Below are 56,198 nucleotides of genomic sequence, written 5' to 3'. Positions count from 1 at the left end.
CCCCACGCAAACTTGCCTCCGCCACCGGATCGTGCGCGAACACCTTCAGCATCGCGGCATTCTTGTTGCCCAGCAGGAACTCGATCTGGCGGTACTGCAGCGACTGGAAGCCCGACGACGGTCCCAGGATGTCGCGGAACCGCATGTAATCCGATGGCGTCAGCGTTTCCAGTACCGACCACATCTCGGTCAACTGATGGAGCACCTTCTTGCACCGCGCCAACGCCTTCTGGCAAGCGCCCACGTTATCGTCGCGCAGGTGCGCGGCGGCGGCCTTGAGCTCGTGGATCATCAGCTTCATCCACAACTCGGAGACCTGGTGCTGGACGATGAACAACAGCTCGTCGTGCTCGGCCGGACTGGACAACGGATGCTGCGCATCCAGCAGCCGATCCAGGTGCAGGTACCCCGCATAACTCATCCGTCCCGACAAATCGGTGTGGATGCCGGTTTCCAGCTGGCGCTCGTTCTTGTCCGCGCTCATCGCATGCTCCTGAGGTGGACGGCAAGGGTAGCGCATGGGCCTGCCCCAACCGCCACGCCCTGACCCCGCTTGCCGCACCACACAACGGCTTTTTTCACCGGGCCGGGTATGATTGGCGCCCTTCGTATGGTCCCGGGAAGCATGTAATGACGGTCGCTGCGACATTTGAAATCGAGTACCTGCAATACCTTGGCGAGGACGGCAAGCTCGTCGGCGAGCTGCCCGAGGCGTTTCGCGATCCCAAGGAGCTGCTGCCATTGTTCAAGCAGATGCTGTTCGTGCGCACCTTCGACAGCAAGTCGATCAAGCTGCAGCGCACCGGCAAGCTGGGCACCTATGCCGCCAGCCTTGGGCATGAAGCGACCCATGTCGGCATCGGCGCTTCGATGCGCCCCGAAGACGTGTTCGCTCCCAGCTACCGCGAGTACGGCGCGCAGTTCATGCGCGGCGTACAGCCGCGCGAAGTGTTGCTGTACTGGGGTGGCGATGAGCGCGGCAATGATTTTGCCCACGCCCCGCACGACTATCCGTGGTGCGTACCGATCTCGACCCAGTGCCTGATGGCGGCCGGGGCGGCGCTGTCGTTCAAGCTGCGCAAGCTCGACCGCGTCGCGGTGGCCTGCTGCGGCGATGGCGGCTCGTCGAAGACCGATTTCTACGCCGCGTTGAACTCGGCCGGCGCATTCAAGTCGCCGCTGGTGTTGTGCGTGATCAACAACGGCTGGGCGATCTCGGTGCCTCGCAGCTCCCAGACCGGCGCGGAAACGCTGGCCCAGAAGGGCATTGCCGGCGGCCTGCATTGCCTGCAGGTGGACGGCAACGACCTGATCGCGGTGCTGGAAGCCATGCGCCGGGCCACCGAGCGCGCCCGCAGCGGTGGCGGCGGCAGCGTGATCGAGTTCATGACCTACCGCCTGCACGACCACACCACCGCCGACGATGCGACCCGCTACCGCGACGACGCCGAGGTCAAGGCCGGTTGGACCCGTGAGCCGATGCTGCGCCTGCGGACCTACCTCACCGACCAGGGCCTGTGGTCGGAGGCCGAGGAAACCGCCTGGATCGAGGAGTGCGGACGGTTGGTCGACATCGAGATCAACGCCTATCTGGAGACACCGGTGCAGCCGGTGGAAGCCATGTTCGACTATCTCTACGCCGATCCACCGGCCGACCTGCTGGAACAACGCCAACAAGCCATCGACCGGGAGGGCCGCGCATGAGCACCACCACCAAACCGGCCGCCAACGCCGCCCAAGCGCCCAAGACCGCTGCCGCCATCACCCTGATCGAGGCGATCACCCAGGCGCTGGCCTACGAGATCCGTGCCGACGACGCCGTCGTGGTGCTGGGCGAGGACGTCGGTGTCAACGGCGGCGTGTTCCGCGCCACTGCCGGCCTGCACGCGCAATTCGGCTCCGAGCGGATCATCGACACCCCGCTGGACGAGACCACCATTGCCGGCCTCACCGTCGGCATGGCCAGCCAGGGCATGAAGCCGGTGGCCGAGGCCCAGTTCGACGGCTTCATGTACCCGATGGTCGACTTCATCGTCTGCCACGCCGCGCGCATGCGTTACCGCACCCGCGGCCGGCTGACCTGCCCGATGGTGCTGCGGGTGCCGTGGGGCGGTGGCATCCGCGCGCCGGAGCACCACAGCGAGGCCAACGAGTCGATCTTCACCAACGTGCCCGGCCTGCGCGTGGTCATGCCGTCCTCGCCGCAGCGCGCCTACGGCATGTTGCTGGCGGCGATCCGCGAACCCGATCCGGTGATCTTCTTCGAACCCAAGCGCATCTACCGGCAATACAAGGAGCTGGTGCCCGACGACGGCGAGGCGCTGCCGCTGGACGTGTGCTACGTGCTGCGCGACGGCACCGACGTGACCCTGGTGACCTGGGGCGCGCAGGTGAAGGAGGCACTGGAGGCCGCCGACAAGCTGGCCGAAGAAGGCATCAGCGCCGAGGTCATCGATGTGGCGACGCTGCGTCCGCTGGACTTCGCCACGATTGCCGAGTCGGTCAGCAAGACCGGCCGTTGCGTGATCGTGCACGAGGCCCCGAAGACCGCCGGATTTGGCGCCGAGATCGCCGCCCGCCTGGCCGAGGAGTCGATGTACGACCTTGTCGCGCCGGTCGAGCGCGTTACCGGCTATGACACCCATATCCCGCTGTTCCGGCTGGAAATGAAGTACCTGCCCAGCGTTGCTCGCGTGGTCGAGGCGGCGAAGCGCGCAATGGCCGCCAGCTGAGGCAAACGAGACACTGGATTCCCGCGTCCGCGGGAATAGACGATCATTCTTGACGAAGACAATGCTCATGACCGCACAGAACACGTTCTACCTGCCAGACCTCGGTGAAGGCCTACCTGACGCCACCATCGTGGAGTGGTCGGTCAAGGTCGGCGACACGATCCGCCTGGATGACGCCCTGGTGTCGATGGAGACCGCCAAGGCGATCGTCGAGGTGCCCTCGCCGGTCTCCGGCAAGGTACTGAAGCTTGCCGGCGCGGCGGGCGACGTGATCATCACCGGCGCGATGCTGGCGCAGTTCGAAGTCGACCCCTCGATGCCACAGCGCGCGGCGGGCCAGGACACCGGCCATGGCCACGGTGGCGCGCAACCCGACACCAGTGTCGGCAGCCCGGACCCGGCGCCGGACAACAAGGTCGTGGCCTCAGACGAAGGCGGCGCGATCGAGGAAAACGGCGAGGCCCCTAAGGGCGAGCCGCGCAAGGACAGCGGTACCGTGGTCGGCGCGATGCAATCCTCCGACACGGTCCGTAGCGAGCAGGCCAGCAACGCCGGCGGGGTCAAGGCAGTGCCCGCGGTTCGCGCGCTGGCACGCAAGCTCAAGGTCGATCTGTCACGGGTCACCGCCACCGGCGCCGATGACGTGATCACCATGGGCGACGTCAAGCAGGCGGCCGCCGATGGCTCGGCCAAGCTCGGCGCCGCCCCGGTGGCGCGTGCCCCCGATCGCGCGCCGGCGCCGTCCGCTGCGCCGGCCCAACGCAGCACCTTGTCGCAGGCCGGCAAGCCGATGCGTACCCAGCCACCGGGCGTACCCGCCAGTGGCCAGCCCGAGCAGCTCAAAGGCGTGCGCCGCAACATGGCCCGGGTCATGGCCGACGCCCACGCCAAGGTGGTGCCAACCACGCTGGTCGACGACGCCGACCTGCACGCCTGGATCGGCAAACAGGACATCACCGCCCGGCTGATCCGCTCGATCGTGGCCGCGTGCAAGGCGGTGCCGGCGCTCAATGCCTGGTTCGACGGCGACAAGCTGGTGCGCACGATGCACCCGCATGTCGATATCGGCATCGCCGTGGACACCGACGACGGCTTGTTCGTGCCGGCGTTGCGCAATGCCGACATGCTCGATGCGACCGGCGTACGTGGCGCCATCAAGCGCCTGCGCGCGCAGGTCGAGGATCGCTCGATCCCGGCCAGCGAACTGTCCGGCTACACCATCTCGCTGTCCAACTTCGGCATGTTCGCCGGCCGTTACGCGACGCCAGTGGTGGTGCCGCCGACCGTCGCCATCGTTGGCGCCGGCAAGCTCTCCCATGACGTGGTCGCGGTGATGGGTGGCATCGAGGTTCATCGCCGGATGCCGATCTCGCTGACCTTCGATCACCGCGCGGCCACCGGCGGCGAAGCGGCGCGGTTCCTGAAGGCACTGCTGGACGACCTGTCGGCGCCGAACTGAGGCACGCCCACCGCGGAACCCGGCCACGCCGGGTCCCGCAGGCCACGGAGATGAGCCATGGCACACCGCAGCCGCCTCGCCGGATTCATCATCGACAGCCGCGGCGATGACCTCGGCGCAACCGCGGGTTTCTGGAGCGCCGCACTCGGCATGGCGATCGTCGATCCCGACTCCGGCGGCACCGGCCAATACGCCGAATTCGGCGGCGCGCCGGGCGACCTGCATGTCGAAGTGCAGAAAGTCGAACATCCCTCGCGCGTGCATCTGGACATCGAAACCGACGACATCGACGCCGAGGTCGCGCGGCTGGAAGTGCTTGGCGCGACCCGGGTCGCGTTCGTGAAGCGCTGGTGGGTGATGCAGGCGCCCGACGGCCAGCGTTTCTGCGTGGTGCGCATGCGCGAGGACAACACCCGCGCCGCGCCCAACAGCTGGGAGTAAGCGGCCTGCGCACAATATCCGCCGCGCAATATCCGCTCGGTGCCGCTTCCGGCGCGCGTTCGTTCAAACGCCCTTGACAGCGGCCTTCGCGGCATCGGCCGCGGCGAGCGCCTCGAGCGCGGCGCGGATGTCGTCGGCGGTCGCGTCATCGCCCAGCGTCATCACCGGGTCTGCCACGTCGAAGCCTTCCCGCTTGAGCATGCCGATGCGTTGTCCGGCGTCCCTCGGCGAATCGAAGCCCGCGCTTTGCAGCAGCACGCGGTCGCCGTCGACCAGCTTGAAATAGTACAGGCCGTCACCCTCCCGGTACTGCTTGAACAGCGGCATGCTGGCCTTCGCGGCGGGCGCGCACGTTTCGTTGCTGCCGGCCTGCGACAGGTCCCGCAGCCCGACCGCTTCGCGCAATGTCGCCATCAGTGGCGTCGCATGCCGGATGCGCAGGCGCGCGGCACCGTCGCGCAGGATCGCCTCGATCTCGGCCGGCTTCGCCATCAGCGTTTCGTACTTCTCACGCAGTGGCGCGACCTCGGCATCGATGCGTTCGAACAACGCCTGCTTCGCATCGCCCCAGCCAATGCCATCGACGAACGCCTGGCGCATCGCCGCGGTCTCCGCCGGGGAACCGAACGCCTGGTACAGCTGGAACACATTGGAATCGTCGGCATTCTTGGGCTCACCGGGTGCGCGCGAATCGGTGACGATCGAATAGATCAGTTTCTTCAATTGCGCGCGCGGGGTGAACAACGGAATCGTGTTGTCGTAGCTCTTGCTCATCTTGCGGCCATCGAGGCCGGGCAGGGTCGCTACCTGCTCCTCGATCTGCGCCTCGGGCAGGGTAAAATACTCGCGACCCACCGGCGCGCCATATAGATGGTTGAATCGCTGGCCGATGTCGCGCGCCATCTCGATGTGCTGGATCTGGTCGCGGCCGACCGGCACCTTGTGCGCGTTGAACAGCAGGATATCGGCCGCCATCAGCACCGGGTACATGAACAAGCCGGCGGTGATCCCGGCATCGTCGTCCTCACCGGTCTCCCGGTTCTTGTCGACCGAGGCCTTGTAAGCGTGGGCACGGTTGAGCAGCCCCTTGCCGGCAACGCAGGTCAGCAGCCAGGTCAACTCGGTGGTTTCGGGCACGTCGGATTGGCGGTAAAACCAGACCTTGTCCGGCTCCAAGCCACACGCCAGCCAGGTCGCGGCGATCTCCAGGGTCGAGCGCTGCACCCGCGCCGGATCCTGCACCTTGATCAGGGCGTGGTAGTCGGCAAGGAAGTAGAAGCTTTCCACCCCGGCGATACGGCTGGCAGCAACAGCGGGGCGGATCGCGCCAACGTAGTTGCCCAGGTGCGGCGTGCCAGAAGTGGTGATGCCGGTGAGGACGCGGGAGTGCTGCATGGTGAGTCGACTGGGAGTACGGCCGATCAGTTTACCCGCAGCGGGTTTTTACCGGCGGCCACTCGCGCCCACGTAGAGCGACGCAACGAAAACGGGCCGGTTTCCCGGCCCGTTTGTAGCTACCACGGCCCTCGTCGATCCGTGGCCCTCGTCTGATCAGCCCAAGGTCTGGCTGAAGTCCTTCACTTCCTGGTCCGCACGTTCGCGGTCGTAACCGTACTTCTCCTGCAACTTGCCCGACAGGTATTCGGCGTTACCTTCGGCGACATCGAAAACGTCGTCGGTCAGGTCGCCCCATTTGGCTTGCGCCTTGCCTTTGAGCTGGGTCCACTTGCCGGAGATGATATCCTTGTTCATGAATGTTGTCCTCGCTTTTTGGGGGAAGGGAAGAGCTGACAGTGCCGTAGCACTGCGACGCCAGTATCGTCATCGGCCTGTTCAAGTCGCGTCACGGTTGCGTTAGCTGCTGATGACGAGCGCCCGCATCGGTGAAAAGTCCCCTGAGCCTTCAAATGCAAAAAGCCGGATTGCTCCGGCTTTTTGCAGCGAACCTGTTAATCGAATCGACCGATCAGCACTCTGTCGAGGTATCGCAATCGATGTGGCCTTCCGCCTCATCTTCAATCGCATCACCGGCCTTCTGCACGTCTTCACCCACACCGGCCATCGTGTGGCAGGCGGTCAGGGTGCCCATCGAAAACAGGGACAGCAACATCAATGCAATCAATCGCTTCATGGGTTTCTCCTCGGGACAGTGATCCAGTTACACATTTGGCCGCGCTCGTTGTTTGCAGCCGTGAAACCATCATCGCGAAGGCATGTGAAGCCTGCGTGCACCGCAAGGGGTCGGCGACCAATCCAACAGCGGCCGCTGCGGTAACCGTTCAGAAAACCCGGCCGCGCTCGCTCAGCCGCGCATCAGGGTGGACTTGCCAAACAGGCTTTCCACCAGATCGACGGCGACCAGCGCGGTCATGTTGTTGCGGTCCAGGATCGGGTTGAGTTCCACGATGTCCAGCGATGCCATGCGTCCACTGTCGGCAATCATCTCCATCACCAGTTGCGCCTCGCGGTAGGTCGGGCCACCCGGCACGGTGGTGCCCACGCCAGGCGCGACGCTGGGGTCGAGGAAGTCGACATCGAAGCTGACGTGCAGGTGGGTGTTGTCGTCCATCCCGTCCAGCGCCTCCTCCATGACCTGCTTCATCCCGACCTCATCGATGTAACGCATGTCGTAGACGTCCAGGCCATGCTTCTTGACCAGTTGCTTCTCGCCTTCGTCAACGGAGCGGATGCCAATCTGGCGAACCATCGACGGCTGGATCGCCGGCGCATCGCCCCCCAGGTGGGTCAACTCGCGCGGGCCCAACCCACACAGGCAGGACACCGGCATGCCATGGGTGTTGCCGGTGGGAGTGACATCACTGGTATTGAAGTCGGCATGGGCGTCCAGCCAGAGCAGGCGCAAGGTCTTGCCGGTCTCGCGACAATGACGGGCGACCGCCGTTACCGAACCCAGGCCCAGGACGTGATCGCCGCCGAGCATGATCGGCATCCGGCCCGCGGCCAACTCCGCATGCACCGCATCCATTACCAGCCGGTTCCATTCGGTGACTTCGGGCAGGTGGCGATAACCATTGACCGGCCCCTGCCACGGGTTGCGCGGGCCTTCCAGGTTGCCGCGGTCGAGCACGTCGATTCCGCGTGCCGTCAGCGCCTCGCCGATCCCGGCAATCCTCAGCGCCTCCGGCCCCAACCGGGCCCCCCGGTCCCCGGCGCCGACATCCGTGGGCGCGCCGATGATCGAGACGGGTCGATAGGTACGGTTCATGGTGCCTCCAGAGCTTGGTGCCGGCTGTCAGAGTCGAACTGACGACCTACCGCTTACAAGGCGGTTGCTCTACCAACTGAGCTAAGCCGGCGAATCGGTCATTCTAACGCGGCGGCGGGGTCGGTTGATCCGTGGCCGACGATACGGCCGGCAGGTCGGCATCAAACACCTCGCAGTCGATCGGCTTGGCGCGGGATCCGTTGATCGATGCCTGTGCGTCGGCGGGATCAAACCCTTCTCCGGCGCCTGCGTCCAGCCAGTACTCAGCCGGTCCCGCGCCGATGGGGATGACACGCGCGGGAAACCCGGCGGCGACCAAGCTGGCGGCGTGCTGGCGCGCCGAAGACTCGCCGCCGAACAATCCCAGCGAGATGGCATTGGCCTGGCCACCGTCACCGATCACGTAGTAGTCCTTGAATCCGGCGGCCAGCACGCGCGTGGCGGTGTCCTGCGCTTCATCCCGGCTCGGCAATGGTGGCAGCAGCACCTGCCAGCTGCGTGGAGTGCCCGCGGACAAGCTGCGGGTCCTGGCACGCAACAGCTGCGGTTGCAGGCGAAGCTGCGCCTGCCTGGCCGCCGCGGCATCGGCGAACGGGCCAAAGCGAAAGCATTGGCTGGGATCGGCCTGGACGTGCTCCGCTGGCGTGGACGAGGGCGCCGGGACAATCGCTGGATCGGCCCGTGTCTCCGTCACCAGTTGCAAACGGGCGACACCGGCCGCAATCGCAGGCGCGTCGGCGGGCGCGGGCACACGCAGCGCCCACCACAGGGCGACGCCGAGGTTGAGGACCACCAGAAGGACGACAAGGGCGCGAATCAGCATCCGCCGATTGTATCGATCCCTTGCCGCAGCGCGAGGTCAGGCGGGATCCTCGACCCGCGCCCAGTGGGCAAGCCCGTCCAGTACCAGCCGTGGCACCCAACGCGCCTGCGGCAGTCGCGGCAACAATGCCGGTGCACCGCCGCCGTGCAGGTACAAAGTGGGAGCGACGTCCAGTTGCTCACGGGCCATGGCGAGGCTGCGCTCGATCAGCCCCAACGCCGCGCCCTCGCAACCGGAAACCAGGGCGTCGAGGGTGTCGTCGGCGAACTCGAGATAATTCCCGCCCGTCTCCGGCAACTGCCGCGCCCGCCCGTGCAGGGCCTCGCGCATCAAGCTCGGCGAGGCGGCAATGCGGCCCCCGCGATGCAGCCCCTCGGCATCCATCAGGTCGATGGTCAAGGCGGTACCAACCGCGCACACCAACGCCGCACCATCGCCGCGTGCATGCGTGGCGAGCATGGCCAGGAACCGGTCCACGCCCAACCGCGAGGGATCCGCGTAGGCCACTCGAAGCCCATGCCGACCGCGCGAGGTGCGGGCGATCGATATCCGTCCACACCGCGACGACAGCGCCTGCAACAGGGTCACCCGCAATTCGTCGGAGGCGACGCTGGCCAGGTAGGCGATCGATATGTGCGAGGGCAGGCGCCGCTCCAGCTCGGCAACCAGGTTGTCGTTGCGATGATCGATCGCGACGACCTCGCCGGCACTGCCGTCGTCTTCGATCGGCGCGCACTTGAGCCGGCTGTTGCCCAGGTCGAACAGCCAACGTCGCGGCGAGTGAGGGGTTAACACCATCAGTCGGCGCCGATCCGGCGCACGCTGACGTCACCGGAATGGAACGACTTCTCGCTGCCATCATCCAGCCGTACGCGCAACGCACCGTCCACCGCCAAACCGATCGCCGTGCCGGCCTGCTCGCAGCCTTCGCCGCGCAAGATAATGGCCTCGCCTGCCAGTGCATCCATCGCGGCGTAGCGCGGCAACAACGGCCCCAGTCCACTACGGTCGAAGGCGTCCATCGTTGCCACCAGTTCCGCCAGCAGCGCGGAAGCCACGGCGTTTCGCGAGGGCGTTGGCAACAGCAACCGGGACAGATCGCACCAGGGCTGTTCGATCCGGCTTGCGTAGCCATCGGGCATGCGCACGTTCAGCCCCAGCCCGATCACCGCCCGCACCGGCCCGGCATGTTCACCGCTGCCCTCGACCAGCAGGCCCCCCAATTTGCGCAGGCTTCCGTCGGGTCCCGCCACGACCAGGTCATTGGGCCATTTCACGCGAACCTGATGGAAGCCCAGTCCATGCAGCGCCTCGACACTGGCAATCCCTGCCGCCAGGCTGAGGCCGCCAAGCCGTGCCAGGCCACCGGTAAAGCTGCGCGACAACGACAGATACAGGTGGGCGGCAAGCGGCGAATGCCATTCCCGCCCGCGGCGGCCTCGGCCCCCGGTCTGGCGCTCGGCCAGCAACACGGTGGCGCTGCCCTCTTCCGCGCACGGTCGGCGCAGCAATTCGCTGTTGGTCGAATCCAGCGTCCAGGCCAGCTCCAACGACGCCATTCGCGCGCGCACCGGCGCCGACAGCTCCGCGATGATGGCGTCGTTATCGAGCAGGTCCAGCGGCCCGGCCAACTGGTAACCACGGCCCGGCTTGGCATCGATCGCCACCCCGGCCCGGCGCAAAGCCTCAATGCGCTTCCAGACTGCAGCGCGGGTCTGGCCACCGTCGCGTGCCAGCGCATCGCCCGATACCGGCCCCTGGATCAAACGGTTCAACAACGCCCGCTCGTCCATCAGCGCGCCATCGCTGCCGGGCGATTTGGCCGCAGAGCGAATGACCGGCGACAGGAACGGAGGGAAGGACACATGGCCCGATTATGCGCGAACGCGCACCACTGTCGCCGCGCCGGCACCCCACCGCCACCGTGCTGCAACGCAGCATGAGCCGCGCTACGCCCCGCTGGTTTTCGCGTTATAGTCGGAGATCGACGGGATCAAAATCCCGCTGCGCCGAGGTTTCCAAGATGTTGCGGATCGCCCTGTGCTTACTGTTGCTTCTGATTAGTTCGACCGTGGCTGCGCGCGAGGTCAAGATGAGCTCGCCCGACGGTGGTGGCTGCCCGGATGACGGCATCAGCCGGCATTCCGATGAGCTCGCCCCGGCCATGCATCGCAGCACTCCAGCCCGCAGCGAGACCATCAAGATCAAGCCCGGCATCCAGACCGAGACCCCCTCCAACCGGTCGCCGTCGATCCGGCTGCACAGCTTCGTGCCGGGCATGTTTCGTTGATCCTTGAGCAATTTGCTGCGTCGCTTATGGCGCCCTGCCGACCCGATTGACCCCGTCTTGTGGCGCGAAACCCGCGCCGCATTGCCATGGCTGGCCGGGCTGGATGCCCCACGCGAGGCACGGTTGCGGCAGCTGGCGTCGCGCTTCCTGCGCACCAAGACCATCACCCCCATTGACACGCTGCAACTGGGCCCGGCGGATCGCTGCCTGCTGGCGACACTGTGCTGCCTGCCATTGATCGAGTTCGGCGAACAAGGCCTGCAGGGTTGGTCGCAACTGATCATGTATCCGGACGCGTTCCGGGTCGAGCGCAGCCACATCGACGCGGCCGGGGTTTTGCACCAATGGCAGGACGAGTTGATCGGCGAAGCCTGGGATGCCGGTCCGGTAATTCTCTCGTGGGCGGACGTGATGGCTGACTGCGCCGATCCGCGCGCCGGCTACTGCGTGGCGGCGCATGAGATCGCCCACAAGATCGATGTCCTCGACGGCGTGCTTGATGGCACCCCGCCGCTGCCGCGTCGCTGGCAACGCGAGTGGGCGCGCGATTTCCAGGCCGCTTTCGACGCATTGGTCGCCCAGGTCGACGCTGGCCGGGAGACCGCGATCGATGCCTATGCGGCGCAGGCTCCGGAAGAATTCTTCGCGGTGGCCACCGAGTACCACTTCAGTGATCCGGCCAGCCTGGCGCGTGCGATGCCGGCGGTGGCCGCACACCTGGTGCGGTTCTATGGCCCGTCGCCGTTTGCGCGATAGCGCCGGGGCACGACGCACCCGTTCACGGCATGTCGGCTTAGCGCATGCCTGCTTACCGCATGCTTGCCTACAAGCGGGGAGGCAGCTGGATCTCGAAACAGGCGCCGCCGAGCTCTGCGGATTCCGCCACGTCCAGGGTCCCGCGATAGGCACGCACGATGTCCTGCACGATGGCCAGGCCAATGCCGTGGCCTTGCACCCGCTCGTCGCCGCGCACGCCGCGCTGCAAAACCAGCGCAACCTGCTCCGGCGCAATCCCCGGCCCGTCGTCTTCCACCGCAATCACCAACCCGGGGCGGCGATTGGGCGCATCCCCACCGGCCTTGACGGTCAGCAACACACGTGAATCGGCCCATTTGAATGCGTTCTCCAACAGATTGCCCAGCAACTCCATCAGGTCGCCGGGCTCGCCGTTGAACTGGACTCCCTCGGCGATGTCGAACTCGCACAACACGTTTTTGTGCGCGTAGACCTTTTCCAGGCTGCGCACCAGTTGCTCGGCGTGCGGCTCGATGTCCAACGGCGCCGAGAACAGCGCATGGCCACCGGAGGCGGCGCGAGCAAGCTGATAGGAGACCAGGTCGTTCATCCGTTGCAGTTGAGTGAGTACGTCCTCGCGCAACTCGGTCTCCGGCGCGTCGTCTTCCAGCCGCGCACGCAGCACCGCCAGCGGTGTCTTGAGGCTGTGGGCGAGATCGGCCAGGGTATTTCGCTGCTGATCGAGGTTCTCGCGCTCACTTTCGATAAAGGCGTTGATGCTCTCGGCCAGCGGCTCCAGCTCGCGCGGGTGGCGCTCACTCATGCGCGACATGGCGCCGCGCTGGACCCGCTTGAGTTCCTCGATCACCCGTCGCAGCGGATGCAGGCTCCAACGCAGGACCAGCCCTTGCAGCAATAGCAAGACCAGGCCGGCCCCACCGAGATACCGCCACAAGGCTTCGCGGAACACCTCCACCTGGCGGCTCAACGCGGTGGTGTCTTCCAGGATATAGATCGTGTACGGGAACTCGGCGCGAGGATCGTCGCCACCGGCGTAGATCAGGCCACGACCATAGCGATACGCCTGTCCCGGTTGTCCATTGATCTCGGTGATCTGCAGCGGCCCTTCGAAGGTTTCCCGGCGCGCATCCAGCAGTTCCCCGTCGGGCAGTATCGGACCGACCGAGGATGAAGAGTCCCATCGCCCATTGGGCAATACCACTTCCGCGTACAGGCCACTGCCCGGACGCTCGAAACGCGGGTCCGGTGGCATGTAAGGCGGGATGAAGGTGCCATCGCGGGCAAAGTCGCTGTCGGCATAAGCCAGCGCATAACTGCGCATGCGCTGATACAGGTTGCTTTCCGCTGTCTCCAGGAACGCGCGATCAAGCGCGACACCGGCCAGGGCAAGGAATGCCACCAGGCCCAGGCTGGCGGCCAACAATTGGCGTGCCTGCAGCGAACGCGGCTGGGTCCGGCTCATCTTGCGCGGGCGACCGCCGGTGCGCGGGTTATTCGCCGCTGCGCGGGATGGCGAAGCGGTAGCCGCGACCGCGCACGGTCTCGATCGGTTTCAGGCTGCCTTCGGGATCAAGCTTCTTGCGCAGCCGCCCGATGAAGACTTCCAGCACATTGGAGTCGCGGTCGAAGTCCTGCTGGTAGATGTGCTCGGTCAGGTCAGCCTTGGAGACCAGCTCGCCGGCATGCATCATCAGGTATTCCAGCACTTTGTACTCATAGCTGGTGAGGTCGACATTGACCTCATCCACGCTCACCGTCTGCGCGGCAAGGTCCAGGCTTACCGGTCCACACTCAAGGGTCGGCTTGCTCCAGCCCGCGGCACGACGCACCAGCGCGTTGATGCGCGCCAGCAACTCTTCCACATGGAACGGCTTGACCAGGTAATCGTCAGCGCCCTGCTTCAGCCCCTCGACCTTGTCCTGCCAGCTCGATCGAGCGGTGAGGATCAATACCGGGAACTTCTTGCCCTCATCGCGCAGCGCCTTGATCAGCTCCATGCCCGACATCCTGGGCAGGCCAAGGTCGATGATGCCCAGGTCGAACGGCACCTCACGGCCCATGTACAGGCCCTCCTCTCCGTCCTGCGCGGCATCCACCGCATAGCCTTCGCGCTTGAGGCGCGCGGCCAAGGTCTCGCGCAACGGCGCTTCATCTTCTACCAGCAGGATTCGCATGGTTACTCCTTGGATGCTGTCGGCTGCCCTGAACAGGGGAGCGTTACGAGGCAGGATGGCTGTTCAGTTGTTGTCGTGGCGTGTACGGCGTCAATCGTCCTGCGCGGCGTGTTTGCGCGGATCATCAACATACACGCGGACGCGCCCGCTGGAGTCGACGATCTTGATGCGATTGATGTCACGCCCATCGTACGGCACCCGCTCGGCGCTGATCACCTCGCCGTCGGTCCGTCGCTCAACCCGACGCACGGCCTCGGACAATGCGCGCTGGTCTGCGACGCGCTCGCTGTCGTGACCACGACGTTGCGTCGGTCCGGCCTGGCCGCGCTCGATACCCGCCCGGTCCGACTCCCGCGCCTTGTCACGGGTACGCTGCGCCAACGCATCACCGCCCGCCATCGCCGTGGCAATGAAGGCAATCAACGAGGCGAAGATGACGACGCGGCGGGACATGACGCTCCGGGGCCGCGCAACAGGCGCAGCCAACTGGATGAGGGCCTTGCATTCTCGTGACGAGGCGGTGAATCCGGTCTGAACTTTTTCTTCACATCCCGGTCCCGTTCAGTATCGCCGGGCATTGACGCCCATCGTCAATAGATCTCGCCCACGCAGCAGCGCAGCGACCCGCCGCCGGCCTCGATCGCATCCAGCTCGACCGTCCTCACCTGGAACCCGGCGGAGGTCAAGGTGTCGCGGCTGCCCGCCGTCAGCGAACGACCGGCTTCGGCGCTCATCCAGACCGCATCGGGCGACAGTGAAATCGCATTTCCGGCAAACGCGGCGTGCTCGGCGGGCGACAGTTCGATCGCGTGGGGTGCATACAACGCGGCGATCGCCTCGACCACAGCCGGATCGGAAAACCCGTTGGGACAGATCAACGCGGCGCGGCCGGCCAGCACCGCGAGCACCACGTTGGTGTGGTACTCGCCCTCGGCCAGGTCGAACAGCAGCGTCGCGCGCAAGCCCAACGCCTCGTGCATCAACCGCGCGCCCTGCTCGTCGCAACGCTCCGACAAGCCGGCAAAACCAAGGCCGCGCGCGCGGTCGATCACCAGCGCGCCGGTCAGCTCGCACGGGTGCGGCTGGGACGACAGGTCGATCTCGGCATAGCCCAGCACGTCGCCAAAGAACCCGCGGATGTCGTCGCGGCTGGCTTCACGCTGGCGCACCGGGTGCCGCATGCGACCGACCACGTAACGCGGCGTGCCCGCTTCGGGCCGCGAGGTCGCGAACACGTTGTTGGGAAACAGCGCGTCCGGCGTGTCCGGATCACCGGCGAAGCAGATGGTCGGGATGACGTCGGCGAACGCGCGCTGCAGGTCCCGGTGCTGCGCCGACGCGCGTGCGGCGTCGAATCCATCGGCCTGGGCCATGTAGCGGTTGTCGGCGGCGGACTGCTCGGCCAGCCGGAACCCATCGGGCGCAACCATGAAGGCGGCGCGCGCGGTGGCGGGGCCGAAGTCGGCGTCGACGCGGCGGGTTATATCGAGAAAGGCAGCAGTATCACGGGTCAGCATGCGCGGTCCTTGCAGGTCCAGGCGGTAGAGGGATGATCAGGGTCAGGCCGTGGCGGCATCGGACTGGAACGACTCGGTGACCGTCAGCGCGCGCTCGACCAGCCCCCAGTCGGCGCCGGGCTTGTGTGCGCCCTCGCTGAGCACCTGGCGGAACGCCCGACCACCACGCTGACCGGCAAACAGGCCAAGCAGATGGCGGGTAATGTGCTTGAGATAGACGCCGCGCTCAAGCTGGCTCTCGACGTAGGGCCTGAACTGGCGCAACAGCTCGGCACGCGGGCGCACCTCACCGTCGAACCAGGCGGCGTCGAGCCGGTGCAGCAGGTAGGGATCGTGATACGCAGCGCGGCCGAGCATCGCGCCGTCGACGTGGTCCAGGTGCGCGCCCGCCTCGGCCGCCTCGTTGATGCCGCCGTTGACGATCACCTGCAGGTCGGGCCGCTCGCGCTTGATCCGGTACGCCCAGTCGTAACGCAGCGGCGGCACCTCGCGGTTCTCCTTCGGGCTCAGACCTTGCAGCCAGGCATTGCGCGCATGCACCACGAACATCCGGCAGCCGGCTTCGGCAACCTCGTCGATGAAGGCGCGGAAGCGGTCGTAGTCGTGATCATCGTCGACCCCGAGCCGACACTTGACGGTGACGGGCACGTCGCAGGCGTCGACCATTGCCTTCACCGAAGCGGCGACCAGCGCCGGCTCGCGCATCAGGCAGGCACCAAAGCGCCCGGCCTGGACGCGGTCGGAGGGACAGCCGCAATTGAGGTTGACCTCATCGAAGCCGATATCGGCCCCGATCCGCGCCGCCTGAGCCAGCAGTGCCGGCTCGCTGCCACCCAGTTGCAGCGCGACCGGATGCTCGACCGGATCCAGCGCCAGCAACCGTGCACGGCCCTCCTCGGTCTTGCTGCCGTGGATCACCGCATTGGCGTGGACCATCTCGGTGTACAGCCTCGCATGCGGCGCGAGCAGGCGATGGAACACCCGGCAATGGGTATCGGTCCAGTCCATCATCGGCGCGACCGACAGACGCAGCGACGCCTCATAGCGGGCTCTTCCCCGACCTATCAAGCTTTCAGCCTCATTGTCAGGGGTCACGTTCTCGACCACTTACGGGAGTTTCCGGAGGTTTTTTGTTAACCGAGTGCTACATTCTAGGCTGTGTAGCACCATCGTCAGCCGCCGTCGCAAGGACGGCTCGTTAGGGCACACGGCTCAAATCCGCCTCAAGCGATGGCGCGGTGGACGCTTCCAGCGGCAGTTCAATCCGGACCGTGGTGCCCTCTCCGGGCATGCTGTCCACGTCAATGCAGCCGCCGGCATCGACAATGAGGTCGTGGGCGACGGCCAGGCCCAGCCCGGTGCCCTGCCCCGCCGGCCGAGTGGTGAAGAAGGCTTCGAACACGCGCGCACGGGTAGCTTCGTCCATGCCATGGCCGGTGTCGCGCAGGCCGAGCGCCAGCCGATCCTTCGCCGCTGGCGGATGCAGCTCGACGTGGAAAGTGCCGCCGTCGGCCATCGCCTGGTTGGCGTTGGCCGCAATGTTGAGGATCATCAGGTCGAACTGCGCGTGGTCGAAGCGGATCGGCAGCGACTGATCCGGCACGTCCATCCGGATCGCCACCGTCGGGTCGAACAGTTGCCGCAGCATCGGCTGCATGTCACGCAGCGCCTGGCTGGCATCGAAGGTTTCCGGCACCGCGACATCGCGTCTGCTGAAGTTCAGCAGCTTCTGGCTGATCGCGGTCGCACGGCGTGCAGCCGACTCCACTCCTGCCAATGCCTTCCTCTGCGACTCGGGGTCGCTATCGTCGCGCCGGCCCCGCTCCGCATGCCCGATGATCAGTCCGAGCAGGTGGTTGAAGTCGTGCGCCAACCCGCTGGCCAGCCGACCTACCGCCTCGACCTTCTGGGCGTGAATCAATTGTCCGTGGATGCGCTCGCGCTCGAGGATCTCGGCTTGCAGTCGCTCGTTGCTGCGAGTGAGTTCATCCCCGCGCAGCGTTGCCGCCTGCAGGCTCTCGCGCAGTGCGGCCACCGTACGGTCGACCACGATCGCGATGAACAGGAAGATCAACGCGGCGATGATGCAGTCAACGGCCGCGACCATCGCGGCGTCGCTGTTGTCCATGGCACGGAAATCCACCACGCTGCCAACGGCGAACGCCAGCACCATCCAGCCGTACATCAACCACAGTGCGCGACGGCCAATCACGAGCCCGGCGATGATCAGCCACACGGCCTGGATCGGCTGTTCGTAGCGACTGGCGCCGAATCCGCTGCCGAGGTAACCCAGCAGTGTCCCGACCGCGAGCACCACCATCAGCAATCGCACCGCACCCTGGAAGCGGCCGCGCCGTACCAGCCACAGATCGAACAGGGCGAAGACGCTGATGACGATGCTGGTGACCAGGCTGGCGGTCTCACCTGGCCGCCATGGGGTGTCGACGCCAAAGATGCGATACAGCCACATCAGCGGGGGCGTGAACGCCAGCAACAGCAACAAGACCTGCAGCATGGGCGCATTGCGCCGGTCGACCGGATTGTCGATCGGCGCGCGCGACAGCCACCCCGACAACGCCCGCCACGGATTGCCTATCCAGCGAATTGGTGCAGGCAGAACAATACTCATGAACGCACCTCGTCATGCTCGGATGCAGCCGAGGGAGCGACTCTACAGCAGGCCGACCGTTGCCCGGCCCTCCCGCATTCCTGCACACACGACATACAAGTGACGGGTATCACAGAGCGGGCATTCGAGCCGAGGGCACGCGCAATCCCGCGTAGGATGAGTAAAGCGGAAACTGGTGCAAGCGGCGCATCAGGATGCGGGACGGCAACTCAATGCGGTGACAGCGGCACTGCATGCCGGCGACAAGGGGACAACGAAGTGGTTGACGACAGGCAGGTGATCCTCGTGGTGGAGGACGACGCCGAATTGCGTGACGAAATCCTGAGGCCCGGCCTGCATGACGCCGGCTTCGTCACGGTCGGGGCCGGTAGTGCCATCGAGGCCTACCGCAGCATGCTGTCGCGGGACTACTCGATGTATATCCTCGACGTCGGTCTGCCTGACGAGGACGGCTTCACTCTGGCGCGCAACCTCCGGACGCTGACAAACGCCGGCATCATCATGCTGACGGGACGTCTGCGCTCGAACCTGGACCAGGCACGCGGGTTGGACCTGGGCGCTGATGCCTACATCACCAAGCCGGTCGACATCGGCGTGCTGGCCGCCACTGTACGGAGCGTCTTGCGACGGATCGCGGAGACCACTGCCCCGCCGACCCGACCCGCTGCCACCGGGTGGCAGTTGGACCTTGAGGGTTGGTGCGTGGTCGCTCCAAGCGGGCGCAAGGTGCCATTGACCCAAGCCGAACGCATGCTGCTGGACCTGCTCTTCGCATCGGCGAGCGAAGCCGTCACCCGCGCGACCATCACGGCGCAGCTCATGCTTGACCTGCACGACTTCGACCCGCATCGCCTTGAAATGCTGGTCCACCGGCTGCGCCGGAAGGTGATTTCCGAAACTGGCGAAACGCTCCCACTACGCGCTGTGCGGGGCATCGGTTACGTGCTGACGCCAGTCTGACGCCATCAGGTCGAGCACCACCATCCCCGGGTAAACCAGCATCGCGACCTTCGGTGCGACGCGCGGGATGCGGCCATCCCCATCATGCGCATGTGTTCCTGCGCGCCGTTATCGTTGGCCCGTGCCGGCAGCACGCTGCCTGCCGCAAGTACCGTTCCCACCGCCAGCAACGCGCGTCGATCCATGGTGTCGTTCACTATCGTGCCTCGTCAGGATGCGGACGGGGCAAAGGCTTGTTCACCTTAACCGTTCCCCGCATAAGCCAGGCACCAGGCCTGGGGGCTGATGTCGCCGGCGACGATGATGCAGGTTCCATCGGCGCTGGGGTCCTTGCCCGGTACGAAGTTGGCGCAATTCACGCACGCGGATGTTCCCTTTGGCTGATCCTGGTATTGCAGTGCCGATTTGCTCGCCTTGCCGGCGTCGGCGGCCGTTTCGGCGCGTGCCGACGCGGGCCAGGCCAACAGCGGCAGGCTGGCGGCCGCGCCGGCGGCCACGGCCAGTTTCCGGAGCAGGACGCGGCGGGAGATGCCGGGAATGAACGTGTCTGTCATGGGGTGATCCTCTGGAGAAAATCGGGCGGACTCAGTCGTTGCCGACCACGGTGATCCAGAACGGCAACTCGCCATGGGTGGGCACCTGCTTGACGATCTCCAGGGTCCTGGTGTCGATCACCGCGACTTTGTCGGTGCCGGTGACGCCCACGTAAACCCAACGCCCGTCATGGCTGGCACGAACACCATGCGGTCCCTGGCCGACATCGATACGCTTGACCACCTTGAGCGTGGCCGGATCGATCACGTCCACCAGATGGTCGGCAATCGCGCCAGTGAACACGTAACGACCGCCGGGAATAACGTCGATACCGCCGTGACTCAGGCCAACCGGGATCACCGCCAGTACCTTCTGGGACTTGATGTCGACTGCGGCGACCTTGCCGACAAGATCGCGGACCCACAGGGTTTTTCCATCGGCGGAAAGATCAAGGTTGTGCGGTCCCCTGATGCCCGGCACCGGGATCTCGTCGATCTTTGTCAGCGTCTGCATATCCACCACGGCCACGCCGGTACCACCTTGCAAGGTGACGTAGGCGAGCTTGCCGTCCGCGGTAAAGCGCGCGTTGTGCGGTACCTCGCCGACGTCAATCGACTTGACCAGGCTCTGCGCTTCCATGTCGATGACCGCGACGGTGCCATTGCCGGCGCTGACGGCAAGCCCCCAACGGCCATCGGGGCTGATTGCCACGCCCTGGGGCGTCGGGCCGATTTCAAAGGTCGTCAGCTTTTTTCCGCTGTGCGCGTCCACCAGATAGGCCTCCGGCAGATCCTTGCTGCTGACCAGCATGCGGGTGCCATCAGCACTGATGGTGTTGTAGTGGGCGCCGGTCAGCGCACCCCAGGTGTCTCCCGCCGGCATGCTTTCCACCGCGTTGCTGGTTTGCAATGTCACGTAGACCGATGCGGGAAACACGTCCTGCGGTTCGGCGGCATCGACGCTGGCAACGCCAAAGGCGAGGGCAAAGGCCGCGGTGAAGCGCGCCAGCATCAGATGCGGGCGCCGTGCGGTCGGAAAGCTGCTGTTGGAGGTCATGTGGATTCCTGTGGGCTGGTGGAGGCAATCGGGCGGTTTGTTCGTCAAGGGAGACGCACACCGCGGAGGTTTATTCCCTGACGTGCGCCCACCGACAGGGCTGCCCCTGTGGAAAACAGGACGCAGGGAATAATCGATGGCCAGCGGCGTCTACCCTGTACAGGTCACACCGCAGGAGGTCGATCCGGCCATGCTCGATCACGACATTGATGACCAGCTACGCGAGCTGTTGCCGCGGTTGCAACGGTTTGCGCGCTGGCTGACGCGCGATGCCAGCAGCGCCGACGACCTGGTCCAGTCCACGCTGGAGCGGGCAATATCGCGCTGGAGCAGCCGGCGTGATGACGCCGCGCTGCGTCCGTGGCTATTTGCTATCGCGTATCGCCAATTCCTGGACGGCAAGCGGCGTGCGAGCCGCTACGCCAGCATGCTGGAACTTTTTCGTGGCGGCGCGGCGGTCGAGCAGCCGTCAGTGGAACGTGAAGTGATTGCACAATCGGTGGTGCATGCACTGGAGCGCTTGTCCGATGAGCAGCGGCAGTTGTTGCTTTGGGTTTCAGTAGAAGGACTCAGCTATCACGAAGTGGCCGGTCTGCTCGATATCCCCATCGGCACCGTGATGTCCCGGTTGTCGCGTGCACGCGCCGCATTGCGTCGGCTTGGCGATGGTGAGGTATCGAAGACTCCTTCGTTGCGGTTACTCAAATGAACGACATGACCAAAACCAGCTCATTCCTCGACGAAGCCGAGATCCACGCCTATATCGATGGCCATCTGGACGAAGCCGGTTGCGCACGTGTGGAAGCGTGGCTGGATCGCCACCCGACCCGCGCCGAGGAAATACGCGCATGGCAGCGTGACGCGCAGCAACTGCGCGCCCGGCTGGGCGGCTTGCCGCCGTCGTCGGGTCAGCCGAATCTCGATCCGTCTGCGATCCGCGCACGGCGTCGGCATCGCACGCGCGCGCGTCTGGCGTTGGCGGCCTCGCTGGTGCTGACGCTTGGCATGGGTGGCATCGGCGGTTGGCAAGCGCGCAGCCGGACAGCGCCCAGCGCGGAAGCACCGCTGGCCGCCACAGCAACGGCCGCAGCGCCGATGGCCGACGCACTGCAGGCCTACCGCATGTTTGCGGTAGATCGGCGGGTGCAACTCGATATCACGCAACGTCATGCGGGCGAGCTGCAAACGTGGCTGGACCAGCGCTTCCAGAACGCCGCCCGGCTGCCAAACCTGGCTGGCGCCGGCTTTCATCCCGTCGGTGGCCGCCTGACTGCCACCGACAGCGGTCCGGCGGCGATGGTGCTGTATGAAGACCAGCGGGGCAACGCCATCAGCTTCTATATCCGTCCGCCATCACCGCACGCCGGCGCACTGCTGCGCGGACAACGGCGCGAAGGACAACTGGCCACGGCGTACTGGTCGGACGATGGCTACAACTACGCGCTGGTCAGTCGTGCCGATACCTCCGATGTAAGAGCAATGCGCGATGCGCTGCTGCCCACACCCATTTGACGGCCCGTCCGGCAGATGGCCGTCAAAACAACGCGCCGCCGCAGCTGGAACCCTGGCCAGCGGTGCAGCCGTAACAATGCTCCGCGGTGGCGATCCTGCGCGTCAGCGGGCCATCGAGCAGATCACGCAGGTGTGGCCGCGCCGCGCCTGCGGCGGCCGGACCGGTAGCGCCCAGCGGCAGGTGCAGCATCTGGTTGAAATCGCAGTCGTACAGGTAACCCTGGTAGTCGACGCTGAGCAGTGAGCGGCACATCACGCCGTCCAGGTTGTCGTCGCGGTGCGCGCTCTTGAGGGTCGCCATGTAGGTCGCGAAGTGGCCTTTCGACAGCAGCCACGAGCCGTAGCGCTGGATCGGCATGTTGGCCAACGCGAACAGCTGGTTGAAGACGATGCCGAAGTTGTCGCCGAGCAGGCGCTTGTAGTCGGCCTGCAGTTGCTGCTGGTCCGGCGGCAGGAACGCGCCGTTGGGGTTGTAGACCAGGTTGAGCACCAGGCCGCTGCCGTCATGACCGTAGCCAAGCGCGTTGAGTGTTTGCAGCGCGCGGATCGAGGCCTCGAACACACCCTGCCCCCGTTGTTCGTCCACGTTGGCCTGACTGTGACAGGGCAGCGAGGCGATGGCTTCGACGCCGTGCTGCGCGAGGAATCCGCCGACCCATTCGTAGCCAGGTTCTTCCATGATTGTCGGGTTGAGCCGGTCCATCACGTGCAGGCCAGCATCACGCGCCTGTGTCACCAGCCAGCGGAAATCCGGGTTCATCTCCGGTGAGCCGCCGGTGACGTCCAAGGTGCCGACGCGATGCTGCTTCGCGACCTCCAGAGCCAGCGCCATGGTGTCGCGATCCATCAGCTCGGTCCGGCGCGGGCCGGCGGCGACGTGGCAATGGATGCAGCTGAGGTTGCACAGATAGCCCAGGTTGAGCTGCAGCGTGTCCAGGCGCTCGCGCTGGATTCGCGGGAAGTCGCTGTCCTGCAGTAGCGGCCAGGTGTCATGCATGTGGGGAGTCCTTGGGTGACGTGGGACGGGACGAAACCACGGGGGCGGCCGCATCCGGCGGGCGTGGCGCACGCCGGAACGGCTGCAGCAACAGCGCACCCAGCCCCAGTTCGGCTGGATCGCGCCACTGCGACAGGCCGATCGGCATGCTGCGTTCGGGTTCCGCGGCACGCACGCAATAGCTGCCGAACAGACGATCCCACAGCGACAGGTTGAAGCCGTAGTTGCTGTCGGTTTCCTCACGACGCACGGAATGGTGGATGCGGTGCATCGACGGAGTCACGATCACCACACGCAAGCTGCGGTCCAGCCGTGGCGGGAAGGCAAAGTCGGCATGGGTGAACAGGCTGGCCGCCGACAGCAACACCTCGAAGATCACCACGGCGGCTGGGTGCATCCCAAGCGCGACGACCAGCCCGAGCTTGATCGCCATCGACAGGCCGATCTCCAGCGGATGGAAGCGCACTCCGGTGGTGACATCGAACGCGATATCACTGTGATGCACGCGATGCAGCGGCCACAGCAGCGGGATGACGTGCAGCAGCCGGTGCTGCCAGTAGATCGCGGCATCCAGCAGCAACACCGCCAACGATATCTCCAGCCACGGCGCCCAATCCAGCAGGCCGAACAAGCCGCCGCCGCGAGCATGTACCCGGGTTGCCAGGACCACCGCGAGCAACGGAAACGCCAGGCGCACCAACGCCGTGTCGAGCACCACCAATCCCAGGTTGGACCACTGACGCGGCGCCGGCGCGGCATCACCGCGCGCCGGCCACACCCGCTCGGCCACCGCCAGCGTCAACAGCACCAGCACGAATCCGCCCAGTCGCAGTGCCGCTTCGTGGCCGACGATGGCATCCAGATAACTCACGGGAATATCGAAAGACCTCGTTTTGATCCGTCATTTCCGAAAAGGCGCGGACGCCAATGCAAGACGCGATGGCTCCATGAGCCTGTCATGAGGTTGGACCCACGATGGAGCCCGGTGGTTCGCGCATCCAGTGCGCGAGGTCGCGTTGCTCCGGCGTTGAAGCGGGCAAGGCCTCCAAGGCGCGCTGCACGGCCACCAGGTCACTGGCGTGGTCGGCGTCGGTCAACGTTGCCAGTGTGCGCCAGTCGCCGCAGTCGCGCATCGAGTGCTGCAACGCCTGTGCGGTGTCAGAGGTGCTGTAGCGGACTGCGGTCCACGTTGGCAACGGCGGCACAGTATTGGCGCCGAACAACCAGAAACCACCGTCATCGGCCGGACCGAGCAGCAGCCGCGGCGACGGTGTCCTCAGCCAATCGGCCGCCCCGGCGATCGCCTCCACCGTAAGCTGCGGTGTATCGGCGCCAAGCAGCAGGCCGAAGCCGTGGCGTTCGACCAGTTGCGCGTGCACGTGGCCCATGCGTTCGCCCAAGCCACCCTCGCCCTGGGCGATGGTGGGCAGTCCGGGCCAGGCCTCCAGCGCGTCGCTTTCGGCGACGGCCCAATACGCCGTCACCCCAAAGCGCGCCTGCGCGGCACGCGCTACCGATGCAACCGCAGCGGCTGCACGGCGATACCAGTCAATGGCGTAGGCCTCGCCGCACTCGGCCGCAAGCCGGGTCTTGATGCCGGAACGCCCGGGCGTCTTGACGAAGATCGCCAGCGCGCCGCTCATCGACCCGACTCGCTTTGCGAGAAGCGCCGGGCCTGTCGCCAGGTCTCGCGCAGGTGCCACCACGTGGTCGACCACCAACCCTGCTCGGCATACTTGCGTGCACTGGTGAACAACCAGGCGCCAATCGGCCGCAGTCGCACTTTGGCCCGGCGCAAACGCCAGACCAGGTCATGGTCTTCGCCGCGGTCCAGCCCCGGGTCAAAACCACCGAGGCGTTCAAACACGGCGCGCGGCAGGATCAGGCCCTGGTCCCCGAATGGCAAACCCAGCCAGCGGCTGCGAAGCCAGGTACCGAGCGTATTCAGGCGCATCCATACCGGCCCGTCATCGAGGAAGCGCAGATCGAAATATCCCGCCTCGGCGGTATCGGATGCACCGGCCTGATCGATAAAGCGCGCCAGCGCCGGCAACGTGCCGGCGGCCAACACACAATCGGCGTGCAGGAACCACAACCAGACACCTTCCGCATCGCGCGCACCCGCGTTTTGCTGCGTGGCGCGGCCGGCTGGCGCAGCGATGACCTGCCAGCGCGGCGACGGGCGAATGGCCTCGTCGATAGCCAGGTGAGCAACTTCCCCGGCTCCCTGGCCCGCCACGGTTGCCGCGACCGCAGGAGTCACCGGGACCGCGTCCGGGACCGCTCCGGTCTGCGCGTGAACCACCCGGACCTGTGACGGCAACACTGCCAGTTGCGCGTGCAATCGCGCCGACATCGCGTCGCCCGGCCCCACCGGCACCACCACCGTCAGCTTCGCCAGCACCGCCGCAGCATCCATCGCTCAGCCCCGACGCCAGGCGAAGAATCGCTCGGTCCAGCGCAACACTGCCTGCGGCGCATGCGCGCGTTTCCAGTTGCCCGCGACGAACTTGTTCGCCTCGGCCATGGTCGGGTAGATATGGATGGTGCCGAGCAGCTTGTTGAGGCCGATGCCGTGCTTCATCGCCAGCACGAACTCCGCCAGCAGCTCGCCCGCATGGGCGCCGACAATCGTCGCGCCCAGGATCTTGTCCTTGCCCGGCGCGGTCAGCACCTTGACGAAACCGCGGTCGACGCCGTCGGCGATCGCGCGGTCGAGGTCATCAATGCCGTAACGGGTGACTTCGACCTCGATCTGCTGCCGGCTTGCCTCGTCTTCCGACAGCCCAACGCGCGCGACCTCCGGCTCGGTGAACGTCGCCCAGGGGATCACCCGGTAATCGACGTCGAACGACCACAACGGCGCGATCAATGCATTGACGGCCGCGTACCAGGCCTGGTGCGATGCGACGTGGGTAAACTGGAACGGACCGGTAACGTCACCGCAGACATGGATATTGGGAAAGTTGGTCCGCAACAACGCGTCGGCCTCGATCGTGCGGCGCGCGGTCAGCTGCACTCCGAGCTCCTCCAGCCCGAAACCTTCGACATTGGCGGTGCGGCCCAGCGCCAGCAGCAGGGTGTCGAATTCGAGCCTGACCTCGGCGCCTTCGTGCTCACATACCAGGCAGCCGCCGCTGCCATTTGCTTCCACCCGCAAGGCCTTGTGCGCGGTGGCGACGTGCACACCGTCGGCGCGCAACTGGTCGGTCACCAATACCGCTGCATCGGCGTCCTCGCGCGGCAACAGTCGCGGCGCCATCTCCACCTGGGTCAGCTGGCTGCCGAAGCGTGCGAACACCTGGGTCAGCTCACACCCCACCGGGCCGCCGCCGAGCACCAGCAATTTCCCTGGCAACTCGCGCAGGCCCCACACGGTATCGCTGGTCAGGTAGTTGACCGTGTCCAAGCCCGGCAGCGTCGGCACCAGCGGCCGCGCACCGGTGGCGAGGATCAGGCTGCGGGCACTGAGCCGGCGACCCTCCACCTCGACTTCCCAGGGCGAGACGATCTTCGCTTCGCCGCGAATCACCTCGACGCCCAGGCCGGTGTAGCGCTCGACCGAATCATGCGGCTCGATCTTCGCGATCACCGCCTGCACGCGCTCCATCGCCTCGGCGAAATCAAAGTCCACCTGCATTGCGCGCACGCCGTAACGCTGGCTGTCACGCGCTTGCGCCAACAGTCGCGCGGTGCACAGCAAGGTCTTCGAGGGCACGCAACCGGTGTTGAGGCAGTCGCCGCCCATCTTGTGTTTCTCGATCAACGCGACTTTTGCCTTGACCGTCGAACCGATATACGCCGACACCAGCCCGGCCGAGCCGGCGCCGATCACCAGCAGGTTGTAGTCGAAGCGCGCCGGCCGCTTGAAACCGCGATACACCCGTCGTGCGGCCAACCACCGGGTCAGCCATCGCGCCAGCAACGGCAGCAGGCCCAGCAGCACGAAGGCACCGATCAAGCCCGGTGACAGCACGTCGCCCAACGAGCGTATTTCCGCCAACTGGGTGCCCGCGTAGACATACACGATGGTGCCGGCCAGCATGCCGAGCTGGCTGACCCAGTAGAAGGTGCGCAGCTTGAGCGCGGTCAGCCCGGCCAGCAGGTTGACCACAAAGAACGGAAACACCGGAACCAGCCGCAGCGTGAACAGGTAGAACCCGCCATCGCGCTCAACCCCGGCGTCGATCTTCTTCAGGCGCTCGCCGTACCGACGGCGCAGGCTGTCGCGCAACGCGAAGCGTGCCACCAGGAACGCCAGCGACGCGCCGATGGTGCTGGCAAACGACACCAGCAGCGTGCCTTCCAGCAATCCGAACAGCGCACCGGCGGCCACCGTCAGCACCGCCGCGCCCGGGATCGATGCCGCGGCGACCGCGACATAGACCAGGAAGAACAGTCCCGCCGCAAGCCACGGATTGGTCGCCACCCACGCCAGCAGGTCGGCCTGCCGCGCTTTCAGGTTTTCCAGCGACAACGCCTCGCCTGCACCCGCCTGCCAGGCCCACGCCACCGCGACAACCAGTGCCAGCAGCAAGATCCAGCGCCAAGAGGCAATGGCGGGTTTTGGGTTCATGGACGGCTCCGGGGGCAGGGAAAACACGGGAACGGCGAGCGCTCACGCCGATGATGGACAAATGGCGACGGCAAGGTTCACGCTGGCAAACCGATGGGTCTGACAACCGGTTCCAACAACGGGTTCCAGCAACTGGTTCCAGCCATTGGTCATGACAACGGCTACCGACAACGTAGCCCAATTCCCACGGCAGTCGTCACCGGCGTGCCGGGTCACTGTCGAAAATGTGCGTCTGGTTGATCCGCAGGCTGGATTTTCCCCCGGGATGGAATTATCCGCCGCGCCAGACGTCCAACCTAATAGTCGACACCAATTCGTACGTGCCTTACGTGCCCGACCGCCCCGCGCTTGGAGACCGTCCATGAACCGTCGCACCGTCCTGCAAGGCTTGGCCGCGATGGCAGCATTGCCACTGCTGCCGGCCTGTTCGCGAGCCGCCCCACCCGCACTCCCACCCGGCACAGCGGTCGTGTCGGCCCTGGGTCATGCCGACACCTTCTGGCGCGACAAGGTCAGTCCGGCGGCCTTTGATGTTTTGTTCAAGGAAAATACCGAACGTGCCTTCAGCAGTCCATTGGACACCGAGAAGCGCCTGGGCACCTTCCTCTGCGCCGCGTGCTACCTGCCGCTGTTCAACAGTGAAGACAAGTTCGACAGCGGTACCGGCTGGCCGAGCTTCACCCGACCCATCGCCGGCCAGATGGGGACCAAGCGCGACTTCATACTGTTGATCCCGCGCACCGAATACCACTGTGCCCGCTGCGGCGGCCATCAAGGCCACATCTTCAACGATGGCCCGCCGCCACTGGGCAAGCGCTGGTGCAACAACGGGCTGGCGTTACGCTTTGTACCGCAAGGCCAGCAACTTCCAGCACTGCGGGGGTGACGGCCATGACCAGCTATCCGGGCTCGCAAACCCGACGGGATCCCCGCTGTGGCCGGCAGCCGCGCAAGCAGCGGAAACATCCTTTGCGCCGGGCCGTGTTGGTCGCGCTGTTGCCGCTGCTGACCGCGCTGGCAGCTTGCGCGCAATCGGGCAGTGGTGAGCGCAGTGTCAGTGATGCCCAACAGGCCGCCGCGCCTTCGACCGACATCGCCGTCGCGGTGTTCGCCGGCGGCTGCTTCTGGTGCATGGAGCCGCCGTACGACCAATTGCCCGGAGTGCTATCGACCACCTCCGGCTATATCGGCGGCACCGTCGCCAACCCGACCTACGAGCAGGTCTCCGCGGGCACCACTGGCCACGCCGAGGCGGTGCAGGTGAAGTACGACCCGCGCCAGGTCAGCTACGAGAAGTTGCTGGAGGTGTTCTGGCACAACATCGATCCGGTCGCGGTCGACCGCCAGTTCTGCGACATCGGCGACCAATACCGCAGTGCGATTTTCACCATCGGCGAGGACCAGCAACGCCTCGCCGAGGCCAGCAAGCGCACGTGGCAGGCCTCCGGTCGCTTCGAGCGTCCGATCGCGACCCAGGTCGTCGTCGCGACCACGTTCTACCCGGCCGAGACCTATCACCAGGACTACTACGAGAAGAACCCGATCCGTTACAGGTACTACCGATTCAGTTGCGGCCGCGACGGGCGCCTTGAGGAGCTTTGGGGGTCTGGCAGCTAGTCCGGCATCAAGGCGGTATGGGGATCGCTTCGCATCCCGACGCGGGCTGGTTCACACTGCGTCCGACCGCCACTCGATGGAAGCCGCCATGAAAGCACCCCGGTACCCCCTCGCACTGAGCGTTATCGCCGTCTTGCTGCTGGCCGTGGCCGGGCCGGGCACCCGGCTGGGACTTTGGGCATTCCCCACCGGCTTCAAACTGATGAGCTGGGCTGCCTATGCCGGTTTGGCCGCAGCGGCGATCGCGCTGGTGATGTTGCTGATTCCGCGCATCCGGCGCACCGGCACCGGCGCGCTGGTGGCCGCGTTGCTGATGGGTGTCGCGGTTGCATTCGTGCCCTGGAACGGGATGCGACAGGCCAGAAGCGTGCCGCCGATCCACGACATCAGTACCGACACCGAGCGTCCACCGGCGTTCGTCGCGATCCTGCCGCTGCGGGCTGACGCGGCAAACCCGGCGACCCCTGCCGGACCGGAGGTGGCGCGAGCGCAAGCCACCGCCTACCCCGACCTGGACACACGCCACCTCGGGGTTCCGCCGGCCGACGCATTCCAGCGCGCACTGTCCACCGCGCGCAGCATGGACTGGGAGATCGTCGCCGCCGACCCGGCCAGTGGCCGCATCGAGGCCACCGCGACCACGTTGTGGTTCGGCTTCAAGGACGATGTGGTGATCCGGGTCGAACCGGAAGTCACCGGCAGCGGCAGCCAGGTCGACGTGCGCTCGGTATCACGGGTCGGCAAGAGTGATGCGGGCACCAACGCGAAACGCATCCGCGCCTACCTGGAGCTGCTTGGAAACTAGTTGCCCCGGCCCTTGTGGTTGCCGTTGTTTCCCTGGTTTTTCTTGCCGCCGTTGTTGCCCTTTCCGTTGTTGCCGTTGTTGCCCTTGTTGCTGCTATTTCCCTTGTTGCTCTTGTTGCTCTTGTTGACCTTGCCCTTGCCCCGATCATCATCGGCATGCAGACGGGCGGCACGGGCGCGCTCGGGGTAGTCGCGATACAGGTCTTCGTCGATCCGGATCGGCCGGCCCCAACGGTCATAGCTCGATACGAAGCCGCGCTTGAGCCGATGGAACTCGGCCGAACCTGGCTTGATTCCCATCCGCTTGGCAACGTTGCCCCAGCCTTGGGCGTGGTCGCGTTCCCACTCATCGACCACGTAACGGCATGGGCGGCCGATGATCTGGGCGATCGCACACGCGTAGTAGATATCACCCGGCGCCCAGTTGCGCTCGGTCAGCAAGCTGCTCACCAAGCTACGCGGGGCACCGTGGTAACGAACCATTTCATCGACGAACGGCTGCTGATAGCGAGAACCGTAACGGTTGACGTCGTCCAGCCGGCTGTCGACCCAGACATCACCGCTGCGCGGGTTCCAGCCGAAGCTGAAGTCCTGCGCCGCAACCTGTCCGGCCCCGAACAACGCGGCCACTGCAGCGGAGACGGCAAGCATCCTGGATGTTGATTTGTTCTTCATGGCTCTACTCCCTTCAGGGGCGACCTCACGGTCAGCGCGAGATGACAAATTTCCCGAACGCGACGCCGAGATCCCAGCCGGTGCCCTTGCCCGCCAACGCCAGCGAAACCTCGCCCTTGGTCATCACCTGCGCCTTGGCCGACTTGCCGGCGCCTGCGTGCGCCTCGGCGGTGACGTAGGTGCCGAGCACGTCCTCGATCTGCGACACCCCGGAGAACTCGCCACGACCATCCACGATATTGGTCTTGCCAACCGTGACGCCGCCACCCTTGGTACGGATCTTCACCGACATGCGCTGGCCATTGCTGCAACTGACCGTACCGGTGCCGGAGCCGGTCTTGTAGAACAACGACCAGCCCGACATGTCGAAGCGCATTTCGCAATCAACCGATCCGGCGGCGCTGGCCGGCAACGCAGTGATGGCAAGCAGGCCGGCAGCCACCACGGGGAACACGATCCTGATGAGGCTGGGAGTCTTCATTGACATACTCGTTTGGATGTTTGCGGGAACGGATCAGCCTACCTTGCCAGCGCTCAATCGTCGTCCCGGTCGCGATACGACCGGCTGTAATAGCGGCGCGAGTCGTGATCGTTGCGCGCACGATAACGGCTGCGGTCCCGGTCGTAGCGCGGATCGTAGTACGTCGCCTTGACCTTGCACTTGCCGTGCTTGTTGCACTTCACGTCGCGGGCGTTGTTGCGCGGGCTGGAGCGGTAACTGTTGCGGTAATAACGAGGGTTGCCACGGTTGTCGCGCACCACGATGAGGCGGTTGTTGGCGCCGCGTCGGTTGTTGCGATAGTCGTCCTGATAGTACGCATGACCGTTGTTGAAGATCACATCGGCCGCGTTGACCAGCACCCGGACCAGGTCGTCGCCACCGTTTGCGTGGGCGGGCACAGGAGCCAACGCCGACAGGCCGATACCGGCCGCCAGTGCAACCGGAGTGAGCCACCGGAATAGATTGGACATGGAGTTCTCCTTTATTGGCCGGCCGTTCCAGCCACGACCCGACGATGCCCGGACACGCCTGAACACGCATCCAATGGCGACTTTGCCCGGCCAGTCCCGCTCAGCAAGCGTTCGGCATTGTCGTCAATGCTGCCAGCTCGGCGACCGCACCGGGCAAGTCGGCAGCGGCGTCAACCCGACGCATGCGCGAGGGCACGCTTGAGCTATCGGGAAGCACCGCATTCTCATGCGCCCAGGTGGTGTGGTACGGCACGTGGATGCCCCAGCCACCCAGTGCCAGCACCGGCGCGATGTCGGAGCGCAACGAGTTGCCGATCATCAGGAAGCGGCTTGCGGGCAGCTCGAATTCAGTCAGCAGTCGTTTATAGGTGGGCGGGTCTTTCTCGCTCACGATCTCGATCCGGCGGAACAGGTCGGCCATGCCGGATTGACGCACCTTGGCCTCCTGGTGGAACAGGTCACCCTTGGTGATCAGCACGATCGCGTAGTCGCGGGCAATAACCTCCACCGCGTCGCGGATGTCCGGAAGCAGCTCGACCGGATGTTGCAGCAGCGCTTTGCCCAGCCCGACGATGCGCTGCAGGTCGGTGGCGCTGATGCGCGCCTGGGTCAGCTCGACGGCGGCTTCCAGCATCGACAGCACCATGCCTTTTACGCCATAGCCGAACACCGCGATGTTGCCGCTCTCCACCTCGTACAGGCGCTGCCGCAGGTGGTCCTTGTCCAGATCAACCCAGGCCGCGATGATCTGCTCGAACTCCTCCTGCGCCTGGTCGAAATAATCCTGGCTGCGCCACAGGGTGTCGTCGGCGTCGAAGGCGACCATCTCGATTCTTTCCATCGCCCCAGTATGGCGGAAAGCCGAAGGGCGACCCAGTGGGCCGCCCTCCGGTACGCATCGGCGTTGAACCCGCCGCTGTTATTGACCCGAGTCGGTTGCTGCCGCGTCGCCGGCCGCTTCGGGACCGGCACCGCCCTGCATCTTGGCAACGTAGGCCTTGTACTCATCGGCAGTGAGCAAGCCATCGGCGTCGACATCCGCCTCGGCGAATACCGCGTCCAGCGCCGGCACCGACGCCGCCTCGGCCTGGCTCAGCGCACCGTCGCCATTGGTGTCGACGTCATTCCAGCTTTTCTTCTCTGATGGTGCCGCCTGCTGCGTCGGTGTCGCCGCTGCGCCCTCCACGGGGTCGGCAGTGGTGGCGTCCTGCGCAAAGGCAAGCGGTGCGGCCAGCGCGGCCACCAAGGCGAGGCTGATGGTCGAAATCTTCATTGGTACTTCTCCTGGACAAGATGGGAATGGCGCTGCAGGACGGGGGATTCCTGCCGCACAACTCGCACCTTGCGCACGGCGCCATGAACCGTCGCCATGGGTCAATCGTTACGGCAACGTTGGTTTAACCACCGGCCCCGAATTTGGCGCTAGGACACCGCCGCAGATGCGCCGCGCAGCCGGAAAACCGTGATGCCCGACATTGCTTCGGAGGCCTCCACCCTTTTGATATTGCTGAACCCAACACAACCTTCACGCGGCCGCCGAAACGCTCATTCGTTCTCCGCCGCCGTCCCCACCTGCAGTTCGCCGTCCACGATGTCGACCGCGACCCGGATCGGCCGACAGCACACCTGGCAGTCCTCGATATAACGCTGTTCCTCGATCGAGTCATCAATCAGCAATTGGATCGACTCGCCGCAATACGGGCAGTGGACGGTGGCGGTGGGCAACATGGGAGCTCCTGTGCGTGATGGGCGCTCGACGGCCCTCTTGGACAATGCCACGGAAGCCGGAACACCACGCCAACGTGGTGTTCACCACTGGATCACCGCACCGGGGCGATGCTGGATCGCGATAGTGGAGGAAGCGACTCATGAAGCACCGACACGTATTCAGTACCCCGGACATGCCGGCTGCGATCGCGGCCATCGACGCTGCCCTGGCCGCCGGGGTACCCGATAGCCACATCCTGTTGGTGGCGCGCTCGGACATCGAGATGGACGTGATTCCGCAGGAACGCAAGGAAGCCGACACCGACATGATTCCTGCCGCAGTGCGCGGCGCCGGGTATGGCGCCGGCGCCGGCCTGTTGGCGGGTCTGGTTGCGGTTGCCATCCCGGCATTGGGTGTGACCATGATCGGTGCCGCCGCCGCAACGGTTGCCGGCGCCGCGGTGGGCAGCTGGTCGTCCGCACTGGTCGGCTCGTCGATGCCCGATCCGGTGCGGCAGAAGTTCCACGACGAGATCGAGGCCGGCAATATCCTGGTGCTGGTCGATGGCGACAAGGAACTGCTGGCCGCCGCGCACCCTCGCATTGTCGCCGCCGGCGCGGTAGCGTTACCGTTCGAGGCCACCTCCGCCCTGTCCTGAGAGTCGACCCATGCGCATGCGTTTGATGGCAACCTTGTCCGTGGCACTGCTTTCCGCGTGCCATCCCGCCGATGGCATCAGCACACCGACCGAGCCGCAGGGTGTCGACACGATGACAACGGCCGACGGCGACGCGCTTGCCGTCACCGCCATCGCGCACTTCAACGCCCCCTGGGCCATGACCTTCCTGCCCGACGGGAACCGGTTGCTGGTCACCGAGAAAGGCGGCGCGCTGAAGCTGGTGCAACTGGACAGCGGCGAGGTCGGCCAGATCAGCGGCGTACCCGACGTGGTTGACGAGGGCCAGGGCGGGCTGGGCGACGTGATTCTCGGTCCCGACTTCCCCGACAGCCAACAGGTCTATCTGAGTTATGCCGAGGCCGGCAAGGGCGATACCAGTGGCGCCGCGGTGGCGCGTGCGAAGCTGGTGCTCGACCAGCAAGGTGGCGGCAAGCTGACCGGGCTGGAAGTGATCTGGCGCCAGGTGCCCAAGGTGCAGGGCCACGGTCATTACGGCCATCGGCTGGCGTTCGGCCCCGACGGCTATCTGTGGATCAGCTCGGGCGAGCGCCAGAAGTTCGATCCGGCGCAGAACCTGCAATCCACTCTCGGCAAGATCGTCCGTCTCAACGCCGACGGCAGCGTCCCGAAAGACAACCCGTTCGCCGACCAGGGCGAGGTTGCAGCTCAGGTCTGGTCACTGGGCCACCGCAACCCGCTCGGCATCGCCTTTGATGCGGAAGGCCAGTTGTGGAACATCGAGATGGGCCCGAGCGGCGGCGACGAGCTCAACCAGGTCGTGCGCGGCGGCAACTATGGCTACCCGATCGTCTCCAACGGCGATCACTACGACGGTCGACCGATCCCCGACCACGACACCCAGCCCGAGTACAACGCACCGGAAATCAGCTGGACCCCGGTGATCTCGCCGGCCAGCCTGGTCATCTACTCCGGCGACGCCTTCCCACACTGGCAAGGTGATGCGTTCATCGCCGGGCTTTCGGCCGCGGCGCTGATCCGGGTCGAGTTGACGCCGGGCGATGTGCGCGAGGCGGAGCGGTTCGACATGGACACACGCATCCGCGAAGTCGAGCAAGGCCCGGCGGGCAACCTGTGGTTGCTGGAGGATGGCAAGGACGGCCGACTGTTGCGCCTGAGTCCCGTCGTGGACATTACGGAAACGGCGACGTCGGAGGTCCCGACGCCTTAGTCCGGCAGGCCGGCTGGGGTGGGCCGCACCGGAGCGTCCATCAGTTGCAACTGCAGGTCGTACAGGATTTCGGCATCGCCCGGCAGCCAGTCGGTGCCGTCGTTGGCGCGGAAGTGGCGGTGAAAGGCAGCCAGTGCGGCCGACCGGTCCCGCAGGTCGTAACCCACCAGGCGCAACGCGGCCCAAGGATCAAATCCGGGGGGTGGCGCGGCAAGCCGGTCCCGGGGCCACAAGCCAAACCCCGATTCCGCCAGGCGCTGCCAGGGGAAGAGCCGGCTGGGATCGTCCTTTTTGGTGGGCGCGACGTCACCGTGACCCACCACCAGGTGGCGCTGGATCCCCAGCCGCGTGGTGAGATCTTCCAGCAACACCAGCAATGCATCGATCTGCGGCGCGCTGAAAGGCTCATGGCCGTTGTTGTCCAGCTCGATGCCGATCGAATAGGAGTTGAGGTCGCTGATCCCGGACCAGCGGCTGCCGCCCGCGTGCCAGGCCCGTTGATCCTCGGCGACCAGTTGGTAGATCCGCCCGTCGTCGCCAATCACATAGTGCGAACTCACGGGGCCACCGGAATTGGCCGTCTGCAACGTCGTTATCGCGCCCCGGGCGGTGTCCATCGCCGTGTGATGCAGCACGATCACCCGGGCCCGGCGTGGCTCGTGGTTCGGCGAGCCCTCCCATTGCGCGAGCGGGTTGTGGCTGGGAACACTGGCGCAAGCGCCCAGAAACCCAAGCAGCGTTGCGGCAATGACCGCCCGACAAGTCTTCATGTATACAGGCATGGATCTACGGTAAGCCAAACCGGTGATCACGGCGAGTGACGTACTGCATGGACGCTCGCGGCGCGTTCATGCACTCTTGGGCATCGCCAACCGATGTGGAGAGCGTTTTGCAAAGCACGCCATCAAACCGCTCCACCGCCATACCGCCCGGTCCGGGCGAGCAACCCGAATTGCTGCGCGCCGTAGGCCGCTGGCAGCTGTTCGGGCTGTCGGTCAACGACGTGATCGGCAGCGGCATCTACCTGCTGCCCGCCGCCGCGGCCCTGCTGCTCGGGCCGGCCAGTCTCTGGGCGATCCTGCTGGCCGGGCTGGCAGTGTCGCTGCTGGTGCTTTGCTACGCACAAGCCTCCAGCTACTTTGACCAACCCGGCGGCGGCTATCTGTACGCACGTGAAGCGTTCGGGCCGTTCGTTGGTTTCGAGATCGGCTGGATGCTGGTGCTGACCCGCATTGCCAGCGCCGCCGCACTCAGCAATGGCCTGGCCGAAGCGGTCACCCACTTCTGGCCCGCCGCGGCAAGTGGTTCGACGCGGATCGGGATCGTGGTCGGCTCCTTGGTGTTCCTGGTGGTCGTCAACGTGGTGGGCGTGCGCACCGCCGCGCGCACCGGGGTGCTGCTGGCGATTGCCAAGCTGCTGCCGCTGCTGATGTTCGTGGCGATCGGTGCGTTCTACGTCGACACCTCGCTGGCCTCGCCAATGGCCGGCCCGATTCCCTTGGCCGACTTGGGCGAGGCCGCACTGCTGCTGCTGTTTGCCTACGCCGGGTTCGAGAACCTGCCTGCGGCCGCTGGCGAGTACCGCAACCCCCGCCGCGACGTGCCATTTGCGCTACTGGCGATGATCATCACCGTCACCCTGGTGTATGTCGCGGTGCAGTGGGTCGCGCTGGGCACCCTGCCGGGGCTGGGCGAATCCACGGCCCCGTTGGCCGATGCTGCGGCGCGCTTCGGCGGCGAGCGTCTGGCGTGGCTGCTGACCATCGGCGCGGCGATCTCCATCCTGGGCACCAACAGCAACACGATCATGTTTGGTCCGCGCTACCTGCTGGCACTGGCCGATGACGGCTATGGCCCGAAGGCACTGGGCAGGATCCACCCACGGTTCCGCACTCCGGCCAACGCTGTGGTGGCGATCGGCGTGGTGTCGCTGGTGCTGGCACTGACCGGCTCGTTCGTGGAGTTGGCACTGCTGTCGGTGGTGGCCCGGCTGGTCACCTACATCGGCACCGCGCTGTCGGTGATCGTGTTGCGCCGCCGTCATGGCAACGAGCCGCAGGCCATGCGGTTGCCGGGCGGCGTGTTGATCCCGGTGGCGGCGACGGCACTGTCGGTGGCGTTGCTGGCCAGTGCCAAGCTGGAAAACCTGATCGCCGGCGCCATCGCGATACTGATCGGCGCGGTGATCTATCACTTCCGCCGCAAACCGGCGCCATAGAGCAGGCGCACCGATCCACCGGCTGCAGCCGGCTTGTCACCGCTGCAGCCAGACCTCGACGACGTGGGTTTCGCGATCATCGCGCAGTTCGATTACCAACTGGTCCTGTGTCACGCCGTCGACCGTCATCCGCGATGGCTCGCCGGCTCCGGCACGTCGCACGGTGATCGGGTAGCTGGTCTCGCCGAATCGATAGCGCAACGTGAAGCCCGGCCAATCTGATGGCATGCGCGGCTCGATGTGTAGCTGCCGCCCTTCCCTGCGTACGCCGAGCAACGACTCCACCATCAACCGGTACATCCAGCCGGCCGAGCCGGTATACCAGGTCCAGCCGCCACGGCCGACATGCGGGGCGACCGCATACACGTCCGCGGCCATGACATAGGGCTCCACCTTGTACACCGCCACGTCTTCAGCGGTGCCGGTGTGGCTGAGCGGGCTGATCATACGCATCAGCTCCCACGCCCGCTCGGTGTCACCCATCTGTGCAAACGCCATCGCCGCCCACACGGCGGAGTGGGTGTACTGGCCGCCGTTCTCACGCACCCCGGGCACATAGCCACGGATGTAGCCGGGATCCTGCACCGTCTTGTCGAACGGTGGATCCAGCAGCTGGATCAGGCCGGCATCGCGGCGCACCAGGTATTGGTCCAGCGAGGCCATGGCTCGACGCGTGCGCTCCGGATCGCCAGCGCCCGACAACACCGCCCAGCTTTGCGATATCGAATCGATCCGGCACTCGTCGCTGCTGGCCGAGCCCAGCGGCACGCCGTTGTCGAACCATGCGCGCCGGTACCAGTCGCCGTCCCAGGCGTGCTTGTCGAGGTTCCCGCGCAACTGCTCGGCGGCCACGACACAGTCGCGGGCAAAGCCATCGTCGTGTCTTGCTTCCGCCAGGGTCGCAAACTGGACCAACACTTGGTGCAGGAAGAAGCCCAGCCAGACGCTCTCGCCGCGGCCGCGCTCGCCCACCCGGTTCATGCCGTCGTTCCAGTCGCCGGTCGCCATCAGCGGCAAGCCGCGCTCGCCGGTCAACTCCAGCCCGCGCTTGATCGCGCGCACGCAATGCCGGTACAGGTCCTGTCGCAACGCCGAGCGTAGCGGCAGGTCGTAGTAGGACTCCTCGTCGATGCCGACCGGGCGGCCCTCGATGTAGGGCACGACCTCGTCGAGTACGTCGGCATCGCCGGTCGCTTCCACGTAGCGGCACACCGCCAACGGCAGCCACAGGTAATCATCCGAGCATCGCGTGCGCACGCCGCGATCCAGCGGCGGATGCCACCAGTGCAGCACGTCGCCATCGGGAAACTGGTGGGCCGCGCTGCGTAGCAGGTGCCCGCGGGCAAGGTCCGGCTCGGCATGCACCATCGCCATGGAATCCTGCAACTGGTCTCTGAAACCGAAGGCGCCGCCGGACTGGTAGTAGCCGCTGCGCGCCATGAACCGGCAGCCGATGGTCTGGTACAACAGCCAGCCGTTGGCGAGCACGTCAAAGGCCGGGTCCGGCGTCCCCACCTGGATCGTGCCCAGGGTCCGGTTCCAGTACATCCGCACCGCATCCAGTGCATCGTGTGCCGGGTCCGTGCCACGGGTGCGGGTTGCCAACGCCACCGCAGCACCCCAATCACTTCCCATGCCCAGCCGGAATACCGTTTCACTGGCTTCGCCGGCGCCCAACTCAAGGACCACCTGGATCGCCGCGCACGGATCCAGTCCCGCGCCCAACCGGCCTGACAGCCGCTCGCGCTGCAGCGCGGCGGGACGTTGCAGGCTGCCATTGCGACCCAGGAACTCCAGACGGTCGCCGGTGATGGTCCGTTCTCCGGCCACCGGATCGACATCAAAGAACGCCACCCGGCCTTCGAATTCCGTGTTGTAGGGATTGCGCGCCGTCAGCACCCCGGTATCGCCATCCACCTCGGTCACCACGTGCATCTGGGTCTTGGCGTGGAGGTCGCCGAGGATCCATTCGACGTAGCCGGTAGCGCTCAGCCGGCGTGGCCGGCCGGAGCGGTTGGCGACCCTGAGCACGCTGTACTTGACCGCCTCGTGCAGGTCGACATAGATCCACAGCTCACTGGCGATGCCATCGTTGACGTGCTCGTACACGCTGTAGCCAAAGCCGTGCCGGGTCCGGAACTGGCCGCTGCCGCGACAGGGCAGCGGCATCGGGGACCAGACCCGGCCGGTGTCCTCGTCGCGCAGGTAGAACGCCTCGCCCGCAGCGTCGGTGACCGGGTCGTTGTGCCACGGTGTCAGCCGGAACTCGTGGGCGTTCTCGCTCCAGGTGTAGCCCGGAGAGCTCTCGCTCACCACGCAGCCGAAGTGGGCATTGGCAAGCACGTTCGACCAGGGCGCCGTGGTCGTCTGGTCGGGAGCCAGGTCGATGATGTACTCGCTCCCGTCCGGCGAGAAACCACCGATGCCATTGTCGAGGATCCGGGTCGACGCGCCGACGTCGAATGGCCAGGGATCTTCGTCCCGCCCGACCATCGGCTCGCTGCCGCCGTCCTGACCGGGTGGCCAGGCATTATCGGCGTCCACCAGCTCGTACTGGATCGGTGCCGGCACCAGCAACGGGATCGCCGGCACCGCACTCGGGCGCCGAGCCAGTTGCTCCGACAGACTGCCGCGCGCATCACTGAGGATTACCCGTGCGACCGACTGGACCAGGATGCGGTCCTCCTGCGATATCTGGTGGGTCGGTCGCACGAAGATGCCGCCCGGCCGGTCAATCACGTGCGCCTCCACGCCCGCCGCGACCAGACCCAGGATCTGGTCCTGCAGTTGCTGGCGGTAACCGGCCTGGTCCTCGTTCCAGATCACCAGGTCGACGGCAAGCCCCTTCAAGCGCCAGTACGCATGCGCGTGGACCAACTGGCGGACCAGCTCGATGTTGGCCGCCTCGGCGATCTGCAGCAGCACCACCGGGTAATCACCGGAGATCGATTGCCCCCATAGCCCGGACTGGCCACGACGGTTCTGCAGCAACACCGCCTGGCCTGCCCGCAGGATCGGGTTCGCATACAGCACCAGGCCCGCCAAGCGCTCGTACAGTTGGGCGTCGGCCTGGCTGGCATTGATCTGGTTGCGGACCACCTGGCTGTGGGTCCAGGCGAGGTCGAACACGCGGTCCGCCAGGCGCCGGTCGCGATACTTGCCCACCAGGGCTGCGCAACTCGAGCGCGTGGTCGCCACCCCGGAGACCATATCGATGCTGGCGGTCTGCCCCGGCGCGAGGGTCAACCGGCAGCGGATGGCAACGATCGGATCCAGCACCGAGCCGTCACTGCCCGACAATTCGTCGTGCGCGGTCATCGCCGCCGGAGACTGCAGGCTGTTGCCACGGCCGACGAACTTCGCCCGATCCGTCTCATAGGAAATCGCGTCGATATCGGCATCGTGGACGGCCAGCAGATGGAACATCCACGGCGGGACTTCGTCGTGGGCGCGCGGGCGCCGGGTGCAGACAATGGCCTGCTTGTCGGGTACCAGCTCGGTCTGCACGAACAGGTTGCTGAAGGCGGGGTGCAGCTCGTCGGAAATCGCCGGCGCCAGCACCACTTCGGCGTAGCTGGTGATCTCGACACTGCGGGCCACGCCGGCCCGGTTGGTGATCCGCAACCGACGCAACTCGATATCGTCCTCGGGCGAGACGGTGATCTGGGTATGCATCTCGAAGTCGCGCATGCGGCCGCGGTACTCGGCCTTGGCGTCCGAGAAAATCGCCTCGTAACCCTCCACCGACACCCGACTGGGCTGGAAGGCGGTCGACCAGAAGTGGCCATCGGCCACGTCGCGCACATAGCAAAAACTGCCCCAGTGGTCGCGGGTCCCATCTTCGCGCCAACGCGTCACGGCCATCTCGCCGGCCCGGCTATAACCGCCGCCCGCGCTGCTCAGCATCACGTGATAACGCCCGTTGGACAGGATCTGCACCGCCGGACGCGCCACGTCCGGACTGCGGAACACCCGCAACTGGGTCTCATTGACCTCGGTACGCAGCCCGGCGGTGGCGACCTCGCCCGCGTGGGGATGGAGCATCCCGGTGCGCGGAATCCGCTCCTGCAGCAGCAACAAGGTCGCCTGGAACTCCGGGTCGGCCATGAAGCGCGTCTGCATCGGCTGGTCGCACAACAAATACACCAGCGACAACAAGCCCATGCCCTGGTGGTGCGCCATGAATGACTGCACCACCGCATGGTCCTGCCCCGGCGGCAGGCGCGAGGTGGTGTAGTCGATGGCCTCGTAGAGCCCGAACCGACCGGCAAATCCCTTGCGGGTCAGTCGCTGCAGGTTCTCGCAGGCCGCCTCGGGCGCAACCATCAACGCCATCATGCTGGCGTAGGGAGCGATGACCAGATCCTGGGCGAGGCCGCGCTTCAGCCCCAGTCCCGGCACGCCAAAGGCGCGGTACTGGTAGTTCATGCGCACGTCGAACAGTTGGTAGCCCGACTCGGAGATACCCCAGGGGACATTGCGCTGGCGACCGTATCCGATTTGCCGTTCAACGCAATTGCGCGCGGTCTGGTCAAGCAAGGTGCCGCGGTAGCTGGGCATCACCAGTTGCGGCATCAGGTACTCGAACATCGAGCCACTCCACGACAGCAAGGTCGGCTCGCCGTCGACCTCGGTCAGCAAACGACCCAGCGCGAACCACGATTCCTGTGGCAACTGTCCCTGGGCGATGGTGACGAAGTTGCCCAAGCGCGCCTCGGACGCAAGCAGGTCGTAGAAGCCGATATCACGCCGCTGCTCTTCGACGTTGTAGCCAATCGACAGCAGGCGCCGGGCGGGGTCGTACAGGAAGCCATACTCCTGCTGCGCGCACTGGCCGGCGACGTGGGCCAGTCGCTCCAGTTCGGTGATCCGCAACCTTGCCCTGGTCGCCGCCACCGGCAGGTCGCTGGCGGCCAACTGGCGCAAGGTCGGGATCCCTTTCACCGCGGCGGCATCGCTTTGGTCGGTGTCTGCCGTTGCCGCCAGCCAGGCCAGGTCGTCGGACACCATCCGGCACTGGTCCATCAATGCCTGGACCCAGTCGCCGGACTCGCCAAACCCGGCGGTCTGGTCGCGCCGGATGTCATCGCCAAGCTGGTGCAAGCGATCAAACAACCGCGCCGCTTCGGCCAGCTCCACCGGCGGGGACGCCAACGCGGACTGCAGCACGCGCTCGAGGTTGTTGACCGTCTCGCCGCCGGGGATGTCGCCCTCGGACTCGCGCAACACGTCCAGGGTATCGACCAGTCCCTGCAACGCCATCGGCGACACCAGCGGCGCGTCCGCCAGCGCGAGCAAGCCCTGGCGCAAGGTCAACAGGTGTCCGGCGAGGTTGCCGCTGTCGACGCTGGATACGTAGTGCGGCGGCAACGGCTGCAATGTCTGGGTGTCGTACCAGTTGTAGAAGTGCCCGCGGTAGCGCGGCATCGATTCCAGCGTGCCCAGGGTGTTGGCACTGCGATCCATCACCACCCCCACCGGCACATAACCAAGATCAAAGGCTCCCAGGTTGGCCAGCAGCGACAGTCCGATGTTGGTCGGCGAGGTCCGTCGCGCGACCAGCAACGAAGGATGCTCTTGCACGTTGTCCGGTGGCAGCCAGTGGTCGTCGCGGGTGACATGGGTGGAGAAGAACTCCCAGGTCCGCCGCGCCAGGCGGCGCAGGAAGCGTGTCTGCTCCTGCGACAACACGGCCACCTCGTCGCGTCGCGGCCGCCCCAGCCACCACATCAGCACCGGCGACAGCAGCCACAAGCCCAGTACCGGCGATGCCACCGGAAATGCCGCCGGTTGAAGCACCAGCACCGCCAGCGCAACGGCGACCGCGAAGACCGGGGCGAACCACATCATGCGCACGGTGGTTACCCAGCCATCGCCAAGCGAGCGATCCACTTCGGCGGACGGACTCCATTGCAACAACCGGCGTCGCGACAACCCGGTACGCCATAGCGTGCGGGTGATCGCATCCAGGCTGAAGAATGCCTCGTAGGGCAAGCAGGCCACTGTCAGTGGCGCATGGGCGAAGTTGCGCAAGCCATTGCTGGTCACGTGTCGCAAGTGTGCGTTCCACGGCAGGTCGGGCGCCCGGCTGGCCAGCTCGATAAGCGAGGCCAGCAGCGGCGGCACCACCACGATCAGCAACACCCACAATGTCCACGCCACCGCGTTGGGTCCCAACAGCCAACCCAGTACCAGCAACGCCGTCATCGCCGCTGGCACCAGGCTGCGTCGCAGGTTGTCGACCAGTTTTCCTCGCGACAGCATCGACAGCGGATTGCGCTCGATGCGCCCGCCACCCCGACGCATCCAGGGACAGATCCAGGGCAGCAGCTGCCAGTCGCCGCGGATCCAGCGATGCCGCCGCTTCACATCGGCCGCATAGCGCGAGGGATAATCCTCGTAAAGCTGCACATCGCTGACCAGACCGGCACGCGAGTAACAGCCCTCCAGCAGGTCATGACTCAGGACCCGGTTGTCCGGGATCCGACCGGCCAGCGCCGTGTCGAACGCGTCGATGTCGTAGATGCCCTTGCCGACAAACGAGCCTTCACTGAAAAGATCCTGGTAGACGTCCGACACCGCCCGCGTGTACGGATCGATGCCCGGCTCGCTGCCAAAAAATCGCGCATACCAGGACCGCGCCTGCCCACTCATGCTGATGCCCACGCGCGGCTGCAGGATTCCATAGCCGCGGGTCACCACCCCGCGCTTGCCGTCGAACTGGGCGCGGTTGAGCGGGTGGGCCAGGGTGCCGACCAGCTTGCGTGCGGCATCACGCGGCAAGCCGGTGTCGGTATCCAGAGTGATCACATAGCGCACGTTGCCCAACGCCGCGGTGTTGCCCACGACGCTGATGAAGCAGTCGCGCGCGCCGCCGCGCAGGTAGGCATTCAGGGCCGCCAGCTTGCCGCGCTTGCGCTCATGGCCCATCCACCGACGTTCGCGCGGATTCCACTGCCGCGGCCGGTGGAACAGGAAGAAGATGTCGTCGTCACCAACGGCGTAACGCTCATTGAGCGATGCGATTTCATCGCGCGCGGCCTGCAGCAAGGCGGCGTCCTGTGGCAGCGTCTGCTGGTCGGCGTCGAAGAAGTCGGTCAACAACGCAAAGTGCAAATTGGGGTCGCGATTGGCCAGGAAACGCACTTCCAGTGCCTCGGCAAGATCCGCCACCTGGGCCAGGTTGCCAAACATCGTCGGCACCGCCACCAGGGTTCGTGCCGAAGTCGGGATGCCCCGCGAGTAATCCAGCCGCGGCAGCATGGTCGGGGTCGCCAGCAAAGTGCTGGCCCAGTTGACCAGAGCGACGCCCAGCTCGCTGAAGGCAATCACACACAACACGCCGACCAGCCACGCAAAGCCGATGCCCGGCAATGCCGACTGCGCCTCCAGCACCAGCCCGTTGGTGAAGAATGCAACGATCAGTGCAATCGGCAAGGTGTACGCCAACAGCGGTACCCGGCGGGCCGTTTTGCGCATCGAGCCGCGCACGCCGTAACGGGCAGACAGCGCCGCCTCCAGTGACGGGCGCCCGTCATCGACCAGGTAATAGCCGACATGGGCCCGGATGTCGTCGGCATTGGTTTGCGCCGCCTGGGCGCGGGCAAGTTGCAGTGCTTTTTGGGCCACGTCGATCTCGTCCAGCCCGCCGCGTCGCGCGATCTGCTCGGTGATATGCCGATAGCGGTCGCGGGTGGCAAAGTCCATCAGCCCATAGGTGCCGTTGGGATCCTTGCGCAAGGTGCGCTCCACCACGCTCATCGTCTCGACGAACTCCTGCCAGTCCAGTCGTGACAGGAATCGCAGGCTGCCAATGGCGTTGCTCACCGACACCTGGTCGGCGGCCTGGTTCTGGTTCTCCACCTGCACCATCTGTTCGATGGTCTGGTCACTGTCGGCCGCCCACTGCTCCACCCAGGTCAGTGCCAGCGCCAACGCGGAACTGCGCCCCTGCAGGCGACGGGCGAACTCGGCCACGAAGGGCGTGGCCAGCGGCGGGTCGGAACGCGCCATGTCGGCGATCACCAGCATCAGGCTCTTGGGATCGGACGCGGCGATCTCGGTCAACCGGTCCGCCCACAGATCGGCGAGGTTACGGTCGCTACGGTCGGCCATGATGCCCGCGCTGACCCGCCGCAGGCTTTCAATCAGCGCCAGGCGCAGCATGATGGGGATCGCCCACAACTCGCCCAGCGTGAGCGGGGTTACCGACTGATAGGCCGCCACGAAACGGCTCAGGCTCTCCGCGTCGATAAGGCCGTCGCTGTGCGAGACCGCATTGAGCGCAATGTCGTATACGCGAGGAAGGCCAGCCGAGGCGCCACTGCCCAGTCGCGGCAATTCACGGCTGTAGCCCCGGGGCAGATGCCGCCGCGCCAACGCGATCTGTTCCTCGATCAGGTAGATGTTGTCGAGCAACCAGTCGCCGGCGGGCGTCAGCCGGCGGCTTGCCTGGGCTGCCTCGGTAAGCGTGTCGCAGGTGCGCTCGAGTATCTGCTGGTTATCAGTCAGTCGCTCCAGCAGCAGGTCGGCGTGGCGCTGCTCACTGACCTGGTGGCTGGCCGCCAATTCGCGGCCATGACGCTCCATACGTTCGGCACTGAACAACTGCCCGCGCAGCGGTGGCTCGCCAGACGCAACCGGCGCGGCTCGGAAACGACGCGTGATGGCATCCAACACGCCTCGTCCCTTGCCCGCCAACGCGCGTTGATCTGTCATTGACCTGCATGTCCCGGCAACCCGCGCCAATCACGCGTCCGGTCATGCTGGCACCAGCGGCACCAAGGCCTCGTGAAACGGGCAAGCCGTCATACCCCTCTCTACCGTCATCCCCGCGAAAGCGGGGATCCAGCGACCTTGCTGTTCACGCGCCTGACGTCCTTGGGTTCCCGCCTTCGCGGGAACGACGACAGTTGCCTAGACATCCCCCTTCAGGGCCGCAGGGCTTCGCTCGGGATCGCCTTGAGCTGATCACACAAGCGGCCCTTTTTCATCGCGTCGGCTATTGGCTCAGCCGCACTTGGAGTAGCCGCAATTCAGGCAGGTCGCGCAGCCATCCATGATCACCACCGCCTTGGCGCTGCATTTGTGGCACATCGATGCGGTGGGCGGGAATGACACCCCGCCATCGCCGGTGACAGAGACGTCTTCGGCACGCGCCGGGGCACTGATGCGCGGTTCGGGAAACAGCTCGCCGCTGTGGTCATCGCGTGCCGGGACGTCGCTGACCGCGTCGTGTCCGGCGTTTGCGCTCAGGTCAGAGTTTTTTTTTGAGTCGAGCGCGGCGTAGGCGGCGCGCTTCTCGGCGATCATCGCGCGTTGCTCGTCACTCATTTCCGGGTCGTGAAGCAGGCCGATCGATTTCAGGTGCTCCTCGACGATGCAGCCCAACTCGGCGACCAGGGAAGGCATGTAGACGCCACCGGCCTTGAAGTAGCCGCCCTTGGGGTCGAACACCGCCTTCATCTCGTCGACCAGGAAGGTCACGTCGCCGCCCTTGCGGAACACCGCGGACATGATCCGGGTCAGCGCCACGATCCACTGGAAGTGGTCCATGTTCTTGGAGTTGATGAAAATCTCGAACGGGCGGCGTTGCTCATGCTCGTTGCCGGCGTTGAGGACGATGTCGTTGATGGTCACGTACAGCGCGTGCTCGAACAGCGGCGTCTTGAGCTTGTAGGTCGAGCCGATGAGGGTCTCGGGACGCTCGATCTTCTCGTGCATCTGGATGACATTGGTGCCTGGCTTTGCGGCGCTGGCCGCCTCGCGAGCGGCGGCATCGGACTTCACCACCTCCTGTGCCTTCTCATCGGCGGTGACGACGCTGTAACCGGTGATTTTATGTTCGATCTTCATGGCCATCGGCCAACTCCTGGTGCGTTGCTGCCTGGTTCGGGTACATCCGGCCCGGCCTCCCGCGAGGAGAGGCCGGGCACGGCTTATCGTTTCTTTGCTGTGGTTCTGGGTGCTGCGGTCTTCTTGCTCACGACGGCTTTGGTGGCTGGCGCTTTGCTGGCGACGACTTTCCTGGTTGTGGCTTTCTTCGCAGGCGCCTTCTTGGCGACGGACTTCTTGACGGCAGCCTTGCTGGTCGCCGACTTCTTTGCGACCGGCTTGCTGGCCGACGATTTCTTTGCGGCCGCCTTCTTGACGGCGGACTTCTTGACGACAGCCTTCTTGGCCACGGCTTTTTTTGCGACAGGTTTGCTGGTCGTCTTCGCGGTCGCCTTCTTCGCGGTTACCTTCTTGACTGGCGCCTTTTTTGACGCTGCCTTCTTCGTGGCCGCTTTTTTACCCGAGGCGGACCTGCGTGCCAGCGCCTCCTTCTTTGCCTCGGCGCTGGCCTTGGCCAACTTCTTCTTGGTGTTGTCCACGCCACTGCTGGCGGCCTTGCGTACGCGGCTGGCGCTGCTACGGACCTTCGCCACAGCCGCCTCGGCCGTAGTGGCCACCGTGGCGGCAAGATTGCCGGCGGTTTGCCTTGCGGTGTCGGCTGCCTGGGAAAGGGTTTTTGTCACTCCATTACCGTTGCTCATGTGCCCTCCTGACGGGCGTCTTGCTGGCTTGTCGGGTAACCCATTAGAACCTCGTGTTGCCACGCGATCGTATACCCGGGACGGGTGCAAGACACCATGAATTCGTGTCGCGTCCCGTCAACCAGCCAGCATCCACAACCACCCGCTAGAACTTGCCGTAATACCCTTCCTTCAAGGCATCGAACAGATTGGCAGCGGAGTGCATTTCGCCATCGTATTCAATCTCCTGGTTGCCCTTGGCCTCCACCACGGTTCCGTCTTCCAGCTCGAAGCGGTAGGTGGTGCTTTCCAAGTCTGCTTCCTTGACCAGCACGCCCTGGAAGGCGGCCGGGTTGAAGCGAAACGTGGTGCAGCCCTTCAGACCTTGCGCGTGGGCGTAGGTGTAGATCTCCTTGAAGTCCTCGTACGGATAATCGGTCGGGACGTTGGCGGTCTTGGAGATCGAGCTGTCGACCCACTTCTGCGCGGCGGCCTGGACGTCGACGTGCTGCTTGGGAGTGACGTCGTCGGCAGCGATGAAATAGTCTGGCAGCCGCGTTTCCGGCTCATCGGAGAACGGCATCGCAGCCGGGTTCACCAACGCGCGGTAGGCCAGCAGTTCGAACGAAAACACGTCGACCTTCTCCTTGGACTTCTTGCCCTCGCGGATCACGTTGCGGCTGTAGTGATGGGCGAAGCTGGGCTCGATGCCGTTGGAGGCGTTGTTGGCCAGCGACAGCGAGATGGTGCCGGTCGGGGCAATCGAGCTGTGATGGGTGAAGCGCGAACCGACCTCGGCCAGCTCGGCCACCAACTCCGGGGCGACTTCGGCGACGCGCTGCATGTAGCGCGAGTACTTCGCATGCAACACCTTGCCCGCCACGTCCTGGCCGATCTTCCAGCCATCGCTGACCATTTCCGGGCGCTTTCGCAGCATCTCCGCGTCGACCTTGAAGGTCTCGTCCATGATCGGCGCCGGGCCCTTCTCCTTCGCCAGCTCCAGGCCCATCTCCCAGCCGGCCACCGCCATCTCGCGGGCGATCTGCTCGGTGAATTCGCACGACTCGGCCGAGCCGTACTTCATCTGCAACATGGTCACCGTCGAACCCAGACCAAGGAAGCCCATGCCGTGGCGGCGCTTGCGCAGGATCTCGTTGCGCTGTTTCTCCAGCGGCAGGCCGTTGATCTCGACCACGTTGTCGAGCATGCGGGTGAACACGCGCACCACTTCCTTGTACTCGTCCCAATCGAACGCCGCCTGGTCGGTGAACGCGTTGCGCACGAACTTGGTCAGGTTGACCGAGCCCAGCAGGCAGGCGCCGTAGGCGGGAAGTGGCTGCTCGCCGCAATTGTGCGCATGCAGGCCGTTGCCATCGAACGTGTTGATGCCGGGCACCTGTACGTCGTAGACGTCTTCGATACCGTCAGCGCTGAGCGCCTCCACAGTCGCGACGAAGCGCGAGCGGTTGAGCGCGCGGCGGTAGCCGGACAAAGCGCCGGACAACCGCGCGGCCTTGTTGCTGTCGGCGAAACCAATCAGCTCGGCATACCGGGCCAGCGCCTCACCGCTGATGACCAGCTCATGCTGGGCACGCGTGGCGTATTCGGCGCTGCCGCCGCGACCATCAGGAAGCGTTGCCGAGCCGGCCGCGCGACGATCACGATAGATGGTGGACGGCACACCCAAGCGCAGCAGCATGCGCTGCACCGCTTCCAGCCGCGGCAAGTCTGATTGCGCCAGCCGTACCGAGACACCCTTGTCCTGCGTGCCCTGCACCGAGCCGTCGGCATCGAAGAACCCGCGCAGGAAGCCGCGGTAGGCGTCACTGGAGGCCCGCTCGAGCGCCGGGGTGATCGCCTTGTCAGCGGCCGACATGCCGAAGTCGTGGGCAAGGTCGCGCAATGCGGCCGACTTCAGCCGCCATTCGCTGCGCCCGGCCACCGCTGACCAGCCGGCGAAGTCGGCGCGATGCGGCAGCGTCCGCGCGCAACGCTCGGCCTCCTGCATCAACGCCCGGGTACCGCTGCCGACCTGCGCGGCCGGCCCGTTGGCCTGCGCCGCGGCGGACCACACCGACAGCACCGCGGCTTCGGGCTTGAGGGTGCCGTCGCCGACCAGCAGACCGAGCAGGTAGCCGCGCTCCTGGTCGAGCTCGCCGGCCCACTGGGCATTGCCTCGGTGGTCGTTGAGCAACACCTGGTCGCCGGCGACCAGATCGCCGGCCGCGCACCATTCGGTGTCGACGCTCCATCGGGTCAGGCGCGACACGCGGCGTACCCGGTGGTCGGCGGTCAGGCGCAGCCGATGGCCCTCGCGGGTCTGCAGCGCCAGCACCGGCTTGGTCGCGGTGCGGAAGAAGCCTTCGTCGGTGGTCGCATGATCAACGCCATCGACGCGCGCCTCGAAGCGCTGGCCGACCAGCTCCTGCACCTGGCGCGGCCCGGCAGAGGTCTGGATCCAGGTATCGGCGGTCACACAAGGATTGGTCGCGCGGATGTCCTCGCACCACCAGTTGTTGTTCATCTCGTTGACGCGGTCGATCAGGATGAAGCCCGGCTCGGCGTAGTCGTAGGTGGACACCATGATCATGTCCCACAGGTGACGGGCCTTGATGTGGCCGTAGATCTTGCAGGCCACCAGACCGTCGTCGCGGACGACATAGTTGCGATGGGTCGGCCACTCGCGCCATACCACCTGCGCGGCGTCGTCCAGGTCGACTTCGGCTTTTTCCTTGACATGCACCGGGAACACCAGCGGCCAGTCGTGGTCGGCGGCCACCGCTTCCATGAAGCCGTCGGTGATCAGCAGCGACAGGTTGAACTGGCGCAGCCGACCGTCCTCGCGCTTGGCACGGATGAAGTCCTTCACGTCCGGGTGCGACACGTCGAAGGTGCCCATCTGCGCGCCGCGGCGACCGCCGGCGGACGACACCGTGAAACACATCTTGTCGTAGATATCCATGAACGACATCGGCCCGGACGTGTACGCACCGGCGCCAGCCACGAACGCACCGCGCGGGCGCAGGGTCGAGAACTCGTAACCGATGCCGCAACCGGCCTTGAGCGTGAGGCCGGCCTCGTGGACCTTCTCCAGGATGCCGTCCATCGAGTCTTCGATCGTGCCCGAGACGGTGCAGTTGATCGTGCTGGTCGCCGGCTTGTGTTCCAGCGCGCCGGCATTGGAGGTGATGCGGCCGGCCGGGATCGCCCCGCGGCGCAGCGCCCAGGTGAAACGCTCGTTCCAGTAGTGCTGCAACTCGGCGGTCGGCTCGGTCCCGGCCAGGGCCTTGGCCACGCGCCGATAGGTGGCGTCGATGTCGGCATCAACCGCCATGCCATCCTTGGTCATCAGCCGGTACTTCTTGTCCCAGATATCCAGGGACGCCGACTGCATCGGAATGTCCTTTCTGGCCACGTCCCTGCCTGCCTGGTCGTTGTTGGGGGTGTCGATATTCACTGCCTCGAGGCGCACCGTACTCATGCTTGCCTTGTCTCCTGGTGATGGTCGCCGTTGCGGGCGCTCGCACTTGCGATCGTGGGCCCGACAGGCAACGCCACCGAGCCCGCGGCAACCGTGCCAGCAGTGCATATTGATGGAATTTCTTGTCGGGTGCTGAACATGGCTAACCCCTAATGCTTGGGTTGCTGGCGCTGGGTAAACCACAACATGTTGTGTCCCAGGCGGAGGTTCAAGCTACCTCCGGACCGGCGGCAAGTCAACGCTTCTTCTGCGACACGGAACCCTGTAGTGGGCCCTTGGCAAAGCGCGCCTGACACCGCCAGGGGCGGACTTTATCGAAGATTCAATGCGATTGCGTCACACTTGGCCGCTTGCTGCCGATATCGTGTTTGAGGAACCCGCATGCGGACCATGGCGACTTCGACAAAAACCCTGCTCGCGCTGGCCCTGGCGGCGTGTTTCGGCGGATTTGTAGCCACCGCGGTCATGCTTGGCGCGCGTGCCCCGGCGCTTGCGTCACCCGTGGCGCCGGCGCCGATTGCAACGCCAACGGTCGCGGCGTTGCCAACCGCGGTGGCCGGCCAGCCCCTGCCCTCGCTGGCGCCGATGCTGGCACAGGTGACCCCGGCCGTGGTCAGCGTGCAGACCAAACACCGGGTGCGCATCCGCAGTCCGTTTGCGAACGACCCGCTGTTCCAGCGGATGTTCCCGCATGTCCCGCGCGAGCGGATCGAGCGGTCGCTGGGTTCCGGGGTCATCGTCGATGCCGCGCGCGGATTGGTGTTGACCAACCACCATGTGATCGAGGGCGCCGAGCAGGTCACCGTTACGCTCGCCGACGGTCGCACCCTGGAAGCCGAGTTTGTCGGCTCCGATCCGGATACCGACGTGGCGGTGATGAAGATCCCCGCACAAGACCTGCAGCAGGTCGCGCTGGCCGATTCTGCCGACTTGCGGGTCGGCGATTTCGTGGTCGCGGTCGGCAACCCGTTTGGTATCGGCCAGACCGTCACCTCCGGGATCGTCTCCGCGGTCGGACGCAGTGGCTTGCGGGGCCTGGGCTACCAGAACTTCATCCAGACCGATGCGTCCATCAATCCGGGCAACTCCGGCGGCGCACTGGTCAACCTGCGCGGCGAGCTGGTCGGCATCAACACCGCCAGCTTCAACCCGCGCGGCAGCATGGCGGGCAACATCGGCCTCGGGTTTGCGATCCCGGCCAACCTGGCCCGCAACGTGATGAACCAGTTGGTCACCACCGGCGAGGTGCGCCGCGGAACCTTCGGGGCGGATGCACAGGACGTCGATGCGCGCCTGGCCGAAGCGCTGGACCTGGAGGATCCTCGTGGCGCGCTGGTAACCCGGGTGTTCGAGGGCTCGGCGGCCGCGGCCGCGGGGCTGCAGCCCGGGGATGTGATCCTTTCGGCCAACGATGAGCGGATCGACAGCCGCGATGCGCTGCGCAATTTCGAGGGCTTGCAGGCAATCGGCAGCCAGGTGGTGCTGGGCATCCATCGCGACGGCAAGCCATTGCAGGTGACCGCGACCCTGCGTGAACAGCCGACCACGTTGACCGGGGTGGACCTGGACCCGCGCTTGGGCGGCGCGGTATTCAGCGAACTGCCCGAGCGACTGCGCCAGTCGGGCATATCCGGGGTGCGGGTGGAGTCGGTTGCCGGCGGCAGCCGGGCGGCCCGCAACGGCCTGCGTGTGGGCGATGTCGTGGTGGCCAGCGGCAGTGGAGAATTCGACAACCTGTCTGGCTTCCGCGCGGGCTTCACACCGACTCCGGCACAGTTGGCGCTGCAGATCGTGCGCGGCAATCGGCGTGGCATCCTGCCGATGCAGTGACCCGACAACCACCCCAACCCTGGAGTACCCGAATGAGCCCCACCGACACCACACCGAACCCCGGCCTGTCATCGCAGAATTTCAAGAGCCATCTGGGCGAAGCCGGAAGCCACCTGAAGCAGGCAGCGCACGACAGCGGCGAAGCCATCAAGGGTGCCGCGAATGCTGCGGGCGACGAGCTCAAGCTCGGCCGGGCCCAGATCAAGTCGGAAATGGCCGACAGCGCCCTGGCGGGTATCGCCGCCGCGGAACAAGCGGGCGACGCGATGCGCGAGCAGGCCGACGTGCTGATGGACAAGGGACGTGACCTGATCGACAGCGCCGCCGAGTTGATCCGCGAACGCCCGATCGCCTCCTTCGGTGCTGCCTTTGCCGCCGGCTGGATCATCTCCAAGCTTGGCCGCAGCAACGACAGGTAGCCCCGGGGCATGTCCGGAACCGCCGAGCCGGGCGACCAGCAATCGCCTCCCATGGACGACGCTTCCCGCGAATCGATGCGGGAGCGGCTTCACACGCGCGCCGCAAAGGACGACGCACGCGCGGACGATGCCGACTCGGATCATGTCGACCCCGATCAGGTCGAGCCCGACCTGCTGGAGGCGATCCGCCAGCTCGGACTCACCGGGCGGGCCAGCCTCGACGCTGCCGGCGCTACCGCCAAGTCGCTACGCTCACTGGTGGCCGCAGACGTCTCGCTGGCACGCAGCGCGTTGGGCCGGGCACTGGCATTTACAGGCGTCGCCATCGCCTTTGGCGGCTCGGCGTGGCTGCTGCTGATGACCACGCTGGTGGTCGTGCTCAAGGGGCCGGTGGGCATGTCGTGGGCGGTGGCGTTGTTGATTTCGGCACTATTCAGCCTGACGGTCACCGCGATTGCCGCGTGGATGGCCATGCGATATTTCGAACATACCCGGCTGCATGCCACGCGACGGCAGTTGGCACGGCTGGGGATCGGTGAACTGGCCGATTTCGCCCCCGATCCCGAATCGCCCGACTCGGCGCGCGAGGTCGTCCGGCAGCGGCTCCACGACCGACCCCGCGGCGAACCGGCAAAGGATGGGCAAGGCGTGTCGGTAACTCCGCCATGACACCGTCGATGGCAACACACTGACGGGAGTAAGCACCATGCAGGGGATTGCAGCGCCATGAGCTTCAACAAACTCATCAGCAAGGTTACGCAGGCCGAGAACGCCCTGGAGGCGAACGAGCGCCGCGTCGGCGCCGACTTGCGCCAGCTCAGGGACAGCTGGAAGTCGGCGTGGACACCCGGACGGATCGTGATTGCCGGACTGGCCGGCGGGTTCCTGGTGGGTCGCGGCGAACCATTGCGCAGCGCCGCCCGCAATGGTGGCGTGGTGCGAATCGTGTCGTTGCTGACCGGCCTGTTCGCCAGTACCACGGCGAACGCTGCCAGCCAGACGGCCGAGGATGCCGAACAGACGGCGCAGCGGGCCGTCGGTGTCGCGGCCGGAACCACCCCGGGTCCGGACACTGCGGCTGCCGCAAGCGAGCGGCTCGCCCACGACTTCCTGGAGCGCGCCGCGGCGGCAGCGCGACAGGCAGGCGGCGCCACAGGACCATGACCAACCAGACACCGGCGCCAGGTTCACCGGAGCCAGCCACCGGCGCGACGGTCGTCGGCGCCCACCCCGATCCGGCCGAACCCTCACTGTCGTCCGTGCGGCCACGCGCATCGGCCGCCCTGATGATCCTGGCCATCCTCGCGGTCGGCTTCACCTTGTGGGCGGCGCAAACGGTGGTATTGCCGATCCTGCTGGCGGTATTTTTCGCACTGATTGGCAATCCGATCATTCGCGGCTTGCGCAGGCTCTACATCCCGCGCGCGCTGGGGGCGCTGCTGGTCCTGGTGGGCGGCATGGCCGGCACCGCCGCGCTGGGCGTCCAATTGGTCGAGCCGGCCTCCGAATGGGCCCGGCAGGTCCCGCGCGAGCTGCGCCAGCTGGCACCCAAGCTGCGCGAGATGACCAAGCCGATGCAGGCCGCCAACGAGGCTGCCGCCGATATCGCCCGGGCCACCGACACCGGTGACGGCAAGCCGGTGCGCGTGGTCCGCACCGAAGTCAACAATCCCTACAAGGCTCTGACAACAACGCCGTTGATGCTGGCATCGGGGCTGGCGGTGGTGCTGCTGACGTTCTTCTTCATGGTCTACGGCGAGAACCTGCAACGCAATGCGATTTCATTGCTGCCCACGCGCCAGCAAAAGCGGGTCAGCGTGGAGATCATGCAATCCATGGAACGGGAGATCTCGCGCTACGTGCTGACCATCAGCTTGATCAACATCGCCGTCGGGCTGGCGCTGGCTGGCGCGTTGTACCTGCTGCAGGTGCCGCTGGCCGAAGCGCTGCTGTGGGGGACAATGGCCACTGTGCTCAACTTCGCCCCCTACGTCGGTCCGCTGATCGGCATCATCATCATGCTGATGATGGGGTTCGTCGCCTTTGACGAGTTGTGGATGTCGTTGCTGCCAGCCGGCATCTACCTGTTCCTGCATACCCTGGAAGGCCAGATCCTGACGCCGGTCGTGCTCGGCCGGCAGATGCGGCTGTCGCCCCTGGTATTGATCCTTGCGCTGATGGTCTTTGGCTCGCTGTGGGGAATCATCGGCTTGCTGCTGGCGGTACCGCTGCTGGTATGCGTGAAGATCGTGCTGGCCCGGATCGATGGCCTGGAAGGCTGGGCGAAGCTGCTTGAATAGCTTCCCGGTCCACGCCATTACCCTTGATCTAGACGACACGATCTGGCCGGTCATGCCGGCAATCGTCGGTGCCGAACTCGCGCTCGACGCCTGGCTGGTGAAGCACGCAC

Annotated in this window: 53 protein-coding genes and 1 tRNA gene (2 of these 54 running past the window's edge); 21 read left to right on the top strand and 33 right to left on the bottom strand. The window is 65.8% G+C overall.

What is annotated here, in order from left to right:
• A protein-coding gene (locus ACW7G0_RS00535) for a tryptophan 2,3-dioxygenase (RefSeq protein WP_456986956.1) crosses the window boundary here: on the bottom strand, positions 1-484 show its 5' portion. The gene continues 404 nt to the left of window position 1, outside the view; only the first 484 of its 888 coding nucleotides appear in the window; its start codon is at positions 482-484; the stop codon falls past the left edge of the window.
• Positions 485-630: 146 nt separating this feature from the next.
• Here ACW7G0_RS00535 and pdhA point away from each other — a divergent pair, with 146 nt between their 5' ends.
• The 4 genes from pdhA (at position 631) to ACW7G0_RS00515 (ending at position 4,632) form a co-directional block, all read left to right on the top strand.
• Positions 631-1,704, top strand: coding sequence for a pyruvate dehydrogenase (acetyl-transferring) E1 component subunit alpha (gene pdhA, locus ACW7G0_RS00530; RefSeq protein WP_456986954.1), 1,074 nt, complete (start codon positions 631-633; stop codon positions 1,702-1,704).
• Complete coding sequence (locus ACW7G0_RS00525; RefSeq protein ID WP_456986953.1) at positions 1,701-2,732, top strand: alpha-ketoacid dehydrogenase subunit beta; 1,032 nt, start codon at positions 1,701-1,703, stop codon at positions 2,730-2,732. Before pdhA ends, ACW7G0_RS00525 begins: the two co-directional genes overlap by 4 nt.
• A gap of 67 nt (positions 2,733-2,799) precedes the next feature.
• The gene (locus tag ACW7G0_RS00520) at positions 2,800-4,191 is read left to right on the top strand and encodes a dihydrolipoamide acetyltransferase family protein (protein WP_456986951.1); all 1,392 of its coding nucleotides are present in this window, start codon (positions 2,800-2,802) and stop codon (positions 4,189-4,191) included.
• A 57-nt stretch (positions 4,192-4,248) separates the two neighbouring features.
• Positions 4,249-4,632 (top strand): VOC family protein, encoded by a 384-nt coding sequence (locus ACW7G0_RS00515; RefSeq protein ID WP_456986949.1) that lies wholly within the window; start codon positions 4,249-4,251, stop codon positions 4,630-4,632.
• Between the two features lie 63 nt (positions 4,633-4,695).
• Here ACW7G0_RS00515 and ACW7G0_RS00510 read toward each other — a convergent pair whose 3' ends face one another.
• The 8 genes from ACW7G0_RS00510 to birA all read right to left on the bottom strand — a co-directional run bounded on the left by ACW7G0_RS00510 (position 4,696) and on the right by birA (position 10,474).
• Positions 4,696-6,027, bottom strand: coding sequence for a tryptophan--tRNA ligase (locus ACW7G0_RS00510; RefSeq protein ID WP_456986947.1), 1,332 nt, complete (start codon positions 6,025-6,027; stop codon positions 4,696-4,698).
• A gap of 156 nt (positions 6,028-6,183) precedes the next feature.
• Positions 6,184-6,384 (bottom strand): CsbD family protein, encoded by a 201-nt coding sequence (locus ACW7G0_RS00505; protein ID WP_456986946.1) that lies wholly within the window; start codon positions 6,382-6,384, stop codon positions 6,184-6,186.
• Between the two features lie 214 nt (positions 6,385-6,598).
• Entirely contained in the window at positions 6,599-6,763 is a 165-nt protein-coding gene (locus ACW7G0_RS00500) for an entericidin A/B family lipoprotein (RefSeq protein ID WP_456978217.1), read from the bottom strand.
• 171 nt (positions 6,764-6,934) lie between these two features.
• Positions 6,935-7,858, bottom strand: a complete 924-nt coding sequence (rocF, locus tag ACW7G0_RS00495; RefSeq protein ID WP_456962487.1) for an arginase — start codon at positions 7,856-7,858, stop codon at positions 6,935-6,937.
• Between the two features lie 15 nt (positions 7,859-7,873).
• A tRNA-Thr gene (locus ACW7G0_RS00490) sits at positions 7,874-7,949 on the bottom strand.
• A gap of 12 nt (positions 7,950-7,961) precedes the next feature.
• Positions 7,962-8,681: a hypothetical protein gene (locus ACW7G0_RS00485; RefSeq protein WP_456986944.1), complete on the bottom strand. Its 720-nt coding sequence runs from the start codon at positions 8,679-8,681 to the stop codon at positions 7,962-7,964.
• Between the two features lie 36 nt (positions 8,682-8,717).
• Positions 8,718-9,479 (bottom strand): type III pantothenate kinase, encoded by a 762-nt coding sequence (locus ACW7G0_RS00480; RefSeq protein WP_456986942.1) that lies wholly within the window; start codon positions 9,477-9,479, stop codon positions 8,718-8,720.
• Positions 9,479-10,474 carry a bifunctional biotin--[acetyl-CoA-carboxylase] ligase/biotin operon repressor BirA gene (gene birA / locus ACW7G0_RS00475; protein ID WP_456989401.1) on the bottom strand — a complete coding sequence of 332 codons (996 nt, stop codon included), beginning with the start codon at positions 10,472-10,474 and terminating at the stop codon, positions 9,479-9,481. The genes ACW7G0_RS00480 and birA overlap by 1 nt, the downstream gene beginning before the upstream one ends.
• Before the next feature lie 257 nt (positions 10,475-10,731).
• Here birA and ACW7G0_RS00470 point away from each other — a divergent pair, with 257 nt between their 5' ends.
• Together ACW7G0_RS00470 and ACW7G0_RS00465 are read left to right on the top strand one after the other, a co-directional pair.
• A complete protein-coding gene (locus tag ACW7G0_RS00470; RefSeq protein ID WP_456986941.1) occupies positions 10,732-10,971 on the top strand; it encodes a hypothetical protein in 240 nt (79 codons plus the stop codon).
• A 12-nt stretch (positions 10,972-10,983) separates the two neighbouring features.
• Positions 10,984-11,727 (top strand): M90 family metallopeptidase, encoded by a 744-nt coding sequence (locus ACW7G0_RS00465; protein WP_456989400.1) that lies wholly within the window; start codon positions 10,984-10,986, stop codon positions 11,725-11,727.
• Positions 11,728-11,794: 67 nt separating this feature from the next.
• Here the strand turns inward: ACW7G0_RS00465 and ACW7G0_RS00460 are convergent, their stop codons facing one another.
• The 6 genes from ACW7G0_RS00460 to ACW7G0_RS00435 all read right to left on the bottom strand — a co-directional run bounded on the left by ACW7G0_RS00460 (position 11,795) and on the right by ACW7G0_RS00435 (position 18,047).
• Positions 11,795-13,189: an ATP-binding protein gene (locus ACW7G0_RS00460; protein ID WP_456986940.1), complete on the bottom strand. Its 1,395-nt coding sequence runs from the start codon at positions 13,187-13,189 to the stop codon at positions 11,795-11,797.
• 28 nt (positions 13,190-13,217) lie between these two features.
• On the bottom strand, positions 13,218-13,901 hold the full coding sequence (locus ACW7G0_RS00455; RefSeq protein ID WP_456962492.1) for a response regulator transcription factor: 684 nt from the start codon (positions 13,899-13,901) through the stop codon (positions 13,218-13,220).
• Between the two features lie 90 nt (positions 13,902-13,991).
• The gene (locus tag ACW7G0_RS00450) at positions 13,992-14,354 is read right to left on the bottom strand and encodes a PepSY domain-containing protein (RefSeq protein WP_456986939.1); all 363 of its coding nucleotides are present in this window, start codon (positions 14,352-14,354) and stop codon (positions 13,992-13,994) included.
• Positions 14,355-14,491: 137 nt separating this feature from the next.
• Positions 14,492-15,418 carry an arginine deiminase-related protein gene (locus tag ACW7G0_RS00445; protein ID WP_456986938.1) on the bottom strand — a complete coding sequence of 309 codons (927 nt, stop codon included), beginning with the start codon at positions 15,416-15,418 and terminating at the stop codon, positions 14,492-14,494.
• A 42-nt stretch (positions 15,419-15,460) separates the two neighbouring features.
• The gene (gene dusA / locus ACW7G0_RS00440) at positions 15,461-16,483 is read right to left on the bottom strand and encodes a tRNA dihydrouridine(20/20a) synthase DusA (RefSeq protein ID WP_456989399.1); all 1,023 of its coding nucleotides are present in this window, start codon (positions 16,481-16,483) and stop codon (positions 15,461-15,463) included.
• Positions 16,484-16,616: 133 nt separating this feature from the next.
• Positions 16,617-18,047 (bottom strand): sensor histidine kinase, encoded by a 1,431-nt coding sequence (locus ACW7G0_RS00435; RefSeq protein ID WP_456986936.1) that lies wholly within the window; start codon positions 18,045-18,047, stop codon positions 16,617-16,619.
• Positions 18,048-18,305: 258 nt separating this feature from the next.
• Between ACW7G0_RS00435 and ACW7G0_RS00430 the strand changes: the two genes are divergently transcribed.
• On the top strand, positions 18,306-19,007 hold the full coding sequence (locus ACW7G0_RS00430; RefSeq protein ID WP_456986934.1) for a response regulator transcription factor: 702 nt from the start codon (positions 18,306-18,308) through the stop codon (positions 19,005-19,007).
• A gap of 242 nt (positions 19,008-19,249) precedes the next feature.
• Here ACW7G0_RS00430 and ACW7G0_RS00425 read toward each other — a convergent pair whose 3' ends face one another.
• Both ACW7G0_RS00425 and ACW7G0_RS00420 read right to left on the bottom strand, forming a co-directional pair.
• Complete coding sequence (locus ACW7G0_RS00425) at positions 19,250-19,561, bottom strand: high-potential iron-sulfur protein (RefSeq protein WP_456986933.1); 312 nt, start codon at positions 19,559-19,561, stop codon at positions 19,250-19,252.
• A 31-nt stretch (positions 19,562-19,592) separates the two neighbouring features.
• Positions 19,593-20,597 (bottom strand): YncE family protein, encoded by a 1,005-nt coding sequence (locus tag ACW7G0_RS00420; RefSeq protein WP_456986931.1) that lies wholly within the window; start codon positions 20,595-20,597, stop codon positions 19,593-19,595.
• Positions 20,598-20,787: 190 nt separating this feature from the next.
• Between ACW7G0_RS00420 and ACW7G0_RS00415 the strand changes: the two genes are divergently transcribed.
• Both ACW7G0_RS00415 and ACW7G0_RS00410 read left to right on the top strand, forming a co-directional pair.
• A complete protein-coding gene (locus ACW7G0_RS00415) occupies positions 20,788-21,306 on the top strand; it encodes an RNA polymerase sigma factor (RefSeq protein WP_456989398.1) in 519 nt (172 codons plus the stop codon).
• Positions 21,303-22,109, top strand: a complete 807-nt coding sequence (locus ACW7G0_RS00410; protein WP_456986929.1) for an anti-sigma factor family protein — start codon at positions 21,303-21,305, stop codon at positions 22,107-22,109. Before ACW7G0_RS00415 ends, ACW7G0_RS00410 begins: the two co-directional genes overlap by 4 nt.
• A gap of 22 nt (positions 22,110-22,131) precedes the next feature.
• Here ACW7G0_RS00410 and arsS read toward each other — a convergent pair whose 3' ends face one another.
• The 5 genes from arsS to ACW7G0_RS00385 all read right to left on the bottom strand — a co-directional run bounded on the left by arsS (position 22,132) and on the right by ACW7G0_RS00385 (position 27,682).
• Positions 22,132-23,106 carry an arsenosugar biosynthesis radical SAM (seleno)protein ArsS gene (gene arsS / locus ACW7G0_RS00405; RefSeq protein ID WP_456986928.1) on the bottom strand — a complete coding sequence of 325 codons (975 nt, stop codon included), beginning with the start codon at positions 23,104-23,106 and terminating at the stop codon, positions 22,132-22,134.
• Positions 23,099-23,977, bottom strand: a complete 879-nt coding sequence (locus tag ACW7G0_RS00400; protein ID WP_456986927.1) for a sterol desaturase family protein — start codon at positions 23,975-23,977, stop codon at positions 23,099-23,101. Before ACW7G0_RS00400 ends, arsS begins: the two co-directional genes overlap by 8 nt.
• 85 nt (positions 23,978-24,062) lie before the next feature.
• Positions 24,063-24,749, bottom strand: coding sequence for a TIGR04282 family arsenosugar biosynthesis glycosyltransferase (locus ACW7G0_RS00395; protein WP_456986925.1), 687 nt, complete (start codon positions 24,747-24,749; stop codon positions 24,063-24,065).
• Positions 24,746-25,525: a glycosyltransferase gene (locus ACW7G0_RS00390; RefSeq protein WP_456986923.1), complete on the bottom strand. Its 780-nt coding sequence runs from the start codon at positions 25,523-25,525 to the stop codon at positions 24,746-24,748. Before ACW7G0_RS00390 ends, ACW7G0_RS00395 begins: the two co-directional genes overlap by 4 nt.
• 3 nt (positions 25,526-25,528) lie before the next feature.
• Positions 25,529-27,682, bottom strand: coding sequence for an FAD-dependent oxidoreductase (locus ACW7G0_RS00385; RefSeq protein WP_456986922.1), 2,154 nt, complete (start codon positions 27,680-27,682; stop codon positions 25,529-25,531).
• A gap of 361 nt (positions 27,683-28,043) precedes the next feature.
• Here ACW7G0_RS00385 and msrB point away from each other — a divergent pair, with 361 nt between their 5' ends.
• The 3 genes from msrB (at position 28,044) to ACW7G0_RS00370 (ending at position 30,104) form a co-directional block, all read left to right on the top strand.
• Positions 28,044-28,568 (top strand): peptide-methionine (R)-S-oxide reductase MsrB, encoded by a 525-nt coding sequence (gene msrB, locus ACW7G0_RS00380; protein WP_456986920.1) that lies wholly within the window; start codon positions 28,044-28,046, stop codon positions 28,566-28,568.
• 5 nt (positions 28,569-28,573) lie between these two features.
• Positions 28,574-29,299 carry a peptide-methionine (S)-S-oxide reductase MsrA gene (gene msrA / locus ACW7G0_RS00375; protein WP_456986918.1) on the top strand — a complete coding sequence of 242 codons (726 nt, stop codon included), beginning with the start codon at positions 28,574-28,576 and terminating at the stop codon, positions 29,297-29,299.
• Between the two features lie 88 nt (positions 29,300-29,387).
• A complete protein-coding gene (locus tag ACW7G0_RS00370; protein WP_456986917.1) occupies positions 29,388-30,104 on the top strand; it encodes a DUF1499 domain-containing protein in 717 nt (238 codons plus the stop codon).
• On the opposite strand, the gene ACW7G0_RS00365 is transcribed toward ACW7G0_RS00370, so the two are convergent.
• From ACW7G0_RS00365 to ACW7G0_RS00340, 6 genes are all read right to left on the bottom strand, one after another.
• Entirely contained in the window at positions 30,101-30,778 is a 678-nt protein-coding gene (locus ACW7G0_RS00365) for a hypothetical protein (protein WP_456986915.1), read from the bottom strand. The genes ACW7G0_RS00370 and ACW7G0_RS00365 overlap by 4 nt on opposite strands.
• Before the next feature lie 31 nt (positions 30,779-30,809).
• Entirely contained in the window at positions 30,810-31,259 is a 450-nt protein-coding gene (locus tag ACW7G0_RS00360; protein ID WP_456962511.1) for a hypothetical protein, read from the bottom strand.
• A gap of 53 nt (positions 31,260-31,312) precedes the next feature.
• Positions 31,313-31,750, bottom strand: coding sequence for a hypothetical protein (locus tag ACW7G0_RS00355; protein ID WP_456986913.1), 438 nt, complete (start codon positions 31,748-31,750; stop codon positions 31,313-31,315).
• A 100-nt stretch (positions 31,751-31,850) separates the two neighbouring features.
• Positions 31,851-32,576, bottom strand: coding sequence for an HAD family hydrolase (locus tag ACW7G0_RS00350; RefSeq protein WP_456986911.1), 726 nt, complete (start codon positions 32,574-32,576; stop codon positions 31,851-31,853).
• 93 nt (positions 32,577-32,669) lie between these two features.
• Positions 32,670-33,023, bottom strand: coding sequence for an EF-hand domain-containing protein (locus tag ACW7G0_RS00345; protein ID WP_456986910.1), 354 nt, complete (start codon positions 33,021-33,023; stop codon positions 32,670-32,672).
• 272 nt (positions 33,024-33,295) lie between these two features.
• Complete coding sequence (locus ACW7G0_RS00340; protein WP_456962515.1) at positions 33,296-33,478, bottom strand: CPXCG motif-containing cysteine-rich protein; 183 nt, start codon at positions 33,476-33,478, stop codon at positions 33,296-33,298.
• A 140-nt stretch (positions 33,479-33,618) separates the two neighbouring features.
• Between ACW7G0_RS00340 and ACW7G0_RS00335 the strand changes: the two genes are divergently transcribed.
• Together ACW7G0_RS00335 and ACW7G0_RS00330 are read left to right on the top strand one after the other, a co-directional pair.
• Positions 33,619-34,116 carry a hypothetical protein gene (locus tag ACW7G0_RS00335; RefSeq protein ID WP_456986909.1) on the top strand — a complete coding sequence of 166 codons (498 nt, stop codon included), beginning with the start codon at positions 33,619-33,621 and terminating at the stop codon, positions 34,114-34,116.
• 25 nt (positions 34,117-34,141) lie between these two features.
• Positions 34,142-35,326: a PQQ-dependent sugar dehydrogenase gene (locus ACW7G0_RS00330; RefSeq protein ID WP_456986907.1), complete on the top strand. Its 1,185-nt coding sequence runs from the start codon at positions 34,142-34,144 to the stop codon at positions 35,324-35,326.
• On the opposite strand, the gene ACW7G0_RS00325 is transcribed toward ACW7G0_RS00330, so the two are convergent.
• Positions 35,323-36,096, bottom strand: a complete 774-nt coding sequence (locus ACW7G0_RS00325) for an N-acetylmuramoyl-L-alanine amidase (protein ID WP_456986906.1) — start codon at positions 36,094-36,096, stop codon at positions 35,323-35,325. The two genes, ACW7G0_RS00330 and ACW7G0_RS00325, sit on opposite strands and share 4 nt — an antisense overlap.
• 80 nt (positions 36,097-36,176) lie before the next feature.
• On the opposite strand from ACW7G0_RS00325, the gene ACW7G0_RS00320 reads away from it, so the two are divergent.
• A complete protein-coding gene (locus ACW7G0_RS00320) occupies positions 36,177-37,544 on the top strand; it encodes an APC family permease (protein WP_456986904.1) in 1,368 nt (455 codons plus the stop codon).
• Between the two features lie 36 nt (positions 37,545-37,580).
• Here ACW7G0_RS00320 and ACW7G0_RS00315 read toward each other — a convergent pair whose 3' ends face one another.
• The 4 genes from ACW7G0_RS00315 to ACW7G0_RS00300 form a co-directional block, all read right to left on the bottom strand.
• Positions 37,581-46,262 (bottom strand): GH36-type glycosyl hydrolase domain-containing protein, encoded by an 8,682-nt coding sequence (locus tag ACW7G0_RS00315; RefSeq protein ID WP_456986902.1) that lies wholly within the window; start codon positions 46,260-46,262, stop codon positions 37,581-37,583.
• A 291-nt stretch (positions 46,263-46,553) separates the two neighbouring features.
• Complete coding sequence (locus ACW7G0_RS00310) at positions 46,554-47,405, bottom strand: TSCPD domain-containing protein (protein WP_456962520.1); 852 nt, start codon at positions 47,403-47,405, stop codon at positions 46,554-46,556.
• 77 nt (positions 47,406-47,482) lie between these two features.
• Positions 47,483-48,079: a histone H1-like repetitive region-containing protein gene (locus tag ACW7G0_RS00305; RefSeq protein ID WP_456986900.1), complete on the bottom strand. Its 597-nt coding sequence runs from the start codon at positions 48,077-48,079 to the stop codon at positions 47,483-47,485.
• 145 nt (positions 48,080-48,224) lie between these two features.
• Positions 48,225-51,539 (bottom strand): LAGLIDADG family homing endonuclease, encoded by a 3,315-nt coding sequence (locus ACW7G0_RS00300; protein ID WP_456986898.1) that lies wholly within the window; start codon positions 51,537-51,539, stop codon positions 48,225-48,227.
• A gap of 390 nt (positions 51,540-51,929) precedes the next feature.
• Between ACW7G0_RS00300 and ACW7G0_RS00295 the strand changes: the two genes are divergently transcribed.
• The 6 genes in view from ACW7G0_RS00295 to ACW7G0_RS00270 are tightly spaced (at most 57 nt apart) and all read left to right on the top strand, a layout consistent with a single transcriptional unit that may run on beyond the window.
• Positions 51,930-53,369, top strand: coding sequence for a Do family serine endopeptidase (locus ACW7G0_RS00295; RefSeq protein WP_456986897.1), 1,440 nt, complete (start codon positions 51,930-51,932; stop codon positions 53,367-53,369).
• Between the two features lie 32 nt (positions 53,370-53,401).
• Complete coding sequence (locus tag ACW7G0_RS00290) at positions 53,402-53,788, top strand: hypothetical protein (RefSeq protein ID WP_456962524.1); 387 nt, start codon at positions 53,402-53,404, stop codon at positions 53,786-53,788.
• A 9-nt stretch (positions 53,789-53,797) separates the two neighbouring features.
• The gene (locus ACW7G0_RS00285) at positions 53,798-54,457 is read left to right on the top strand and encodes a phage holin family protein (RefSeq protein WP_456986895.1); all 660 of its coding nucleotides are present in this window, start codon (positions 53,798-53,800) and stop codon (positions 54,455-54,457) included.
• Positions 54,458-54,514: 57 nt separating this feature from the next.
• Positions 54,515-54,952, top strand: a complete 438-nt coding sequence (locus tag ACW7G0_RS00280; RefSeq protein ID WP_456986894.1) for a hypothetical protein — start codon at positions 54,515-54,517, stop codon at positions 54,950-54,952.
• The gene (locus ACW7G0_RS00275) at positions 54,949-56,088 is read left to right on the top strand and encodes an AI-2E family transporter (protein WP_456986892.1); all 1,140 of its coding nucleotides are present in this window, start codon (positions 54,949-54,951) and stop codon (positions 56,086-56,088) included. Before ACW7G0_RS00280 ends, ACW7G0_RS00275 begins: the two co-directional genes overlap by 4 nt.
• On the top strand, positions 56,081-56,198 hold the beginning of the coding sequence (locus ACW7G0_RS00270; RefSeq protein ID WP_456986891.1) for an HAD family hydrolase. It continues 617 nt past the right edge of the window; only the first 118 of its 735 coding nucleotides appear in the window; its start codon is at positions 56,081-56,083; its stop codon lies beyond the right edge, outside the window. The genes ACW7G0_RS00275 and ACW7G0_RS00270 overlap by 8 nt, the downstream gene beginning before the upstream one ends.

The organism is Lysobacter sp. A286, from assembly GCF_054052105.1.
This window is presented reverse-complemented; position numbering and strand designations above follow the sequence as displayed.

Excerpts from the sequence above, each read along its gene's own strand:
- pdhA (WP_456986954.1), top strand. The coding sequence starts at position 631 with ATGACGGTCGCTGCGACATTTGAAATCGAGTACCTGCAATACCTTGGC.
- ACW7G0_RS00525 (WP_456986953.1), top strand. The coding sequence starts at position 1,701 with ATGAGCACCACCACCAAACCGGCCGCCAACGCCGCCCAAGCGCCCAAG.
- ACW7G0_RS00520 (WP_456986951.1), top strand. The coding sequence starts at position 2,800 with ATGACCGCACAGAACACGTTCTACCTGCCAGACCTCGGTGAAGGCCTA.
- ACW7G0_RS00515 (WP_456986949.1), top strand. The coding sequence starts at position 4,249 with ATGGCACACCGCAGCCGCCTCGCCGGATTCATCATCGACAGCCGCGGC.
- ACW7G0_RS00510 (WP_456986947.1), bottom strand. The coding sequence starts at position 6,027 with ATGCAGCACTCCCGCGTCCTCACCGGCATCACCACTTCTGGCACGCCG.
- ACW7G0_RS00505 (WP_456986946.1), bottom strand. The coding sequence starts at position 6,384 with ATGAACAAGGATATCATCTCCGGCAAGTGGACCCAGCTCAAAGGCAAG.
- ACW7G0_RS00500 (WP_456978217.1), bottom strand. The coding sequence starts at position 6,763 with ATGAAGCGATTGATTGCATTGATGTTGCTGTCCCTGTTTTCGATGGGC.
- rocF (WP_456962487.1), bottom strand. The coding sequence starts at position 7,858 with ATGAACCGTACCTATCGACCCGTCTCGATCATCGGCGCGCCCACGGAT.
- ACW7G0_RS00485 (WP_456986944.1), bottom strand. The coding sequence starts at position 8,681 with ATGCTGATTCGCGCCCTTGTCGTCCTTCTGGTGGTCCTCAACCTCGGC.
- ACW7G0_RS00480 (WP_456986942.1), bottom strand. The coding sequence starts at position 9,479 with ATGGTGTTAACCCCTCACTCGCCGCGACGTTGGCTGTTCGACCTGGGC.
- birA (WP_456989401.1), bottom strand. The coding sequence starts at position 10,474 with ATGGACGAGCGGGCGTTGTTGAACCGTTTGATCCAGGGGCCGGTATCG.
- ACW7G0_RS00460 (WP_456986940.1), bottom strand. The coding sequence starts at position 13,189 with ATGAGCCGGACCCAGCCGCGTTCGCTGCAGGCACGCCAATTGTTGGCC.
- ACW7G0_RS00455 (WP_456962492.1), bottom strand. The coding sequence starts at position 13,901 with ATGCGAATCCTGCTGGTAGAAGATGAAGCGCCGTTGCGCGAGACCTTG.
- ACW7G0_RS00450 (WP_456986939.1), bottom strand. The coding sequence starts at position 14,354 with ATGTCCCGCCGCGTCGTCATCTTCGCCTCGTTGATTGCCTTCATTGCC.
- ACW7G0_RS00445 (WP_456986938.1), bottom strand. The coding sequence starts at position 15,418 with ATGCTGACCCGTGATACTGCTGCCTTTCTCGATATAACCCGCCGCGTC.
- ACW7G0_RS00435 (WP_456986936.1), bottom strand. The coding sequence starts at position 18,047 with ATGAGTATTGTTCTGCCTGCACCAATTCGCTGGATAGGCAATCCGTGG.
- ACW7G0_RS00425 (WP_456986933.1), bottom strand. The coding sequence starts at position 19,561 with ATGACAGACACGTTCATTCCCGGCATCTCCCGCCGCGTCCTGCTCCGG.
- ACW7G0_RS00420 (WP_456986931.1), bottom strand. The coding sequence starts at position 20,597 with ATGACCTCCAACAGCAGCTTTCCGACCGCACGGCGCCCGCATCTGATG.
- ACW7G0_RS00415 (WP_456989398.1), top strand. The coding sequence starts at position 20,788 with ATGCTCGATCACGACATTGATGACCAGCTACGCGAGCTGTTGCCGCGG.
- ACW7G0_RS00410 (WP_456986929.1), top strand. The coding sequence starts at position 21,303 with ATGAACGACATGACCAAAACCAGCTCATTCCTCGACGAAGCCGAGATC.
- arsS (WP_456986928.1), bottom strand. The coding sequence starts at position 23,106 with ATGCATGACACCTGGCCGCTACTGCAGGACAGCGACTTCCCGCGAATC.
- ACW7G0_RS00395 (WP_456986925.1), bottom strand. The coding sequence starts at position 24,749 with ATGAGCGGCGCGCTGGCGATCTTCGTCAAGACGCCCGGGCGTTCCGGC.
- ACW7G0_RS00390 (WP_456986923.1), bottom strand. The coding sequence starts at position 25,525 with ATGGATGCTGCGGCGGTGCTGGCGAAGCTGACGGTGGTGGTGCCGGTG.
- ACW7G0_RS00385 (WP_456986922.1), bottom strand. The coding sequence starts at position 27,682 with ATGAACCCAAAACCCGCCATTGCCTCTTGGCGCTGGATCTTGCTGCTG.
- msrB (WP_456986920.1), top strand. The coding sequence starts at position 28,044 with ATGAACCGTCGCACCGTCCTGCAAGGCTTGGCCGCGATGGCAGCATTG.
- msrA (WP_456986918.1), top strand. The coding sequence starts at position 28,574 with ATGACCAGCTATCCGGGCTCGCAAACCCGACGGGATCCCCGCTGTGGC.
- ACW7G0_RS00370 (WP_456986917.1), top strand. The coding sequence starts at position 29,388 with ATGAAAGCACCCCGGTACCCCCTCGCACTGAGCGTTATCGCCGTCTTG.
- ACW7G0_RS00365 (WP_456986915.1), bottom strand. The coding sequence starts at position 30,778 with ATGAAGAACAAATCAACATCCAGGATGCTTGCCGTCTCCGCTGCAGTG.
- ACW7G0_RS00360 (WP_456962511.1), bottom strand. The coding sequence starts at position 31,259 with ATGAAGACTCCCAGCCTCATCAGGATCGTGTTCCCCGTGGTGGCTGCC.
- ACW7G0_RS00355 (WP_456986913.1), bottom strand. The coding sequence starts at position 31,750 with ATGTCCAATCTATTCCGGTGGCTCACTCCGGTTGCACTGGCGGCCGGT.
- ACW7G0_RS00350 (WP_456986911.1), bottom strand. The coding sequence starts at position 32,576 with ATGGTCGCCTTCGACGCCGACGACACCCTGTGGCGCAGCCAGGATTAT.
- ACW7G0_RS00345 (WP_456986910.1), bottom strand. The coding sequence starts at position 33,023 with ATGAAGATTTCGACCATCAGCCTCGCCTTGGTGGCCGCGCTGGCCGCA.
- ACW7G0_RS00340 (WP_456962515.1), bottom strand. The coding sequence starts at position 33,478 with ATGTTGCCCACCGCCACCGTCCACTGCCCGTATTGCGGCGAGTCGATC.
- ACW7G0_RS00335 (WP_456986909.1), top strand. The coding sequence starts at position 33,619 with ATGAAGCACCGACACGTATTCAGTACCCCGGACATGCCGGCTGCGATC.
- ACW7G0_RS00330 (WP_456986907.1), top strand. The coding sequence starts at position 34,142 with ATGGCAACCTTGTCCGTGGCACTGCTTTCCGCGTGCCATCCCGCCGAT.
- ACW7G0_RS00325 (WP_456986906.1), bottom strand. The coding sequence starts at position 36,096 with ATGAAGACTTGTCGGGCGGTCATTGCCGCAACGCTGCTTGGGTTTCTG.
- ACW7G0_RS00320 (WP_456986904.1), top strand. The coding sequence starts at position 36,177 with ATGCACTCTTGGGCATCGCCAACCGATGTGGAGAGCGTTTTGCAAAGC.
- ACW7G0_RS00315 (WP_456986902.1), bottom strand. The coding sequence starts at position 46,262 with ATGACAGATCAACGCGCGTTGGCGGGCAAGGGACGAGGCGTGTTGGAT.
- ACW7G0_RS00310 (WP_456962520.1), bottom strand. The coding sequence starts at position 47,405 with ATGGCCATGAAGATCGAACATAAAATCACCGGTTACAGCGTCGTCACC.
- ACW7G0_RS00305 (WP_456986900.1), bottom strand. The coding sequence starts at position 48,079 with ATGAGCAACGGTAATGGAGTGACAAAAACCCTTTCCCAGGCAGCCGAC.
- ACW7G0_RS00300 (WP_456986898.1), bottom strand. The coding sequence starts at position 51,539 with ATGAGTACGGTGCGCCTCGAGGCAGTGAATATCGACACCCCCAACAAC.
- ACW7G0_RS00295 (WP_456986897.1), top strand. The coding sequence starts at position 51,930 with ATGGCGACTTCGACAAAAACCCTGCTCGCGCTGGCCCTGGCGGCGTGT.
- ACW7G0_RS00290 (WP_456962524.1), top strand. The coding sequence starts at position 53,402 with ATGAGCCCCACCGACACCACACCGAACCCCGGCCTGTCATCGCAGAAT.
- ACW7G0_RS00285 (WP_456986895.1), top strand. The coding sequence starts at position 53,798 with ATGTCCGGAACCGCCGAGCCGGGCGACCAGCAATCGCCTCCCATGGAC.
- ACW7G0_RS00280 (WP_456986894.1), top strand. The coding sequence starts at position 54,515 with ATGAGCTTCAACAAACTCATCAGCAAGGTTACGCAGGCCGAGAACGCC.
- ACW7G0_RS00275 (WP_456986892.1), top strand. The coding sequence starts at position 54,949 with ATGACCAACCAGACACCGGCGCCAGGTTCACCGGAGCCAGCCACCGGC.